This window comes from Pararhizobium qamdonense (assembly GCF_029277445.1).
GTDB classification, from domain to species: domain Bacteria; phylum Pseudomonadota; class Alphaproteobacteria; order Rhizobiales; family Rhizobiaceae; genus Pararhizobium; species Pararhizobium qamdonense.
In genome coordinates this window covers 1,178,701-1,235,786 of sequence record NZ_CP119566.1, presented here as the reverse complement: position 1 = coordinate 1,235,786, position 57,086 = coordinate 1,178,701, and the positions used below count along the sequence as shown (strand labels likewise).

General features: G+C 60.5%; 53 protein-coding genes and 1 tRNA gene (2 of these 54 only partly in view). 29 read left to right on the top strand and 25 right to left on the bottom strand.

Annotated elements, in window-relative coordinates:
* Window positions 1-556 carry the 5' end (the start) of a pyruvate kinase gene (gene pyk, locus PYR65_RS05805; RefSeq protein WP_276120273.1) on the bottom strand. The gene continues 884 nt to the left of window position 1, outside the view, so the window shows 556 of its 1,440 coding nt (coding positions 1-556); its start codon is at window positions 554-556; its stop codon lies beyond the left edge, outside the window.
* The gene (locus PYR65_RS05800; RefSeq protein ID WP_407951310.1) at window positions 556-1,008 is read right to left on the bottom strand and encodes a DUF1036 domain-containing protein; all 453 of its coding nucleotides are present in this window, start codon (window positions 1,006-1,008) and stop codon (window positions 556-558) included. The genes pyk and PYR65_RS05800 overlap by 1 nt, the downstream gene beginning before the upstream one ends.
* A 216-nt stretch (window positions 1,009-1,224) precedes the next feature.
* On the opposite strand from PYR65_RS05800, the gene PYR65_RS05795 reads away from it, so the two are divergent.
* The 3 genes from PYR65_RS05795 to PYR65_RS05785 all read left to right on the top strand — a co-directional run bounded on the left by PYR65_RS05795 (window position 1,225) and on the right by PYR65_RS05785 (window position 2,746).
* Complete coding sequence (locus tag PYR65_RS05795; protein ID WP_276120272.1) at window positions 1,225-2,019, top strand: N-formylglutamate amidohydrolase; 795 nt, start codon at window positions 1,225-1,227, stop codon at window positions 2,017-2,019.
* Between the two features lie 19 nt (window positions 2,020-2,038).
* The gene (locus PYR65_RS05790) at window positions 2,039-2,344 is read left to right on the top strand and encodes a DUF1244 domain-containing protein (protein WP_276120271.1); all 306 of its coding nucleotides are present in this window, start codon (window positions 2,039-2,041) and stop codon (window positions 2,342-2,344) included.
* A 138-nt stretch (window positions 2,345-2,482) separates the two neighbouring features.
* On the top strand, window positions 2,483-2,746 hold the full coding sequence (locus tag PYR65_RS05785; protein ID WP_060639364.1) for a DUF2312 domain-containing protein: 264 nt from the start codon (window positions 2,483-2,485) through the stop codon (window positions 2,744-2,746).
* 110 nt (window positions 2,747-2,856) lie between these two features.
* Here PYR65_RS05785 and msrA read toward each other — a convergent pair whose 3' ends face one another.
* The 4 genes from msrA to PYR65_RS05765 all read right to left on the bottom strand — a co-directional run bounded on the left by msrA (window position 2,857) and on the right by PYR65_RS05765 (window position 7,760).
* Window positions 2,857-3,378: a peptide-methionine (S)-S-oxide reductase MsrA gene (gene msrA, locus PYR65_RS05780; RefSeq protein ID WP_276120270.1), complete on the bottom strand. Its 522-nt coding sequence runs from the start codon at window positions 3,376-3,378 to the stop codon at window positions 2,857-2,859.
* Window positions 3,378-3,824 carry a peptide-methionine (R)-S-oxide reductase MsrB gene (gene msrB / locus PYR65_RS05775; RefSeq protein WP_276120269.1) on the bottom strand — a complete coding sequence of 149 codons (447 nt, stop codon included), beginning with the start codon at window positions 3,822-3,824 and terminating at the stop codon, window positions 3,378-3,380. The genes msrA and msrB overlap by 1 nt, the downstream gene beginning before the upstream one ends.
* Before the next feature lie 290 nt (window positions 3,825-4,114).
* On the bottom strand, window positions 4,115-6,025 hold the full coding sequence (locus PYR65_RS05770) for a DUF882 domain-containing protein (RefSeq protein ID WP_060639361.1): 1,911 nt from the start codon (window positions 6,023-6,025) through the stop codon (window positions 4,115-4,117).
* Window positions 6,026-6,209: 184 nt separating this feature from the next.
* Window positions 6,210-7,760: a sigma-54-dependent transcriptional regulator gene (locus PYR65_RS05765; RefSeq protein ID WP_276120268.1), complete on the bottom strand. Its 1,551-nt coding sequence runs from the start codon at window positions 7,758-7,760 to the stop codon at window positions 6,210-6,212.
* 204 nt (window positions 7,761-7,964) lie between these two features.
* Here PYR65_RS05765 and PYR65_RS05760 point away from each other — a divergent pair, with 204 nt between their 5' ends.
* From PYR65_RS05760 to PYR65_RS05745, 4 genes are all read left to right on the top strand, one after another.
* Window positions 7,965-9,827 carry a M3 family oligoendopeptidase gene (locus PYR65_RS05760; protein ID WP_276120267.1) on the top strand — a complete coding sequence of 621 codons (1,863 nt, stop codon included), beginning with the start codon at window positions 7,965-7,967 and terminating at the stop codon, window positions 9,825-9,827.
* Window positions 9,828-10,034: 207 nt separating this feature from the next.
* The gene (locus PYR65_RS05755) at window positions 10,035-11,192 is read left to right on the top strand and encodes an aminodeoxychorismate synthase component I (RefSeq protein ID WP_276120979.1); all 1,158 of its coding nucleotides are present in this window, start codon (window positions 10,035-10,037) and stop codon (window positions 11,190-11,192) included.
* Window positions 11,189-11,974, top strand: a complete 786-nt coding sequence (locus tag PYR65_RS05750; RefSeq protein ID WP_276120266.1) for an aminotransferase class IV family protein — start codon at window positions 11,189-11,191, stop codon at window positions 11,972-11,974. The genes PYR65_RS05755 and PYR65_RS05750 overlap by 4 nt, the downstream gene beginning before the upstream one ends.
* A gap of 2 nt (window positions 11,975-11,976) precedes the next feature.
* Window positions 11,977-12,261 (top strand): YciI family protein, encoded by a 285-nt coding sequence (locus PYR65_RS05745; RefSeq protein WP_276120265.1) that lies wholly within the window; start codon window positions 11,977-11,979, stop codon window positions 12,259-12,261.
* Between the two features lie 3 nt (window positions 12,262-12,264).
* On the opposite strand, the gene PYR65_RS05740 is transcribed toward PYR65_RS05745, so the two are convergent.
* Together PYR65_RS05740 and hppD are read right to left on the bottom strand one after the other, a co-directional pair.
* Entirely contained in the window at window positions 12,265-13,173 is a 909-nt protein-coding gene (locus PYR65_RS05740) for a GGDEF domain-containing protein (RefSeq protein WP_060639355.1), read from the bottom strand.
* 268 nt (window positions 13,174-13,441) lie between these two features.
* On the bottom strand, window positions 13,442-14,557 hold the full coding sequence (gene hppD / locus PYR65_RS05735; RefSeq protein WP_276120264.1) for a 4-hydroxyphenylpyruvate dioxygenase: 1,116 nt from the start codon (window positions 14,555-14,557) through the stop codon (window positions 13,442-13,444).
* 128 nt (window positions 14,558-14,685) lie between these two features.
* Between hppD and PYR65_RS05730 the strand changes: the two genes are divergently transcribed.
* The gene (locus PYR65_RS05730; protein WP_276120263.1) at window positions 14,686-15,165 is read left to right on the top strand and encodes an Lrp/AsnC family transcriptional regulator; all 480 of its coding nucleotides are present in this window, start codon (window positions 14,686-14,688) and stop codon (window positions 15,163-15,165) included.
* Here PYR65_RS05730 and PYR65_RS05725 read toward each other — a convergent pair.
* Window positions 15,162-15,647: a MarR family winged helix-turn-helix transcriptional regulator gene (locus PYR65_RS05725; protein ID WP_276120262.1), complete on the bottom strand. Its 486-nt coding sequence runs from the start codon at window positions 15,645-15,647 to the stop codon at window positions 15,162-15,164. The two genes, PYR65_RS05730 and PYR65_RS05725, sit on opposite strands and share 4 nt — an antisense overlap.
* 67 nt (window positions 15,648-15,714) lie before the next feature.
* On the opposite strand from PYR65_RS05725, the gene hmgA reads away from it, so the two are divergent.
* From hmgA to hemH, 8 genes are all read left to right on the top strand, one after another.
* Window positions 15,715-17,070 (top strand): homogentisate 1,2-dioxygenase, encoded by a 1,356-nt coding sequence (gene hmgA / locus PYR65_RS05720; protein ID WP_276120261.1) that lies wholly within the window; start codon window positions 15,715-15,717, stop codon window positions 17,068-17,070.
* Window positions 17,071-17,251: 181 nt separating this feature from the next.
* Entirely contained in the window at window positions 17,252-18,280 is a 1,029-nt protein-coding gene (locus PYR65_RS05715; protein ID WP_276120260.1) for a fumarylacetoacetate hydrolase family protein, read from the top strand.
* Window positions 18,280-18,921 (top strand): maleylacetoacetate isomerase, encoded by a 642-nt coding sequence (gene maiA / locus PYR65_RS05710; RefSeq protein ID WP_276120259.1) that lies wholly within the window; start codon window positions 18,280-18,282, stop codon window positions 18,919-18,921. The genes PYR65_RS05715 and maiA overlap by 1 nt, the downstream gene beginning before the upstream one ends.
* 81 nt (window positions 18,922-19,002) lie before the next feature.
* A complete protein-coding gene (locus PYR65_RS05705; RefSeq protein WP_276120258.1) occupies window positions 19,003-19,650 on the top strand; it encodes an alpha/beta hydrolase family protein in 648 nt (215 codons plus the stop codon).
* A gap of 175 nt (window positions 19,651-19,825) precedes the next feature.
* Window positions 19,826-21,277, top strand: coding sequence for a homospermidine synthase (locus tag PYR65_RS05700; RefSeq protein WP_276120257.1), 1,452 nt, complete (start codon window positions 19,826-19,828; stop codon window positions 21,275-21,277).
* A gap of 173 nt (window positions 21,278-21,450) precedes the next feature.
* Window positions 21,451-21,819, top strand: a complete 369-nt coding sequence (omp10, locus tag PYR65_RS05695; protein WP_060639347.1) for an outer membrane lipoprotein Omp10 — start codon at window positions 21,451-21,453, stop codon at window positions 21,817-21,819.
* A 241-nt stretch (window positions 21,820-22,060) separates the two neighbouring features.
* Window positions 22,061-23,947 (top strand): 5'-nucleotidase C-terminal domain-containing protein, encoded by a 1,887-nt coding sequence (locus PYR65_RS05690; protein WP_276120256.1) that lies wholly within the window; start codon window positions 22,061-22,063, stop codon window positions 23,945-23,947.
* Between the two features lie 135 nt (window positions 23,948-24,082).
* The gene (hemH, locus tag PYR65_RS05685) at window positions 24,083-25,117 is read left to right on the top strand and encodes a ferrochelatase (RefSeq protein WP_276120255.1); all 1,035 of its coding nucleotides are present in this window, start codon (window positions 24,083-24,085) and stop codon (window positions 25,115-25,117) included.
* Here hemH and queE read toward each other — a convergent pair.
* The 3 genes from queE to queC are packed head-to-tail and all read right to left on the bottom strand — an operon-like array spanning window position 25,114 to window position 26,917.
* Window positions 25,114-25,812: a 7-carboxy-7-deazaguanine synthase QueE gene (queE, locus tag PYR65_RS05680; protein ID WP_276120978.1), complete on the bottom strand. Its 699-nt coding sequence runs from the start codon at window positions 25,810-25,812 to the stop codon at window positions 25,114-25,116. The genes hemH and queE overlap by 4 nt on opposite strands.
* 38 nt (window positions 25,813-25,850) lie before the next feature.
* Window positions 25,851-26,207 carry a 6-carboxytetrahydropterin synthase QueD gene (gene queD, locus PYR65_RS05675; protein ID WP_276120254.1) on the bottom strand — a complete coding sequence of 119 codons (357 nt, stop codon included), beginning with the start codon at window positions 26,205-26,207 and terminating at the stop codon, window positions 25,851-25,853.
* The gene (gene queC, locus PYR65_RS05670; protein ID WP_276120253.1) at window positions 26,207-26,917 is read right to left on the bottom strand and encodes a 7-cyano-7-deazaguanine synthase QueC; all 711 of its coding nucleotides are present in this window, start codon (window positions 26,915-26,917) and stop codon (window positions 26,207-26,209) included. Before queC ends, queD begins: the two co-directional genes overlap by 1 nt.
* Before the next feature lie 161 nt (window positions 26,918-27,078).
* On the opposite strand from queC, the gene PYR65_RS05665 reads away from it, so the two are divergent.
* The 3 genes from PYR65_RS05665 to PYR65_RS05655 all read left to right on the top strand — a co-directional run bounded on the left by PYR65_RS05665 (window position 27,079) and on the right by PYR65_RS05655 (window position 30,115).
* Window positions 27,079-28,083 carry an SPFH domain-containing protein gene (locus tag PYR65_RS05665; RefSeq protein WP_276120977.1) on the top strand — a complete coding sequence of 335 codons (1,005 nt, stop codon included), beginning with the start codon at window positions 27,079-27,081 and terminating at the stop codon, window positions 28,081-28,083.
* A gap of 3 nt (window positions 28,084-28,086) precedes the next feature.
* Window positions 28,087-28,545, top strand: coding sequence for an NfeD family protein (locus PYR65_RS05660; protein WP_276120252.1), 459 nt, complete (start codon window positions 28,087-28,089; stop codon window positions 28,543-28,545).
* Window positions 28,546-28,639: 94 nt separating this feature from the next.
* Complete coding sequence (locus PYR65_RS05655; RefSeq protein WP_276120251.1) at window positions 28,640-30,115, top strand: outer membrane beta-barrel protein; 1,476 nt, start codon at window positions 28,640-28,642, stop codon at window positions 30,113-30,115.
* 63 nt (window positions 30,116-30,178) lie between these two features.
* Here the strand turns inward: PYR65_RS05655 and galU are convergent, their stop codons facing one another.
* Window positions 30,179-31,066, bottom strand: coding sequence for a UTP--glucose-1-phosphate uridylyltransferase GalU (galU, locus tag PYR65_RS05650; protein WP_060639339.1), 888 nt, complete (start codon window positions 31,064-31,066; stop codon window positions 30,179-30,181).
* Window positions 31,067-31,365: 299 nt separating this feature from the next.
* Between galU and PYR65_RS05645 the strand changes: the two genes are divergently transcribed.
* Entirely contained in the window at window positions 31,366-32,586 is a 1,221-nt protein-coding gene (locus PYR65_RS05645; RefSeq protein ID WP_276120250.1) for a lytic murein transglycosylase, read from the top strand.
* A gap of 231 nt (window positions 32,587-32,817) precedes the next feature.
* A complete protein-coding gene (locus PYR65_RS05640) occupies window positions 32,818-33,975 on the top strand; it encodes an SGNH/GDSL hydrolase family protein (protein ID WP_276120976.1) in 1,158 nt (385 codons plus the stop codon).
* Window positions 33,976-34,062: 87 nt separating this feature from the next.
* Here the strand turns inward: PYR65_RS05640 and PYR65_RS05635 are convergent, their stop codons facing one another.
* From PYR65_RS05635 to gltB, 5 genes are all read right to left on the bottom strand, one after another.
* Window positions 34,063-35,562: a DegQ family serine endoprotease gene (locus PYR65_RS05635; protein WP_276120249.1), complete on the bottom strand. Its 1,500-nt coding sequence runs from the start codon at window positions 35,560-35,562 to the stop codon at window positions 34,063-34,065.
* A 355-nt stretch (window positions 35,563-35,917) separates the two neighbouring features.
* A complete protein-coding gene (locus PYR65_RS05630) occupies window positions 35,918-37,372 on the bottom strand; it encodes a glutamate synthase subunit beta (RefSeq protein ID WP_276120248.1) in 1,455 nt (484 codons plus the stop codon).
* A gap of 30 nt (window positions 37,373-37,402) precedes the next feature.
* The gene (locus PYR65_RS05625; RefSeq protein WP_276120247.1) at window positions 37,403-37,789 is read right to left on the bottom strand and encodes a type II toxin-antitoxin system VapC family toxin; all 387 of its coding nucleotides are present in this window, start codon (window positions 37,787-37,789) and stop codon (window positions 37,403-37,405) included.
* 5 nt (window positions 37,790-37,794) lie between these two features.
* Entirely contained in the window at window positions 37,795-38,064 is a 270-nt protein-coding gene (locus PYR65_RS05620) for an antitoxin (protein WP_276120246.1), read from the bottom strand.
* 58 nt (window positions 38,065-38,122) lie between these two features.
* Entirely contained in the window at window positions 38,123-42,844 is a 4,722-nt protein-coding gene (gene gltB / locus PYR65_RS05615) for a glutamate synthase large subunit (protein ID WP_276120245.1), read from the bottom strand.
* 563 nt (window positions 42,845-43,407) lie between these two features.
* Between gltB and PYR65_RS05610 the strand changes: the two genes are divergently transcribed.
* Window positions 43,408-44,454 carry a threonine aldolase family protein gene (locus PYR65_RS05610; RefSeq protein WP_276120244.1) on the top strand — a complete coding sequence of 349 codons (1,047 nt, stop codon included), beginning with the start codon at window positions 43,408-43,410 and terminating at the stop codon, window positions 44,452-44,454.
* Here the strand turns inward: PYR65_RS05610 and PYR65_RS05605 are convergent, their stop codons facing one another.
* Complete coding sequence (locus PYR65_RS05605) at window positions 44,455-45,330, bottom strand: LysR substrate-binding domain-containing protein (RefSeq protein WP_276120243.1); 876 nt, start codon at window positions 45,328-45,330, stop codon at window positions 44,455-44,457.
* A 96-nt stretch (window positions 45,331-45,426) separates the two neighbouring features.
* On the opposite strand from PYR65_RS05605, the gene PYR65_RS05600 reads away from it, so the two are divergent.
* The gene (locus PYR65_RS05600) at window positions 45,427-46,464 is read left to right on the top strand and encodes a bile acid:sodium symporter family protein (RefSeq protein WP_276120242.1); all 1,038 of its coding nucleotides are present in this window, start codon (window positions 45,427-45,429) and stop codon (window positions 46,462-46,464) included.
* A gap of 136 nt (window positions 46,465-46,600) precedes the next feature.
* On the opposite strand, the gene PYR65_RS05595 is transcribed toward PYR65_RS05600, so the two are convergent.
* Window positions 46,601-47,077, bottom strand: a complete 477-nt coding sequence (locus tag PYR65_RS05595; protein ID WP_060639329.1) for an Hsp20 family protein — start codon at window positions 47,075-47,077, stop codon at window positions 46,601-46,603.
* A 550-nt stretch (window positions 47,078-47,627) separates the two neighbouring features.
* Between PYR65_RS05595 and PYR65_RS05590 the strand changes: the two genes are divergently transcribed.
* Complete coding sequence (locus PYR65_RS05590) at window positions 47,628-48,605, top strand: alpha/beta fold hydrolase (RefSeq protein WP_276120241.1); 978 nt, start codon at window positions 47,628-47,630, stop codon at window positions 48,603-48,605.
* Between the two features lie 15 nt (window positions 48,606-48,620).
* Here the strand turns inward: PYR65_RS05590 and hisN are convergent, their stop codons facing one another.
* Window positions 48,621-49,394: a histidinol-phosphatase gene (gene hisN / locus PYR65_RS05585; RefSeq protein WP_276120240.1), complete on the bottom strand. Its 774-nt coding sequence runs from the start codon at window positions 49,392-49,394 to the stop codon at window positions 48,621-48,623.
* Window positions 49,395-49,789: 395 nt separating this feature from the next.
* The gene (locus tag PYR65_RS05580) at window positions 49,790-50,689 is read right to left on the bottom strand and encodes an N-formylglutamate amidohydrolase (RefSeq protein WP_276120239.1); all 900 of its coding nucleotides are present in this window, start codon (window positions 50,687-50,689) and stop codon (window positions 49,790-49,792) included.
* 195 nt (window positions 50,690-50,884) lie between these two features.
* On the opposite strand from PYR65_RS05580, the gene cpdR1 reads away from it, so the two are divergent.
* A complete protein-coding gene (gene cpdR1, locus PYR65_RS05575; RefSeq protein WP_018327941.1) occupies window positions 50,885-51,247 on the top strand; it encodes a response regulator CpdR1 in 363 nt (120 codons plus the stop codon).
* A 96-nt stretch (window positions 51,248-51,343) separates the two neighbouring features.
* Window positions 51,344-51,418 (top strand) — tRNA-Val (locus PYR65_RS05570).
* 90 nt (window positions 51,419-51,508) lie between these two features.
* Here the strand turns inward: PYR65_RS05570 and PYR65_RS05565 are convergent.
* Complete coding sequence (locus PYR65_RS05565; protein ID WP_276120238.1) at window positions 51,509-52,180, bottom strand: hypothetical protein; 672 nt, start codon at window positions 52,178-52,180, stop codon at window positions 51,509-51,511.
* Window positions 52,181-52,204: 24 nt separating this feature from the next.
* Here PYR65_RS05565 and PYR65_RS05560 point away from each other — a divergent pair, with 24 nt between their 5' ends.
* The 3 genes from PYR65_RS05560 to PYR65_RS05550 all read left to right on the top strand — a co-directional run bounded on the left by PYR65_RS05560 (window position 52,205) and on the right by PYR65_RS05550 (window position 55,826).
* Window positions 52,205-52,393, top strand: coding sequence for a hypothetical protein (locus PYR65_RS05560; RefSeq protein ID WP_276120237.1), 189 nt, complete (start codon window positions 52,205-52,207; stop codon window positions 52,391-52,393).
* Window positions 52,394-52,819: 426 nt separating this feature from the next.
* Window positions 52,820-54,664 carry a dihydroxy-acid dehydratase gene (gene ilvD, locus PYR65_RS05555; RefSeq protein WP_276120236.1) on the top strand — a complete coding sequence of 615 codons (1,845 nt, stop codon included), beginning with the start codon at window positions 52,820-52,822 and terminating at the stop codon, window positions 54,662-54,664.
* Window positions 54,665-54,899: 235 nt separating this feature from the next.
* Window positions 54,900-55,826, top strand: coding sequence for a cation diffusion facilitator family transporter (locus PYR65_RS05550; RefSeq protein ID WP_276120235.1), 927 nt, complete (start codon window positions 54,900-54,902; stop codon window positions 55,824-55,826).
* Window positions 55,827-55,859: 33 nt separating this feature from the next.
* On the opposite strand, the gene PYR65_RS05545 is transcribed toward PYR65_RS05550, so the two are convergent.
* Entirely contained in the window at window positions 55,860-56,585 is a 726-nt protein-coding gene (locus tag PYR65_RS05545) for a class I SAM-dependent methyltransferase (protein WP_276120234.1), read from the bottom strand.
* A 161-nt stretch (window positions 56,586-56,746) separates the two neighbouring features.
* Window positions 56,747-57,086 carry the 3' portion of a VOC family protein gene (locus tag PYR65_RS05540; protein WP_060639321.1) on the bottom strand. Its footprint extends 59 nt past the window's final position, so the window shows 340 of its 399 coding nt (coding positions 60-399); the start codon falls outside the window, past its right edge; the stop codon is at window positions 56,747-56,749.

Genomic DNA, 57,086 nt, shown 5'->3' with positions numbered 1-57,086 from the left:
CCGTTTCGAGAACCGCATCGAGATCGGCACGGTCCTTTTCGGTCAAGGCACCGACGCTCAGCAGCGTATCGGGAAGGCTCACGCCCTTGCGGTCAGAAATCTTGGTGCCGGCGATCACCGTGCAGACGATGCTCTTGCCATCGGACGTATCGGCGCGCAGATGCAGCTTGCCGTCGTCGATCAGCAGGCGGTGACCGGCCTTGACCGATTCAAGGATTTCCGGGTGCGGAAGGAAGACGCGCGTCGCATCGCCCGGCTCGTCGTTGTTGTCGAGGGTGAAGGTCTGGCCGGGAACCAGATCGACCTTGCCGGCGGCGAATTTGCCGACGCGCAGCTTCGGGCCCTGAAGGTCGGCGAGAATGCCGATCGGGCGGCCGCAGCGCGCCTCGACATTGCGGATGCGCTTGATCAGGGTGCGCATCATGTCGTGGCTGGCATGGCTCATGTTGATCCGGAAAAGATCAGCCCCCGCCTCGTGCAGCTTCTGGATCATCTCTTCTTCGCCCGATGCCGGTCCGAGCGTTGCGAGGATTTTGACTTTTCTATTCCGCTTCATCAGTTGTGGCTTTCTTGAGTCCCTGGGGTGTCGGACAACTGAACCATCCAGCTTCCCTGACGCCCCGTGTCGTATTCCTTGAAGCCCATCCGCTGAAAACCGCGTGCGAAACAGTCCTGCACGCCGGTCACCTTGAACTCGTTTTCGGCGACGCACATATTGACGTCACCGGTCCAGCGTCCACCGCGCGCCGCATCTTCAGCATAGAGGTAATAATATCGTGATTGGAGTTCGCCCTCGATCAGGGTCGCGCATGTCGTCGCCGGAACCTGCCACCACCCTTCGGTGATCCAGCCCTCCTTGGCGCGATAGCCGATGGCCACGCCGACCAGATTCTGGGTACCATTGCAGACGCGGAATTCGGCGTGCGCTTCACTTGCGATCAGGGCCGGCGAAAACGCGGTCAGAACGAAGAGGAGAACAGCGCTTAAAGACCAGCTCCGCAGATTCAGCCTGGAGAAAGGATATCTGGACACGGTTTCCAATGGGTCTCCGTTGCGATTTGTCGAGGGACTTTCTTGCGACGGTGGGGCCCGAATGTCAACGCGGGTCTAATCGATTACATTCGGGTTTTTATTGTCGGAAAGATCGTAAAATAGCCATTACCTTGCGATTGCTGCCACGGCATGCCATCAAATTCCGTCAAGAGTGAAACGAGTTGATACTGTATGCCGGAAACATCGTCTTTCGAGGTCATTCAAGGAAACAATCAAGCCGGGCTGGTTCTGCTCGCCGATCATGCGACCAACCGCCTGCCCGCAGAATATGGCGGGCTCGGTCTTCCTGAAAATGCCTTTGCCCGTCACATCGCCTATGATATCGGCGTCGAGCCGCTGGTGCGCAGGCTCGCCATGCGGCTTGGCGTTCCCGCCGTGCTCAGCTGTTTTTCAAGGCTGCTGATTGATCCGAACCGGGGCGAAGACGATCCGACGCTGATCATGAAGATTTCCGATGGCGCCATCATTCCCGGAAACCACCCGATCACACCGCAGGAATGGGAAAACCGCCTCAACCGGTTCCACCGCCCCTATCATCGCGCCGTCTCGCAAACCATCGCCGATGTCGGCGCAGCCAGCGGCAAGGCGCCGCTGGTGATCTCGCTTCATTCCTATACACCGGCCTGGAAGGGCGTGCCCCGCCCATGGCATACAGCCGTTCTCTGGGACAGCGACCCGCGCGCGGTCACGCCGCTGATCGAGGCGCTGGAGGTTTCCGGCGATATCCTTGTCGGCGACAACGAGCCCTATGACGGCGCGCTGCGCGGCGATACGATGTTTCGCCATTGCATGGAAACCGGGCTTGCCCACGCTCTGATCGAAGTGCGCCAGGACCTGATCGGTGACGATAGCGGCGTTGCCGAATGGGATGCCCGGCTCGGACCGATCCTTGCAAATTTGAATGCCCGCCCCGAATTGCACGAAATCAGGCGCTATCCGTCGCGGACCGGACCCTATGCGTTCTGACAGTGGAAAGAGACTGACCATGAGCGACCTGACACCGCAACAACAGCTTGAATTCGAAGCCGCCGCTTTCCGCCGCCTGGTGTCACACCTGCGCGAACGCGGCGACGTGCAGAATATCGACCTGATGAACCTCGCCGGCTTTTGCCGCAACTGCCTGTCCAACTGGTACCGCGACGCCGCCAATGCCGCAGGCGTCGATATGGACAAGGAAGCCTCCCGCGAGATCGTCTATGGCATGCCTTACGAGGCGTGGCGGGCGCTGAACCAGACGGAAGCGACCGGCGAACAGAAGGCCGCCTTTGAGGCTAGCAAGCCCAAGGAGTAACGCCTGGTACGCGTGGCCCGTCCGAAAATCAGCGCGATGTTGCGCAATGTCACTTGACCTCGACCGCACTTCGCGGCAGGTCACACCCTCACAAATTCAGTCCCACCCTCATTGATATCCCCCAACAAGGAGAACACCATGTCGGATGCCCACGGCGTCGCACGCGACCAGCTTCGTTCGTTCATCGAGCGCATTGAGCGGCTGGAAGAAGAAAAGAAGACCATCGCCGACGACATCAAGGATGTGTATGGCGAAGCAAAGGGCACCGGCTTCGACACGAAGATCCTGAAAAAGGTCATCGCGATCCGCAAGCAGGACAAGGACGAGCGCATGGAACAGGAAGCCATCCTCGACACCTATCTCGCAGCCCTCGGCATGATCGAAGCCCCGGACGCAGAATAACGCCCTGCATGACGGATGAGGCCGGGCGAGCAATTGACCGGTATCTGTTCGCCATCAAAAAAGGCCGGTCACGCGACCGGCCTTTTTCAATTCAAGACATGCGACCTGCCTCAGGCAGCCGCTTCACTGCCCTTGCCGCGGCGCGGCAGCTTCCAGCCCGGGCGGATGAAATGGCAGGTATAGCCGTTGGGAATCCGCTCCAGATAATCCTGATGCTCAGGCTCGGCTTCCCAGAAAGCGCTCGCGGGTTCGACTTCCGTCACCACCTTTCCCGGCCAGAGCCCGGAGGCATCGACATCGGCGATGGTTTCCAGGGCAACCTGTTTTTGCGCGTCGCTGGTATAGTAGATGGCCGAGCGGTAGCTTGGGCCTCTGTCATTGCCCTGGCGGTTGGCTGTCGACGGATCATGGATCTGGAAGAAGAATTCCAGGAGCTCGCGATAGCTGATCTTTGCGGGATCGAAGGCAATTTCGATCGCCTCGGCATGGTTGCCATGGTTGCGATAGGTCGCATTTTCGACGTCGCCGCCGGTATAACCGACCCGCGTCGACAGGACGCCGTCATAACGGCGGATGAGGTCCTGCATGCCCCAGAAGCAGCCACCGGCCAATACTGCGTGTTCGGTCGTCATCAGATATCCTCCACCTGTGCGAGATAATCACCATAACCTTCCGCTTCCATCTTGTCGCGCGGGACAAAACGCAGCGAAGCCGAGTTGATGCAATAGCGCAAACCACCGCGATCGCGCGGGCCGTCGTTGAAGACGTGGCCGAGATGACTGTCGCCATGGGCCGATCGAACCTCAATCCTGGTCATGCCATGCGATGCATCGTGTAACTCGGCAACATGGGCCGGCTCGATCGGCTTGGTAAAGCTCGGCCAGCCGCAGCCGGATTCGTACTTGTCGGAGGACGCAAACAGCGGCTCTCCCGAAACGATATCGACATAGACGCCCGGCTTCTTGTTGTCGTTATATTGCCCCGTACCAGGCCGTTCCGTGCCGTTTTCCTGCGTGACGCGGTACTGCTCCGCAGTCAATTTCGCAATCGCTTCCGGGGTCTTGCTATAGTTCGGCATTCGCATACTCCTTATCCGCTTCAAACGGGATCATCTCTTTCCAGCCTTCCGGCGCATGCGTAGCACGCAACACAGAAACAACAGCGAGCGATAAACGCGCGGGCAAACGAAAGAGATGACGGGAATATAGGAAGGCGAAAGCGCTTTTGCCACGCCTCAAGGTCAGGGAAACAGCCGGCAATCCGCACCGCAGTCGCACATTTGCGTGATGCGGCACGTCGATACTGTGCGATCAGAATACAAAAAAGCCCGCCATCGCCAGCGGGCTCGCTCTGTTTTCAACCACCATCTCAGTTGGTGCTGAACTTCTTCACTTCCAGGAAGTTGACGGCGGAGCCGCTAAAACGGGCCGTGTCAGCCGTCACGGCTTCGTTCGAGAAGCCAGCCGAATAGACCGTCGTCGGGGACGCGCGCAACGACTTGCTGACAAAGCGCGGTGCCTTGACCGGCTTGGAAAGCGTCGCCATGCGGCCATTGCTCAGCGCCCAGGAGGAAATGATCTGCTGGGTTAGCTTCGGCTCGGTGCGCACGGAAGAGCGGGTCGCAGCGTCGGCTTCCTGCTTCTTCGGGCGCTTGCCCTTGGCTGGCGCTTCGGCATTGGGGTCGAATGCATTGTCAAACACGGCGCCGCGCGCGGCAGCAGACGGTTGCGGCACGAACGCGGCCATCTCGACCGGCTGTTCCTTCTGCGTCGGCGTCGCCAAGGCAACCCGTGTCTGAACAACCGGTGTTTGGGCAACCGGTGTCTGGGCAACCCGCGTCTGCGCCTCGGCTACGGCTTCCACGGGCTTTTGCGCCAGGGCAACGGCCTGCGGCTGTACCCGTTCGGCAAAGGAGGGAACGGCAACATTGGCGTCGGCTACGGCCATCAGCGCTTCTTCGCCCGCAGGACGCGACCCGGGAACCGGGACAAAACCGAGCGCTGCGACATCTTCAGGCAGAACCGCCGCATTCGGATCGGTCGACGCCATCAGCGTGTCGGTTCCGGCGTCGCCGTTCGATCCACGTTTGCCCAGCATCTGCGGCACCGGAATCTTGTAGGTGGTCAGGTCGGCATATTCGCTTTGGGGCGTCTCGGCCGGCGCCGGCAGGGCGGCAGCCCAGGCCTCCTGCGCGGTTTCCTTGGCGGGCGCAACCAGCGCCGTCTGAATGCCGGCATCGGCATCCCTAAAGGCTGGCCTTACGCCGGGAACGGGAGCTGCAATCTTCTGCTGCTGCTCGGCGGCGGCGGCAACGGAATTATCAACGCCAGGCAGGGGCTGTTCTGCGGCAGCAACCTGCGTAACCTTAGCCTTTGCAGCGGGCTGCTCGTCAGAGCCTTCCGCATCAGCAGCGCTGGCGATTGCATTGGGTTCTTCATCCTCGTCGCCGCCGGCGCCGAAGAGCATGGCAAACAGAGTGCCCTTGCGCTTGGTGGTGTCCTTGTCGCCCGCACCCTTGGTTCCGCCACCGGCCACTTCGAACGCGCTGGCACCCACACGGCGCTTGTAGTCCGCAACGGCCAGTTCATAGCCCGGCAACGGCTTGCCGTCGGCCGGCACGTGCAATGTCTTGCCGTCCGGGAACAGCCGGACGAGTTCGTTGCGGGTCATGCGCGGCCAGGCGCGAACGCCGCCGACATCCATATGCACGAACGGCGAGCCGGATGTTGGATAAAAGCCGACGCCGCCGACCTGGAACTTCATGCCGATTTCGCGAAGGGTCTTCAACTTGACGTCGGGCAGGTAGAAATCCATCGCCTTGCCGAGCATATGCTGGCTTTTCTTGGCAACGCCCTTGGAGCGCGACCGCAGCATGCCGTTGGTGGCCGGCGAACGGTAGGCGGAGACGACGTGGATATAATCGCGCGATCCGCTCTTCTGGTAGACTTCCCAGACGAGGTCGAGAAGATGGGGATCCATCTTCGTCGGCTCATTGCGGCGCCAGTCGCGCAGGAAGCGGTTGATCTCCTGCAGGCCCTTGGCATCGTATCGGCCATTGCGCTTGAAGGTGATCGACGCTTTTTCCTGGGTGTGGATGAAATAAAGCTTGAGCGTGCGCGTCTGGCCTGCTGCCTCGACAGGCGGCGCAAAGCCAGGCGTGACCATGGACGCTGTGATCAGAAGCGATGCGAGAACACGCGGCACCTTACGGGCAACCGCGGCGCAAAAGCGGGCTATCACGGAGCCGTTAGGCTTCTTGAATCCGAACAAATTTTGCAAACTCAATCCCCGTCCGAAGGACAATACGTCCCGTGGCTGATCAGATGACTGTCAATTGCGGTGACAGCATGGCAAATATGCCACAGTCATCGCTTATCCTTATAATATAGTGAATGGTTCACTAACAAGGTCTAAACGACAACATCCAAATGCGACGGAACGTTAGGGATTGTTATCCCTCGTTTTACGCGGCCTCGCTGAACGGATCGTCCGGGTTGATGCCGTAATCCTTGAGTTTACGGTACAATGTCGAGCGCCCGATGCCAAGCTTGCGCGCCACCTGGCTCATCTGACCCCGGTAGAATTTCAGCGCAAACCGAATCAGTTCCTCTTCCACATCGGCGAGCTTTCGCACATTGCCGCCGTCATCGACGCTGGCAATCGCGTTTTCAGAGTGCTGATCCGGCGCAGCACTGCGCGGATCGGCCTTCTCGGCAGCGCTGAAATGCGGATAGACCGGCGGCAGATAATTGGCGTCCGCAACCGCGCCCTTGGCAGGCCCCGTCTCCTCCCAGGTGAAGCCCGACTTTTCGGCAACGACATAGCCGGGGATCTGTGTGGCGATCTGCGGGAAATCCTTGACCGTCAGTTCGCTCCCCTCTGCCAGAACGACCGCCCGGAAGATGGCATTTTCCAGCTGGCGGATATTGCCCGGCCAGTCATAGGCCGTCAGAAGCGCCATTGCGCCGCTGGAAACCGAAAGCGGCGATGCGAGCCGCTGCTCCAGCGCGAAACGCTCGACGAAAGTGCGAACGAGAACCGGAATATCCTCCTTGCGCTTGCGCAGCGCCGGCATGGCGATCGGAAACACGTTCAGCCGGTAATAGAGATCCTCGCGGAAGCGGCCCTCCCGGACTTCATTGATGAGGTCCTTATTGGTGGCCGAGATTAGCCGGACATTGACCTTTTGCGGATGGCGGGCGCCGATCGTTTCGATCTCGCCCTGCTGCACGGCGCGCAGCAGCTTCACCTGAACTTCAAGCGGCAGGTCGCCGATCTCATCCAGGAACAGCGTGCCGCCATCGGCATCGGCAAATTTGCCGGAATGTTTTTCAGTGGCGCCGGTAAAGGCACCCTTTTCATGGCCAAAGAGAATGCTCTCCACCAGATTGTGCGGGATGGCCCCACAATTGACCGTGATAAACGGTTTGCTGGCGCGCTCGCTGGCATGCTGGATGGCCCGGGCGACCATTTCCTTGCCGACGCCGGATTCGCCTTCGAGGACGATCGGAATATTGGACTGCGCCGCGCGGCGCGCCAGGTCGAGCACCCGGATCATTGCAGGACTTGCCGAGACGATATCGTCGAACCCGACGGTGCCGCTGCGTGACCGTTTTGGCGCGCGCCCACTCTTGCCCTCGCGATGATCCATCTTCAAGGCATTGGTAATGGCAACGGAAAGCCGCTCGGGCGAGACCGGCTTGACCACGAAATCGAAGGCGCCGGCCTGCATGGCGAGAACCACCGTCTCGATGCCACCCTGCCCTGTCTGCACGATCACGGGCGTATCGATGCCGCGCTCGGCGATGGCCTCGAGAAAACCATGGCCGTTCATTTCAGGCATCATCAGATCGAGAAGGATAACGCTGATCAGCCCGCGCTTGCGCTCCAGCAATTCCAGACCGCTGCGTCCGTTATCGGCGAGATGGGCGATGTGACCGAGCCGCTCGATCATGTTCGTCAGCAGCCGGCGCTGGACCGGATCGTCATCGATGACGAGAATTTGGGATGTCATGAAGGCCTCCTGCTTTCCGCGTAGAACCCGATCGCCACGTCATGTGCCGTATCGTGAGAAACATTCCTGTCAGAAAGGCCTGAAAATCCTCTTTTGAGAAATGCTTGCATTTTATCCATTGCCGACGTTAGGTCATGGACCCATATCCGACCTCTGCTTCGCCGCCCGAAACCGGGCCGGCATCGACAAATAGAGTGACCGCCCATGCCTCATTTCTCTGCCTTCCAGACATCGTCACGCATCGCCCTTTCCGCCTCGTCCGGTGGCGCGAATGCGGTGGAATTGGGCGATCTGCCCACCTGGAAACTGGAGGATCTCTACCCCTCGGCAAGCTCTGCGGAATATCTCGGCGACCTGGAAAAGGCGGACACGCTCGCCAAGGCCTTCGAGGCCAAATGGAAGGGCAAGCTGTCGGATGCAGCAGCGCTTAAAGGAGACGCGGGCATCGGCGCGGCGGTGCGCGAATATGAAGTGCTCGAAGATCTGATGGGCAAGATCGGCTCCTTCGCCGGCCTCACCTATTTTTCCGACACGTCCAATCCGGCCAACGGCAAGCTCTATGGCGATGCCCAGGCGAAGCTCACGGATATGGCGAGCCATCTCCTGTTCTTTGCGCTGGAACTCAACCGCATCGACGACGCCGTCATCGACAGAGCGCTCGAAACCGACACGCTTGCAGCCCATTACAAGCCGTGGCTCGTTGATCTGCGCATGGACAAGCCCTACCAGCTGGATGACAAGATCGAGCAGCTCTTCCTCGAAAAATCGATGACCGGCGCCAGCGCCTTCAACCGGCTGTTCGATGAAACCATGGCGGCGCTGACCTTTAAGGTCGATGGGGAGACGCTGCCGCTCGAAGTGACGCTGAGCATGCTGCAGGAAGCCGATCCGGAGATCCGCAAGAAGGCGGCAGCTGCACTGGCCAAGACCTTCAAGGACAATATCCGCACCTTCACGCTGATCACCAACACGCTCGCCAAAGACAAGGACATCTCCGATCGCTGGCGCGGCTTTACCGATATCGCCGACAGCCGCCACCTGGCCAACCGTGTCGAACGCGACGTGGTCGATGCGCTGGCTGCAGCCGTGAAGGATGCCTATCCGCGGCTGTCGCACCGCTATTATGCGATGAAGGCCAAGTGGCTCGGCATGGAACAGATGGAATTCTGGGACCGCAACGCGCCGCTGCCGGAAACGCCGGCGACGCTGATCCCATGGAGCGAAGCCAAGGAAACGGTTCTATCCGCCTATGCGGGCTTCCAGCCGGAAATGGCCGATATCGCCCGGCGCTTTTTCGATGGCGGCTGGATCGATGCGCCGGTGCGTCCCGGCAAGGCGCCGGGCGCCTTTGCACATCCGACGGTGCCGTCCGCGCATCCTTACGTGCTGGTTAATTATATGGGCAAGCCGCGCGACGTGATGACGCTCGCCCATGAGCTCGGCCATGGCGTGCATCAGGTTCTGGCCGGCGGCCAGGGTGCGCTGATGGCCTCGACGCCGCTGACCCTGGCTGAAACCGCCTCCGTCTTCGGCGAAATGCTGACTTTCCGGGCCCTGCTCGACAAGACGAAGGACAAGCGTGAACGCAAGGCCATGCTTGCCCAGAAGGTCGAGGACATGATCAACACGGTCGTGCGCCAGATCGCCTTTTACGAATTCGAGCGCAAGGTGCACACCGCCCGAAAGAATGGCGAGCTAACTGCCGACGATATCGGCCAGTTGTGGCTGTCGGTTCAGGAAGAAAGCCTCGGTCCGGCCATCCGGATTTCCGAGGGCTACGAGACCTACTGGGCCTATATCCCCCACTTCATCCATTCGCCCTTCTACGTCTATGCCTATGCCTTCGGCGATTGCCTGGTCAACTCGCTCTACGCCGTCTATCAAAAGGCCGAAACCGGCTTTCAGCAGAAATATTTCGAGCTCCTGAAGGCGGGTGGCACCAAGCATCACTCCGAGCTTCTCGCACCCTTTGGCCTCGACGCCACCGATCCGTCGTTCTGGGCACAGGGCCTGTCGATGCTGGAAGGACTGATCGACGAGTTGGAAGTGCTTGATAGACAGGCATAGACTTGAGCAGGAACGGACGATGACAGCGAGCTTTGCGGATGCCCGTATGGATCCCCGGGTCAAGCCCGGGGATGACGATCCGTGGGCTCGGCTGGCTGCAAAGTCACGTCCACTCTGCGGCCGGCAAACCCATGTCCGCCGTCTCCCCCATTCTCTGTCATCCTCGGGCTCGACCCGAGGATCCACGCGGACACAAGCGTGAGCCGCATGATCGACACCGGCCCCTATGTCCTGTTCCGGGACGACAGCGAAGACAGGACGACCGTCTTTGCCGAGCCGTTGCGCATCATCACCGCCCACACGAAGGCGCAGTTCTGGTCCGGCCTGAAGGACATGGAAGCCGCCCACGGGCAAGGCAAATGGCTGGCCGGTTTCATGAGCTATGAAGCGGGTCACCTCTTTGAAGAAAAGCTTACCCCCTTCGCGCAGGAAAACCGCCGCACGCCGCTGATGGCGTTCGGCGTGTTCGATGGCCCGGCCGACGGCCACGCACTGGCAGAGCCCCAGCGCCGCATCGAGAACGAGCCTTTTATCACCGAGCCCCGCGCAAGCTGGAATTTTGAGACCTATAAGCAGCGTTTCGACCGGCTGCACCAGCATCTGCGGCAGGGCGATTGTTACCAGGCGAACCTGACCATGCAGGTCAACGCCCGCTGGAACGGCGATCCGCTGGCTGCCTTCTGGTCGCTGATCGAGCGGCAACCAGTGAAATATGGCGCGCTGGTCTCGCTTGGCGGTCCCACCCTTCTGTCGCGCTCGCCCGAACTGTTTTTCCGGGTGGATCAGGACGGCTGGATCGAAACGCACCCAATGAAAGGCACGGCCCGGCGCGGCGCAACGCCTGCGGAAGACCAGGACCTGATCCGCGAAATGCGGGAGGATCCGAAATCCCAGGCCGAAAACCGCATGATCGTCGATCTGCTGCGCAACGACATTTCCCGCATCACGGAGGTTGGCACGCTCGATGTGCCCAAACTCTTCGATATCGAAACCTATCCGACCGTGCACCAGATGGTCAGCCATGTGCGGGCAAAATTGCTGCCCGATATCGGCATCACCCAGATTTTCGAAGCGCTGTTCCCCTGCGGTTCCGTCACCGGCGCGCCCAAAATGCGGGCGATGGACATTCTTCATGATCTCGAAGACGGGCCGCGCGATGCCTATTGCGGCTCGATCGGCTTCATCGCGCCTGACGGGACAATGCGCTTCAACGTCGCCATCCGCACGCTGTCACTCTTTCCGGAAGGCGAAGCCATCTTCAATGTCGGCGGCGGCATCGTTTTTGATTCCACCGCCGAAGCCGAATATGAGGAATGCCTGCTCAAAGCCCGCTTCGCCGTCGGCGATACCTGGATCGACCGATGAGCGATTTCTCGCTGATCGAAACGATGCGATGGGAGCCTGAAAAAGGCATCGTCCGCCTGCGGCTGCATCTGGCCCGGCTGACACGTTCGGCGGGACGGCTGGGATTTTTAGGCGCGGATCGGGCTGCGGAAAAGCTGTCGGAGGTGCTGGGGGACATACATCCCGCGCGCTCCCTCTTCTCCCCAGCGGGGAGAAGTGCCGAGCAAAGCGAGGCGATGAGGGGGCCGTCCGGCACATTCAGCACCAGCCGCCCCCCCTCATCCGGCCCTTCGGGCCACCTTCTCCCCGCAGGGGAGAAGAGAGAACAACTGCCGGGGCCCCTTCGCGTCCGCCTGACCCTCAGCCCCGCCGGCGAAATCGCCATCACCACCGCGCCGTTCGCGCCGCTGCCGCCCGATACAATCTGGCGCGTCGCGATCGCCGCAGCCCGGCTCGATTCCAACAACAGGCTTTTGCGCCACAAGACCACAAGGCGCGAAATTTACGAGGCAGCGCGCGCCGAATATCCGGCGGCCGATGCCGATGAGGTGCTGTTGCTCAATGAGACGGGCGAACCCTGCGAGGGCACGATCACCTCGATCTTTCTCGATGACGGCTCGGGGATGCTCAAAACACCGCCGGTCGCCTGCGGCCTTTTGGCGGGCGTGCTGCGCACCGAGCTGATCTGCGCCCGTCGCGCCCGCGTCCAGCGCCTGACCCTGGCCGATCTGAAGACCGGCACACTCTATATGGGCAATTCGCTGCGCGGGCTGATCCGCGCCAAACTCCTGATGAAGGACTGATCATGTTCATCCTATCACTGACCTATACAGCCCGATTGTCCGAAGTCGACCGCCATATCGAACCCCATATGGACTGGGTGAAAGACGGCTATGACAGAGGCATTTTCCTCGCATCCGGACGCAAGAACCCGCGCACCGGCGGGGTGATCTTCGCACGCGGCACACGGGCCGAAATCGAGGCGATCGTGGCGGCGGACCCGTTTACCATCCATGGCGTCGCAGATACCGAGATCACCGAGGTCACAGTAACCCGGACGGCTGATGGCCTTGAAGGACTGACAGAGTAGAGATCAGCGGGCGCCAACCGCCATGCGGTCGCGGCCGGAATGCTTGGCATCGTAAAGGGCGGCATCGGCGCGCGAATAGATTTCCTTTGCGGTCTCGCCCGGCCGCAGGGCGGCAATGCCGGCCGAGCAGGTATAGGAAAACAGCGGGGCCGACAAAAGCGGACGTGCCGTGCGCACCGTTTCCAGCACCTGGTCGATGATCCACTCCCCCTCGGCAAGCGTTGTCTGCGGAAAGATCAGCATGAACTCCTCGCCGCCGATGCGGCCGAAACAATCATGGCGCCGCACGACCGGGTGGACCCGGCGGGCAAAGTCGAGCAGGATCTCGTCGCCTGTCTGGTGGCCATAGAGATCGTTGATGCCCTTGAAGAAGTCGATATCGAGAATGGAAATGCAGCCGCTGACGGGACCGCCCGCTGGCTGGCTGCGGATCATCGCCTCCAGTTGCGCCATCATGTAACGGCGGTTGGAGATGCCGGTGAGTTCGTCGGTCTGCGATGCCTTCAGCGCAAAATCGCGATCCTGCCGTAATGTCCTTTCGTCGGCGCGCAGATGGGTGATGTCATTGGCGATGCACAGCATCCAGCCGCTGCGATCGACGCTTTCGGTCATCCAGAGCCAGCGGCCATCGACCAGATCGGTCTCGAATGCGCGAAACGGCATCTTGCCGCGCCGCGACTGCGCCGAGACGACCCAGGCTTCGAAATCCGGCACGCTGATGACGGTGCCCCGGCCAAGCGCATGATTCCGCCGCATCAAATCCGCCCAGAGCGGCGTCTCCGCCTCATCGAGCGCGAAAGCTGCGCGAAAAGCCCGGTTCGCGTAGCGCAGGCGATCCCGCTGATCGTAAAGCGCGATGAAAACCGCAGTCTCATCCCGCAAGGACGCCAGTCTCGCCTGTAAGTCATCCATCGCATTGATTCCGTATCACCACATCCATGATACCAGCCATAGCGGTCAGCACGCCAGAATAATGCCGATTGTACGAATTCCCCGCAGCCGGAGATTGTTATGCTCAATGAAATATATGCCCGCGTCTCAAAATGGAACATAAACATCAGAATACTGTGACAACAGGACGGGGTGTCAGGCCACGCGAAAACCCGGCCCGCAAACACAAAAAACCCCGCCGGTTTGCACCTGGCGGGGCTTCTACAGAGGTGGCGATTGACGCCAGGGATTACTCGGCGGCGGCGGCCGGTTTCAAAACGCCTCGGCGAATCTGGTCGGCCTCGATCGATTCGAACAGAGCGCGAAAATTGCCTTCGCCAAAACCTTCATCACCCTTGCGCTGGATGAATTCGAAGAAGATCGGCCCGATCACGGTCTTTGAGAAGATTTGCAGCAGGATGCGGGTCATGCCGCCATCCACCACGCCCTCGCCGTCGATCAGGATACCGTGCTTCTTCATCTTCTCGATAGGCTCGTCATGCCCATTTACCCGGTCATGCGACAGGTCGTAATAGGTTTCCGGCGGTCCCGGCATGAACTTCAGGTCATTGGCGGCCAGCCTGTCGGTCGCCTCGTAGATGCCATCAGTGCCAACGGCGATATGCTGGATGCCCTCGCCCTTGTATTTGCGTAGGTATTCCTCGATCTGGCTCGTATCGTCCTTGGACTCGTTCAGCGGGATGCGGATCTTGCCGCAGGCGGAGGTGATCGCCCGGCTTGTGAGACCCGTGATGCGCCCGTCTATATTGAAGAAATGGATCTGCTTGAAGCCGAACAGTTCGCGGTAGAAATCCCACCACGTATCCATGTTGCCGCGATAGACATTATGGGTGAGGTGATCGAGATAATAAAAGCCGACGCCCTCAGGCTTCGGATCGCGCGCGCCCAGCCACTCGAATTCCGCCTCATAGGGCGAACCCTTGCTGCCGTAAGTGTCGATGAAATAGAGCAGCGAACCGCCAATGCCGACGATAGCGGGAACGTCGAGCGCCTTGTCCTTGCCGGTATAGGGCATGGCACCTTTGGAAACGGCATGATCGAACGCATGTTTCGCATCCGAAACACGCCAGGCCATGGATGGCGCGCAAGGACCGTGATCCTCCACGAAACGCATGGCATGGCTGCCGGGCTCGGCATTCAGGATGTAGTTGATATCGCCCTGGCGCCAGACGCTAATATCCTTGCTGCGATGCTTGGCAACGCAGGAATAGCCCATGCGGGTGAAAAGCTCGCGCAGCTTTTCGGGCTCCGGATGGGCGAATTCGACAAACTCGAAACCATCGGTACCGGCCGGGTTGTCAACAGTAATGCCGGTCGGCGGCGTATCATGCGGGAAGGGGCCCATCGTTCTCTCCTCTGAATGTCAGAATTTGGGCCATGATGACGGAGATTCCGTGCATTGTGCTTGCATTCTTGCGCATTAAGGCGAAATCTATGCATGATTCATGCGAAATATTGAGGATTTGCGCACAGATGGGACAGCTCGACGGATATGACCTGAAGATCCTTTCGCAATTGCAGAGTGATGGCCGGCTGACCAACAACGAACTCTCCGAAAGGATCGCCTTATCGCCCTCGCAATGCTCGCGGCGGCGGGCGCGGCTGGAGGCCGAAGGGTTCATCCAGACCTACCGGGCCATGCTGGACCGCGGTCGGCTGGGGCTGGACCTGCTGATCGTCATTGCCGTGACGCTGGCCACCCATAACCGCGACAATGCCAAGCGTTTTGCAGCCCTGATCGCCGATCTGCCGGAGGTGCTGGAATGTTATGCGCTGACCGGCGAGATGGATTATCACCTCAAGGTCGTGACACCCGATCTTGCCGGCCTTGCCCATTTCGTCAACGACGTGCTGTTGCCGCATGACAGCGTGCAGCATGTGAAAACGTCGATTGTGCTGGCAACGCTGAAGGATTTCGAGGGGCTTCCGGTGCGCCAGCGCGCAAAATCCTAACGCGGTTTCTTCGGCATGGCTTTTTCAACGGCGGTGAGCCCGGAGGACAGGGCCTGCAAACCATCCTGCCCCAACAGATGTGAGAGTTCGGCCGAATAATCACGCGCCAGCCGCGTCAGGTCCCGGTAGGCCCTGATGCCGGCGGGCGTCAGTTCCAGATGCTCGGCGCGGCGATCGTCCTCGTCCTGCGTCCGCTTCAGCCAGCGGCGTTCTTCCAGCGCAAACACGGCGCGGCTGACCTTCGTCTTGTGCATGGTGGAATGGGCCCCGACCTCCGTCGCCGTCATCCGGCCGGAGCTTCCAAGCGCCGCCCCCAACGCTGCCAATGTGCGCCATTCGGGCCGCGTCAGCCCGTATTCGGCCTTGTAAGCCGCAGCAAAGCGCAAAGCGACGAACTCCGCCGCACGATTGAGGCGGAACGGCAGGAACTGCTCGAGATCGAAATCGGCGAAGACATTCTCGGGGTTCATCGGTTCCTTCATGGCTTCCTTGATAGTTACAAAATTGACAGTTACATTTGTAACCATATTCACGGAGGAGGATCAAGCGATGCTGGAAAAAACCCGGACTGATGCTGCCGATGCGATGGTCAACAGCCCGCAATATATGCCCGGCTTCGGCAATGACTTCGAAACGGAATCTCTTCCCGGCGCCCTGCCCCAAGGCCAGAACAGCCCGCAGAAATGCAATTACGGCCTATATGCCGAACAGCTGTCTGGTTCCCCCTTCACCGCGCCGCGCGGCACAAACGAGCGCTCCTGGCTCTACCGCATCCGGCCGAGCGTACGCCACACGCGCCGTTTCTCCAATGCCAGCTACCCGTTCTGGAAATCGGCGCCCTGTCTCGACGATCACTCCCTGCCACTTGGACAATTGCGCTGGAGCCCGATCCCGGAACCGGCGGAAAGCCTCAATTTCCTTTCCGGCATCCGCACCATGACCGCCGCCGGCGACGTCATGACCCAGGTCGGCATGGCCGCCCATGCCTATATCTTCAACGATGACATGATCGACGATTATTTCTTCGATGCCGATGGCGAACTTTTGATCGTGCCGCAGCTCGGCGCCATCCGCGTCTTCACCGAAATGGGGATCATGGATGTCGGACCGTCGGAGATCTGCCTCGTCCCGCGCGGCATGATGTTCAAGGTCTCGCGGCTTGGCGAAGGCTCAGTCTGGCGGGGATATATCTGCGAGAATTACGGCGCTAAATTCACCCTGCCGGATCGCGGCCCGATCGGCGCCAACTGCCTTGCCAATCCGCGCGATTTCAAGACGCCGGTGGCCGCCTACGAGGACAAGGAAACGCCCTGCCGGGTGCATGTGAAATGGTGCGGGAAGTTCTACGTTACCGAGATCGGCCATTCGCCGCTCGATGTCATCGCCTGGCACGGCAATTACGCACCCTTCAAATATGATCTGCGGACGTTTTCGCCGGTCGGCGCGATCCTGTTCGATCATCCCGACCCGTCGATCTTCACGGTGCTGACGGCACCGACGGAGGAGGCCGGCACCGCCAATGTCGATTTCGTCATCTTTCCGCCGCGCTGGCTGGTGGCCGAACACACGTTTCGCCCGCCCTGGTACCACCGCAATATCATGAGCGAATTCATGGGTCTGATCCATGGCCAATATGACGCCAAGGAAGAGGGTTTCGTGCCCGGCGGTATGAGCCTGCACAATATGATGCTGCCACACGGACCGGACGCACCCGGCTTCGAGAAAGCCTCCAACAGCGAACTGAAGCCCGTGAAGCTCGACCATACCATGGCCTTCATGTTCGAGACGCGCTACCCGCAGCAACTCACCCGCTATGCCGCCGAACTGGAAACGCTGCAGGACGATTATCTCGAATGCTGGGACGGCTTGGAGCGGAAATTCGACGGCACGCCGGGGATCCGGTGAAGCCCAACGACAAAGGCCCCTCATCCGCCCTGTCGGGCACCTTCTCCCCGCAGGCCGGGAGAAGGGAGAAGCGGCAAGCTCCATCGTCCCCTCTCCCCGTCTGCGGGGAGAGGGCTAGGGGCAAGGCCGCAATTAAATCGTGAGGGGCAAGGCGGCGCATAGATAAAGAACGGGAACCAACATGAAGCTTGCCACACTCAAGGACTCCACCCGCGATGGCCGCCTGGTCGTCGTGTCCCGGGATCTGACCCGTTGTTCCGAAGTCGGCCATATCGCCCGCACACTACAGGCGGCTCTGGACGACTGGGCCCATGCCGGCCCGCGCCTTGGCGAGGTCGCGGACGGTCTGGAAACCGGCACTCAGCCTTCGCAGCGCTTCCATGAACACGAAGCCGCCTCTCCCCTGCCGCGGGCCTATCAGTGGGCGGATGGGTCGGCCTATGTCAATCACGTCGAACTGGTGCGCAAGGCCCGCAACGCCGAAATGCCCGCCTCCTTCTGGACCGAGCCCTTGATGTATCAGGGCGGCTCCGACGCGTTTCTTGCCCCCCGCGATCCGATCGTGATGGCGGACGAGGCCTATGGGATCGACATGGAGGCAGAGATAGCCGTCATCACCGATGACGTGCTGATGGGCGCAACACCCGAGGCTGCCAGGGCTGCTATCCGCCTGATCATGCTGGTCAACGATGTCTCCCTGCGCGGCCTCATCCCGGCTGAACTCGCCAAGGGTTTCGGCTTCTTCCAGTCCAAGCCCTCCTCTGCCTTTTCACCTGTTGCGGTCACGCCGGAAGACCTGGGCGACGCCTGGGATGCCGGCAAGCTGCATCTGCCGCTTCTCGTCGATCTCAACGGAAACCCCTTCGGCCGCGCCAATGCCGGTATCGACATGACCTTCGATTTTGGTGAACTGGTTGCCCATGCGGCCAAAACCCGGCCGCTTTGCGCCGGAACCATCATCGGCTCGGGCACCGTTTCCAACAAGCTCGACGGCGGGCCGGGCAAACCTGTATCGCAAGGTGGCGCTGGCTATTCCTGCATCGCCGAAATCCGCACCATCGAAACCATCGAGGCAGGCGCGCCCACCACGCCGTTCCTGCATTTCGGCGACACCGTGCGGATCGAAATGAAGGACAAGACCGGGCATTCGATCTTTGGCGCGATCGAGCAGACGGTGGCGAAATATCAACCCGGCGCGAGGCAATCCTGATGACCTCTCCGGTTCTCTTCGACTACTGGCGCTCTTCCGCCAGCTACCGGGTGCGGATTGCGCTCAACATGCTGGATATTCCCTACAGCTCCGTGCCCGTCGATTTGTTGAGCGGGCAGCACAAGCAGCCGGAGCATCTCGCCCGCAATCCGCAGGGTCTGGTTCCAGCTGTTGAGATCGATGGCCATATGCTGACGCAGTCGCTTGCCATCATCGAATATCTGGCGGAAACGCGGCCGGACACGCCCTTCCTGCCCGCCGATCCGCTGGGCCGCCACCGCGTCCGCGCCCTCTCCTATGTCATTGCCATGGACATCCATCCCACCTGCAATCTCGGCATCGTCGCCCATGTCATGCAGCAGGCGAGCGATCCGGAGGCGGCACGCGCGGCCTGGATGCGCAAGTTCATCGGCGAAGGTCTCACCGCCTTCGAACGCCTGCTCGATCACCCGGCAACCGGCACCTTCTGTCATGGTGACAGGCCGGGCATGGCCGATCTCTGCCTCGTGCCGCAGCTCTACAATGCCCGGCGCTGGAATGTCGATCTGACGGACTGCGCACGCACGGTGGCCATTGCCGAGCGATGTGCCGCACTGCCCGCCTTTGCCGCGGCCCATCCGGATCAGGCCGCGCCCAAATAGGAAAATGCCGGTCAGGCTGCTTTCCGTCGGAAGCTGTTCTTGGCATAACGGCCATCCCGGCAATCAGACGCAGGCTTCGCCATGGAACAGAACTTTCTCATCGACGGCGCGGCCAACGCGGCGATAACAATCCTTCTCGCCCATGGCGCCGGTGCCCCGATGGATTCCGCGTCGATGAATGCAGCCACGGGGGCCCTTGTCACCGAAGGATTTCGCGTCGTCCGCTTCGAGTTCGGCTACATGGCCGCCCGCCGCGCTTCCGGCGCACGCAAACCGCCGCCAAAAGCAGAAAAGCTGATCCCCGAATATCTGGCAGCCATTGCCGCACTCGGTGCAACCGGACCTTTGATCATCGGCGGCAAGTCGATGGGCGGCCGCGTTGCCAGCATGGTGGCCGATGACCTTTTGTCGCGGGGAGAGATCGCCGGCCTGCTCTGCCTCGGCTATCCCTTTCATCCGCCGGGCAAGCCTGAAAGCCTGCGCACGCAGCATCTGGCGGAGCTGAAAACGCCCACGCTCATCTGCCAGGGAACCCGCGACGAATTCGGAACGCGCGAGGAAGTTGCAAGCTACGCACTCTCCGGCAACATCCGCATTCTCTGGCTGGAAGACGGCGATCACGACCTGAAACCGCGCAAGACGATCTCCGGCTTCTCGGCCGCCGACCACCTGAAGACGATGGCCGGAACTGTGAAGCACTGGTCTCAGCAAATCACGAAGACGGATTGAGAACCGCCTCTCCCGCCATCCACAAACCTGTCATCGGCCGCATGCTACAAACCGGCCGAGTTGCCGTGTCACCCTTTATTGTGACAGAAATCTATGCTCTAGGGCCTTTCAAGTGAAAGACAGGCATTATATGCCGTTCACACCAGACGAACCCGTCCGCAGGAGACAAAACGAAATGGCAGAAACAACCTACCCGATTCACGGCGAAATCACCGGCCCGATCGTCATGATCGGCTTTGGCTCCATCGGCCGCGGCACCCTGCCCCTGATCGAGCGCCACTTTAAGTTCGACAAGAGCCGGATGGTTGTCATCGACCCGCGCGAAGACGCAGGCGACATGGAAATCCTTGCCAAGCATGGCGTCCGCCACATCAAGGAATATGTCACCAAGGACAACTACAAGGACCTCTTGAAGCCGCTTCTCACCGAAGGCGGCGGCCAGGGCTTCTGCGTCAATCTGTCGGTCGATACCGGCTCGGTCGATCTGATGAAACTCTGCCGCAAGCTCGACGTGCTCTATATCGACACGGTTATCGAGCCTTGGCTGGGCTTCTATTTCGACAAGAACATGAAGAACTCCGAGCGCACCAACTATGCGCTGCGCGAAACCCTGCGCAAGGAAAAGGCCAAGAACCCAGGCGGCGCGACAGCCGTATCCACCTGCGGCGCCAACCCAGGCATGGTCTCCTGGTTCGTCAAGCAGGCTCTGGTGAACCTTGCCAACGATCTCGACATCAAGTTCGACGAGCCCGACCAGCATGACCGCGAAGGCTGGGCCAAGCTGATGAAGAAGACCGGCGTCAAGGGCATTCATATTGCCGAGCGCGATACGCAGCTGACCAAGAACCCTAAGCCGCTCAACGTCTTCTGGAACACCTGGTCGGTCGAAGGCTTCATTTCCGAAGGCCTGCAGCCTGCCGAACTCGGCTGGGGCACGCACGAAAACTGGATGCCGAAGAACGCCAAGAAGCACAAGAAGGGCTGCCAGGCGGCCATCTATCTGGAACAGCCGGGCGCCAACACCCGCGTCCGCACCTGGTGCCCGACGCCCGGCCCGCAATATGGCTTCCTCGTCACCCACAACGAGTCGATTTCGATCGCCGACTATTTCACGGTGAAGGACAAGGACGGCGACGTGACGTTCCGCCCGACCTGCCATTACGCCTATCATCCGGCCAATGACGCCGTCCTGTCGCTGCATGAAATGTTCGGCAATGGCGGCAACGCCCAGCCGGTCCACCACGTTCTCGACGAGCATGAGCTGGTCGATGGCATCGACGAACTCGGCGTGCTGCTCTATGGCCACGACAAGAACGCCTACTGGTTCGGTTCGCGCCTGTCGCTGGAAGAAACCCGCCGCATCGCGCCGTATCAGAACGCGACCGGCCTGCAGGTAACCTCGGCCGTTCTCTCGGGTATGGTCTGGGCGCTGGAAAACCCGAATGCCGGTATCGTCGAAGCCGACGAGATCGACTACAAGCGTTGCCTCGAAGTGCAGACACCGTATCTCGGCCCGGTTGAAGGCCATTATACCGACTGGACCCCGCTCGACGGCCGTCCGGGCCTGTTCCCGGAAGATCTCGACACCAAGGATCCCTGGCAGTTCAAGAACATTCTCGTTCGCTGAACTGACTGATAAGGCTTGAATATTGAACGCCCGGGGAACGATCTCCGGGCGTTTTCGTTATGGACCGAATAATACCTGCCGTGCTCATGCCGCACTCTTGCATTCAACTCCTGATCACGGCATGGTTTTTTCAATCGATAGACAGCTTACCGCGCAGCCTCCGGGAGACCCTTATGAAGCCGATCGCCATCCTGACAGTTCTGTCCGCCGTAGCTCTGGCCTCCTGCCAGGGGACGCGCGAAGTGCGGGAACTGCCGCAAAGCCGCCAGATGGCGCCCGTTGGCGTCCAGGGCGCCTGGGTTGATCCCAACGGGGTCGTCTCCACCTTTGCAGGCGGAACCTTCAGCACGCGCACGACCGACACGAACCAGGAAATCGCATCCGGCACCTATACCAATCTGTCGCCACAACTGGTTGAGATCAACATGTATTCGGTGCTGCGAAAGACCCAGTCCAAGGTCAATTGCGCCATGGTGACGACCTCGCAGCTCAACTGCACCACCGATTCCGGCGCGCAGTTCTCGCTATCGCGCAAGGCCTGAGCTAACGCGTTTTTGCGATGTCGATTATCAAAACCCTTCGGGCCACACGCCCGGAGGGTTTTTCTTTTTACCTGTCATCCTTTGGCAACCTTCGATTTTAACCTTGCTGCAATGCAACAAAGGGATAAGGCGATTTAGGGCTTGAAGTCACCAAGGCCAAGTGAAACCATCCGCTCCGACCCAACTGTCACAGCCGTCCTCTACGATACCGACCACAAACGCCAGAACAGGAGACATTCCCTTGATCAGACAATTGCGAACCGGGCTGCTGACAGCCTCCATCCTTGCACTTTCATCCGGGGCCGCCTTCGCCGATTATGAATTGAACATCCTGCATATCAACGATTTCCATTCGCGCATCGAGTCGATCAACAAATACGATTCCACCTGCTCGGCCGAGGAAGAGGGCAAGAATGAATGCTTCGGCGGCGTCGCCCGCCTGAAGACGGCCATTGACCAGAAGCGCCAGGAATTGACTGGCAAGAACGTGCTGCTGCTCAACGGCGGCGACAATTTCCAGGGCTCGCTGTTCTACACCACCTACAAGGGCGCGGCAGAAGCGGAATTCCTCAACCTGATGAAATTCGACGCCTTGACCGTCGGCAACCACGAATTCGACGATGGTGAAGATGGTCTCGCCACGTTCCTCGACAAGGTCACCTTCCCGGTCATCTCTTCCAATGTCCTGGCCGGCTACAAGTCCAAGCTGGTTGATCGCATCAAGCCTTCCGTGGTGCTCGATGTCGGCGGCCAGAAGATCGGCATTGTCGGCGCGGTCACCAATGACACGACCGAAATCTCCTCGCCGGGCGAAAATATTCTGATCGGCATCGACGTCGATACGATCTCCGCCGCCGTGCAGGACCTGAAGAAACAGGGCGTCAACAAGATCATCGCGCTCACCCATATCGGCTATCCGCGCGAGCTTGCGGTGATTGCGAAAATCCCCGATATCGACGTGGTCGTCGGCGGCCATTCGCACAGCCTCCTGTCCAACACCGACGCAAAGGCCGAAGGTCCGTATCCGTCGCTGGCCGACAATCCCGGTGGCTACAAGGTGCCGGTCGTGCAGGCCGGCTCCTACAGCAAATATCTCGGCGACCTCGTCGTCACCTTCGATGATAATGGTGTCGTCAAGTCCGCCAAGGGCGATCCGATCCTGATCGATTCCAAATTCAAGCCCGACGAGGCCGTCGTGGCCCGCGTCAAGGAAATGGCAAAGCCGATCGACGAGCTAAAGGCCAAGATCATTGGCAAGACGGACGCTGCGATCGACGGCAGCCGCGATTCCTGCCGCACCAAGGAATGCGAAATGGGCGACCTGGTGGCCGATGCCATGCTCGACCGCGTCAAGGGTCAGGGCGTGACCATCGCCATCACCAATGGTGGCGGCTTGCGTGCCTCCATCGATGCCGGTGATGTCTCGATGGGCGAAGCCATCGCCGTCCTGCCGTTCCAGAACACGGTTGCCACCTTGCAGATCAAGGGCGCCGACATCAGCGCCGCACTGGAAAACGGCCTGAGCCAGATCGAACAATTCGGCGGCCGCTTCCCGCAGGTGGCCGGCATGAAGTTCTCCTTCGACAAATCCCGCCCCGTCGGCAGCCGTCTCTCCGTCGTCGAGGTCAAGGAAGGCGAAGCCTATGTGCCGCTTGATGCGGGCAAGACCTACAATGTCGTCACCAACAATTTCATGCGCAATGGCGGCGATGGTTACAGCGTCTTCAAGACCAAGGGGGAAAATGCCTATGACTACGGTCCAGGGCTCGAGACGGTTCTTGCCGACTACCTGACGGCCAACAATCCCTACAAGCCGACGACCGACGGCCGCATCACCGAAATCGCTGCAGCAACCCCGGCCGAGCCTTCGACGCAGACCAGCACCGACCCGGCCGTGACTACCGATGCAAAGCCTGCAACAGCGGAAACCGCGACACCGGAAACCAAGCCGGCAACCCCAGCGGCCACCGAAACCAAGCACGTCATCGTCAGGGGCGATACGCTCTGGGATCTGGCCAAGGCCGTCTACGGCAACGGCGAATTGTGGAAGACCATTGCCAGCGCCAACGGCAACCCGGCCCCACGGCATCTGGAAATCGGCAAGGAGCTGACGATCCCCGCCAGGTGATAGGTAAGACAATATGTCTCTTGCCAATCGGCCGGTCCGGGGTTCCCCGGGCCGGTTTTTCTTTTTAAGAACGGCATGAACCGCAGACGCCGCTTACCGTATAAGAGACGCCGCCCCGACAATGCAGGATATGCCATGACCGCCGCCATTCAGACGACCGTTCCGAACCATCCCCCCGTCAAGTTCGGCAAGGTGGGTGTGCTGCTGGTCAATCTCGGCACGCCGGATGGCACCGACAAGGTGTCGATGCGCCGGTATCTCAAGGAATTCCTGATGGACCGGCGGGTGATCGAGTGGTCGCCGTTCTTCTGGTATCCGATCCTGTTCGGCATCGTGCTCAACACCCGGCCCGCCAAGGTCGGCAAGGCCTACGAGACGATCTGGAACAAGGATCTGAACGAGAGCTACCTGCGCACCTATACCCGCAACCAGGCCGAGATCATGGCCCGGTCCTTTGCAGGCCTGCCCAATGTCCGCGTCGATTGGGCCATGCGCTACGGCCAGCCGTCGATCCGCTCGAAGATGGACGAACTGCAGAAGGACGGCTGCGAAAAGATCCTCGTCTTCCCGCTCTATCCGCAATATGCGGCCGCAACGACCGCAACCGTCAACGACGAGGCCTTCAAGGCGCTGTTGAAGATGCGCTGGCAGCCGGCGCTGCGCACCGTTGCGCCCTATCATGACGACCCGGTCTATATCGAGGCACTGGCCAATTCGATCACCCAGCATCTTGCCACGCTCGACTGGGAGCCGGAGGTGGTGCTGACCTCCTTCCACGGCATCCCGAAATCCTATTTCATGAAGGGCGATCCCTACCATTGCCAGTGCTACAAGACCGCGCGGCTGGTGCGCGAAAAGCTTGGCTGGTCCAAGGAGAAACTGCAGGTCACCTTCCAGTCCCGCTTCGGGCCGGAGGAATGGCTGCAGCCCTACACCGATAAGACGGTGGAAAAGCTCGGCCAGGACGGCGTCAAGCGCATTGCCGTCATCAATCCCGGCTTCGTATCCGATTGTCTCGAGACCCTGGAAGAAATCGCCGTGGAAGCGGCTGAAACCTTCCACCATGCCGGCGGCGAAAAATTCACCCACATTCCCTGCCTGAACGACAGCGAGGGCGGCATGACCGTGCTCGAACATGTGGTGCGCCGGGAATTGATGGGCTGGGCCTAAACCCCGCGCCTGTTGCCCCACAGGAGCACATGCAGCTGGGGAAGCACACGGGCGGTAAACCAGCGATCCTGCGTCACTGTTTCGACCAGCCAGCGCATGCGGTCTGCAATCCCGTCCATGTCAATGCCGGCATCGACCTCGCCGCGGTCTGGCGGCATGTGGTTGCCCGGCTGCAGATAGACCGGCAAATGCGGGTGGCGCGCCGCCACGTCACGGGCATAGGCATAGTCGGCCGCGTCGAAGACGACGATCTTCAGCACCGTTTGCGGCCGCGCACCGGCAGCCTCAAGACAGTTTGCCAGCTGTGCCCAGTCCGTCGCCATGCCGCTGGATGGCGGCTTGGGGCTGAGCACCAGAACGTCGAGATCGGCAAACCAGTCCTTCGAGACGGACCCTTGGGTTTCCAGCGCGAAGCGGTAGCCATCCCGGTGCCCGAGGCGGATCAGCTCCCCCAACGGCTGGATCGCCGGATTGCCACCCGACAACGAGACGGTGAGCGGCACGCCGCCTGACAGCCGCTTCACCTCCTCCCACACCGCCTGCGGCGTCATCGGCGTCCAATCGTCACGATAACGGCTGTCGACGGCATGCAGGCTATCGCACCACGGGCAGCGGTAATCACAGCCGCCCGTGCGCACGAAAACGGTCGGCAGGCCGATCAGGACGCCCTCGCCCTGGATTGTCGGGCCGAACATCTCCGAAACACGAATGGTGCCGGTTCCTGAGGTCCCCGTCACGGCCGGTATTCCGCCCAGGTCTTGGGCGTCTCACTGACTTTCACCGAGGCCGTTTCCGGCAGATGCGACTTGCACCAGTCATAGAAATGACGCGCCAGGCATTCCGCCGTCACCCGGTCATGGCCCAACACATCATTGAGATGCCGGTGATCGAAGGTTTCGTCGATATAGCGCTTAAGCGGCGAAAGTTCGTGATAGTCGCGCACGAAGCCGTGTTTGTTCAACTCTTCGGCTGCAAGCTCCACCACGACGATATAATTATGCCCATGCAGCCGCGCGCATTGATGGTCTGCAGGCAGGCTGGTGAGCTGATGCGAGGCGGAGAAATGGAATTCCTTGCTGATACGGAACATCACTTCACCTCCGTAGCGGCAAAGCCGCCGGTGGCCGAGAGCCAGAAATCCGCATCCTCATAGTCGGTCGGATCGGCAATGGCTGCCAGGTGAAAGGCCTCGCGCCGCTCGACGCAGGTTCCGCATCGCCCGCAATGCCGCATCCCGCCCTTGTAGCAGGACCAGGTCTCTTCAAACGGTGTGCCGTGCCTCGCACCATCCGTGACGATATCGGCCTTCGAACCGTTTACATAAGGCGCATGCAGGGTGACGTCGGCATAACCCTGCGTCGCGTGGTTCTGCATGGCCTGGAACGCATCGATGAAACCGGGGCGGCAATCGGGATAGATGAAATGATCGCCGCCATGCACGGCGGTTGCCACCGCATCCGCCTTCTGCGCGGCGGCAACCCCGAAGGCGATCGCCAGCATGATGGCGTTGCGGTTGGGCACAACCGTCGCCTTCATGGTGTCCTCGGCATAATGGCCGTCGGGAACGGCGATATCATCGGTGAGCGCCGACCCCGTCAGATGCGCGCCGATCGCGCGGATATCGATGATATGATGCGGCACGTTCAAACGCACGGCACAGGCGGCGGCAAAATCCAGCTCCTTTTTGTGGCGCTGGCCATAGTCGAAGGAGAGAAGCGCTAAAAGCGTATTTTCGGCTGCCACCTTGTGGGCAAGCGAAACGGAATCCAATCCGCCGGAGCAGATCACGATGGTTTTCATAGTTTAGTCCTTGTTTTGACCGGGTAGGCTGCGACCGGTAAGCGAATGGGCGCTCTTTAAGGCAAACAACCCGTCTTGTGAATGGGGAAATCCGCTGGCTTCTTGCCGCTGGTTGCGTAAAGTGCGGCGAAACAAACATTTAAGGGAGAAACCGGATGCCTTTGGCCGGACTGGACATCGTCGTCATCGCCTTCGTGGTACTCGTCATCCTCGTGCTGTTTGCCGGCATCAAGACGGTGCCGCAGGGGTTTCGCTACACGGTGGAACGTTTCGGCCGCTATACCAGAACGCTTGAGCCCGGCCTCAACATCATCATCCCGTTCATCGACAAGATCGGCGCCCGGATGAACGTCATGGAACAGGTGCTCGACGTCCCCACCCAGGAAGTCATCACCCGCGACAATGCCAGCTGCGCTGCCGATGCCGTCGCCTTCTATCAGGTGCTGAACGCCGCCGAGGCCGCCTATCAGGTCTCCGATCTGCAGAGCGCCATCCTCAACCTGACGATGACGAATATCCGCTCGGTCATGGGCTCGATGGACCTCGACGAACTCCTGTCCAACCGCGAAATCATCAACGACAAGCTGCTGCATGTGGTCGATGAAGCCGTTGGCCCCTGGGGCATCAAGGTGACCCGCGTCGAGATCAAGGACATCCAGCCGCCGAAGGATCTCGTCGATGCCATGGCGCGCCAGATGAAGGCCGAGCGCGAAAAGCGCGCCCAGGTCCTGGAAGCCGAAGGCTCGCGCAACGCCCAGATCCTGCGCGCCGAAGGTGCCAAGCAATCGGCCATCCTGCAGGCCGAAGGCCAGCGCGAAGCTGCCTTCCGCGATGCTGAAGCGCGCGAGCGCCTGGCCGAGGCCGAAGCCAAGGCGACGAGAATGGTCTCGGAAGCCATCGCCGCCGGCGACGTGCAGGCGATCAACTACTTCGTCGCCCAGAAATATACCGAAGCCATGGCTGCGATCGGCACCGCGCCCAATTCGAAGATCGTGCTGATGCCGATGGAAGCCTCCTCGCTGATCGGCTCGCTCGGCGGCATCGGCGCAATTGCCCGTGAAGTCTTCGGCAATGGCGGAGGCGACGCACCCTCACCCACGCGCCAGCCCTTGCCGCGCACGGTTCCGGTCCGCAATCCCTTCGACACGGCCAAGCGGGAAGGCTGACCGATGATCGAGCGCGTCATCCTCGAACTTGGCCCCTGGAGCTGGTGGGTGCTGGGCCTCGTCCTTCTCGCCGCCGAAGTCGTGGCGCCCGGCGTCTTTCTTGTCTGGATCGGCATCGCGGCCCTCATCACCGGCGCGCTCTCGCTTTTGTTCTGGGACGCCGGTTTCTGGGTCTGGCAGGCACAGCTGGTATTCTTCGCGGTCCTGTCCGTCGCAGCCGCCCTCATCGGCCGCCGGCTGCTCGCCCGCTCGGGCGATACGTCGGACGAGCCGCTGCTCAATCAGCGCGGCGCGAGCCTGATCGGCCGCACCGCCGTGCTGGAACAGCCGATCGCCGAGGGACGCGGCCGCATCCGGCTCGACGACACCACCTGGACCGTCAACGGTCCGGACCTGCCTGCGGGCACCCGCGTCAAGGTCATCGGCAGCAATGGCGGCCGGTTGACCGTCGAAAGCGCCTGAAAAGAAAGCCGAATGCCATTTCGGAAAGGAATAGTTAACCACATCCGTTTACGGTTGCTCAACACTGGTAAACGGATTTCCGGGCATTCGGCAGATGACGCCTTTCTATCCACGCACGAAGAGGACGACCCTCGCGCGCCCGGCGGCCACTGCGGCCTGGCTGATGGCGAACTGCGCCCTGTTTCTGCCAAACGCCGTTTCCGCCCAGGCCCTGCTTCCCGGCGCAAATGCCACCGCCGCAACCGGTACCACTACACAGATTCCGACAGCGGCTGCATCCCCCGGCATAGAGCCTGCCGATACCGACGCAATCACCACGAACTCCATCAGCACAGACGCCGGCGAACCGTTGCTCAACGACCCCACGGTCGATGAGGATATGGCCCGCACCAACCTGCGCGAAAACACCGTCGATGGCCTGAGAGCCCAGCTTGATATCGACCGTAACGATGCGCAGGGCATCCGGTTTGGCAGTTTCGTGCTGAAGCCGACGCTCGGCCAGACCTATAATTTTGAAAGCAACAAGACCGGCAGTTCCAAGGAGAACCGCAGCTATCTCGAGACCGGCCTGAAGGGCACGCTCACCTCCGACTGGTCCCGCCATCAGCTGACGGTGACCGGCGAAGGCACCTGGCAGCGCAATGTCTCCGGCACCGGGGAAACGGAACCGACCGCCGATATCGAGGCAGCACTTCGGCTCGATCTTTCCGAACAGACGACCGCGACGCTGAAGGCCGGCTATCATTTCGAGCGCGAGGATTCGACCGATCCGAATGCGATCACCAATGCAAGCGTCCAGTCCGGCATCGACCAATATACGCTGGGTGCCGGCATCGAGCGCGATTTCGGCATCCTGCGCGGCTCGGCCAAGATCGATTTTGACCGCTACGTTTATGGCGACGCCGAACTCAACAATGGCGGTTCGCTGTCGCTGAAGGACCGAAACCGCAATGCGGGTGCCGTCACCGTGCGTGTCGGCTACGAGCTTTCGCCGGCCCTCATTCCGTTCATCGAGGCATCGGCAGGAAAATCGATTTACGACCTGCGCAGGGACACGCTGGGGTTCGAACGCTCCTACAACAGTTACGGCGCCCGCGCCGGTGTCGAGGCTGATCTGGGTGAAAAGCTGAATGGCGAGATCGCGCTCGGCTATCAGACCTACCGTTTCGACGATAACCGGCTCGATGACCTGAGGGGCTTCACTGTCGATGGCACGATCAACTGGTCACCACAGCGCGGCACCGACGTGGCCTATGGCATTTCCACCGGCCTGGAACCATCGACAACCGCAGGCGAAAGCGGCGCCATGGTCTATACCCTGAGCAGCCGGGTGACCCACGAGTTGCGCAGCGCTCTCGTGGCGCGGCTTTCCAATAGCCTGACCCTGCGCAATTTCCCCAGCGGCAGTTCGCAGGACGAAAAAGTCTGGGCTGCAGGTGCAGGCCTCACCTGGGACCTCAACCGCTATCTGGCCCTCACCGGCGATGTGAGCTACGAGCGCACGACACGCGAAACCGGCCCGTCCACCAATGTCGCCCGCGTCGGCGTTGGGCTGACTCTGCGCCGCTGATCCAAAAACGAAAAAGCCCGCCGGCCATTCCGCCAGCGGGCACTTTCATGTGTCGAAAATCGGTTATTTCAGGCCTTGCAGCAAAGCCTTCAAAGGCGCTTCCACGCCCGGCCGGATATCGCCGCGCGCCAGCGCGAAGGCGACGTTTGCCAGGATGAAACCTTCCTTCATGCCGCAGTCATAGGTGTTGCCGCGGAAATGGTACCCGGCAAAATCTTGGCTCTGGGCAAGCTTCAGCATGCCGTCGGTCAGCTGGATTTCGTTGCCCGCGCCGCGCTCTTGAGTGGCGAGGATGGAGAAGATTTCCGGCTGCAGGATGTAACGGCCGTTGATGAAGAAGTTCGACGGTGCGGTGCCCTGCGGCGGCTTTTCGACCATCTTGGTGATCTTGAAGCCGTCGCCGACCTTATCGCCCGCGCCGACGATGCCGTATTTATGGGTCTGGTCGGGGGCGCATTCTTCAACCGCGATAACGTTGCCGCCGCTCTGCTCATAAAGCTCGACCATGCCTTTCAGGCAGCCCTTTTCGGCCTGCATGATCATGTCGGGCAGGAGCAGCGCAAAGGGCTCGTCGCCGACCAGTTCGCGGGCACACCAGACGGCGTGGCCAAGCCCGAGCGGCGATTGCTGGCGGGTAAAGCTGGTGCTACCCGCAACCGGCAAGATGCTTTCCAGAAGCGTCAGTTCCGCCGTCTTGTTGCGCTCGCGCAGCGTCTGTTCCAGCTCGACCTGGATGTCGAAATAGTCCTCGATCACGTGCTTGCTGCGGCCCGTGACGAAGATCAAGTGTTCGATCCCCGCATTCAACGCCTCGTCCACGACATATTGGATCACCGGCCTGTCGACGACGGTCAGCATCTCCTTCGGAACGGCTTTGGTCGCCGGCAGGAATCGGGTCCCAAGGCCAGCGACGGGGAACACGGCTTTACGAACTTTGCGCTTGTCAGTCATTGACATCTCCAGGATCACAGCAGCGGGATTTAAATCGGTTGGGGCATGTATCAATAGGCAATAAACGTAAAATTGCTATTTTTTTGCAAAGGAAGACCTTACCAACCATTCATGGTAAAGAATTTGTTGACTTCATTTTCGTAAGATTTCGGTTCTGGCGGTTGCCTCCTGGGCTGAACGGCCTGAAAATGGAACCACATGCATCTACCATGCATGAAGCTGGCTCTAAGACTGTAAATTTGCGCACCGCCGGTCATCCCTGATCGCAGCAGAGCGCCGACCAACGGAAACGACAGCTGATGACAAAGACCCGACACACCCTCCTTCGCTGTGCTGCTGCCGCATTCATGACAGCCGCAGCCCTGTTTTCCCCGGCAACAGCCTCGGCTGACGCGGGTTTCGAGACCTGGATCAACAGCTTCTATGCGACCGCTTCCCAGAGCGGCATCAGCAAGGCGACCTACCAAAAGGCCTTTGCCGGCGTGAAAACGCCCGATCCCGACGTGTTGCAGAAGGCAGCCTATCAGCCCGAGTTCAAGCACAAGATCTGGGAATACATCGACAGCCGCGTCAATCCCTACACCCGTAAGGTCGGGCAGGAAATGTCGGCCAAGCACGCCCGCACGCTTGCAGCCCTCGAGCGCCATTTCGGCGTCGACAGGAACGTGCTCCTGGCCATCTGGTCGATGGAATCCAATTATGGTGCCGTCTTAGAAAAGGACGATCGCCTGCATTACGTGCCGCGCGCGCTCGCCACGCTTGCCTATGCCGACCCCAAACGGTCGAAATATGCCAAGACGCAGCTGATCGCCGCCTTAAAGATCCTGCAGAACGGCGATGTGACGCCGCGCGAGCTGAACGGCTCCTGGGCCGGCGCTATGGGCCATACGCAGTTCATTCCGACAAGCTACCTGCTCTACGCCGTTGATGCCGATGGCAATGGCCACAAGGACATCTGGAACTCGATACCGGACGCACTCGCGACCGCAGCCAACCTGTTGAAGAAGAACGGCTGGCAAACGGGGCAGACCTGGGGTTACGAAGTATCGCCGCCGCGCAACGGCAGCCAGTATGACGGCCAGACGAAAACGGTTTCCCAATGGGCAGCGCTTGGCTTCACCCGGCCGAACGGCAAGGCCTTCCGCAACGGCGACACGCGTGCCGTGCTGAAAATGCCTGGCGGTCCCGGCAGCCCCGGCTTCCTGATGACCAAGAACTTCTTCGTCATCAAGCGCTACAATGCCTCGGATTCCTATGCCCTCGGCGTTGGTCTTCTGGCCGATGAGATCGCCGGCTATGGCGGCATGCAGCAGGCCTGGAGCCGTCCGGACGGTTCGCTCGACATCAAGCAGAAGTTCGAACTGCAATCGCGCCTGAAGGAACTCGGCTATTACGACGGCGAAGTCGATGGCAATTTCGGCTCCGGCTCCAAGGCCGCCATCCAGGCTTTCCAGAACCGCAACGGCTTGTCTCCCGATGGCGAGCCAACCCAGCACCTGTTGAAGGCGCTGCGCAAATAGTTTGGATCGCGGGCGCCCGCAATTGTGGCGCAATCCGGATGCATCGTTCCTGCAACGCCTTGTCGAAAGAGAGGCGTTGCATCTTTGCGTAGAGACATTTTTGAACGCCGGCCGAAACCTCGGCCGGAAACAGTGCGGAACAGGTGCATGAGCGGCAGACATAGCAGCAACGGCCTTCACCGGCTGTTCAACGGCCTGATCGTCGTCGCGATCAGCCTGTCTGCGTTTGTCATGGAGCCGCCGCGCCAGGCGCGGGCACAAGAGCGCCGCACCATCCTCGACATGCTGTTCGGCTTTGGCCGCAGGCAGGCGCCACCGCCTGTTTATGACGACGAGCCAATCTACGAGCCCCGGCAAAGACAGCAGCAACAACAGTTGCAGCCGCAGCAACGCCCGAAAATCCGAAAGACGCAGCAGAAGCCCAAGCCCGTCCCCGCCGAGCCCGCCCCGGTCGTCGTCGAGAAACTGGAGACGGCCAAGAAGGTGCTCGTCGTCGGCGACTTCGTTGCCGGCAGCCTTGGCGATGGGCTGAAGACCGCCTTTGAGACGACACCGGGCATCGTCATCGAAACCCGCAGCAACGGTTCCTCAGGCCTCGTGCGCGAGGACTATTTCAACTGGCCCGAAAACCTGCCCGCCTATATCGCGGAGACGAAACCGGCGTTGATCATCATCAGCCTCGGCGCCAACGAGCGCCAGCAGATGTCGATCGGCAGCGACAAGGAAAAATTCCGCACCGACCGCTGGCTGGCCGAATATGCGCGCCGCACTGCGGACTTCGCAGCCCTTGCCCGCAAGGACAAGACACCCTTGCTCTGGGTCGGCATGCCGCCGTTCCAATCGACATCGATGACCGCCGATATGGTCACGCTCAACGGCATCTTTCGTACGGAAGCCGAAAAGGCCGGCGGCACATTCGTCGATATCTGGGATGGCTTTGTCGATGAGGAGGGCAAATTCGTCATGACGGGATCCGATATCAACGGCCAGCAGGTCCGCCTGCGTGGATCGGACGGTATCAACCTCACCAAGGCCGGCAAGCGTAAGCTGGCTTTCTATGTCGAAAAGGATATCCGCAAGCTCCTGGGCGATGCGGCGGCCTCGACGCAGGATATTCCCGGTGCCGACGGCATGAAGGACCTGGTCGTTGCCGCCCCCACCGCCAACGAGGATATCATCCAGACCCAGCCGATCGGCCTTGACGATCCCGATCTCGACGGCAGCGCCACTCTGCTGGGTGGCGGTGCGGTGATGACCAGCAACGGCAAGAGCCCGCGCGACCGTCTCGTTGAAAAGGGGGAAGTCGCCGAAGCACCAGCCGGCCGGGTGGACGATTTCCGCCTGTCGAAACCGGAAACAGTGATCAGCAATCCGGTTTTCAGGAACTGACCCTCAAGATTAAACCCTGTCCTCCTTACGCCAGGAGGACAGGGTCTTCGGCAGCTCGCATCTTGCGAATAAAGCTGTCAATCGAGATCAGGCAGCCGCAAACGGCACGGCGATGAAGGTCTTTTGATCACCGCGTTCGATGAGCAACAGCACCGACTTGCGCCCCGACTTCACCGCAGCGGCGATCGCCGTCTTCACGTCGCTGGCGCCGAGCACGGCCTTGTCGTTGACCGAAACGATGACATCGCCCGTTTGGATACCGGCCGCAGCGGCCGGCTTATCGGGATTGACCTTGGCGACGACGGCACCGGTGACATTGTCGGGCAGGCTCAGTTCCTGGCGCACATCCGGTGTCAGATCGGCAAGGGCCACGCCGATGCTCGGCCCAGTCTGCATCTTGCCCTCATCCTTTGCAGCGGACGCCTGCTTCTGATCGCCATCATTGCCGCCGACGGTGACGCTGAGGTCGACCTTGCGGCCGTCGCGCCACACGGTCATGGCTTCCTTTGCGCCCGGCGAGAGATCGGCCACCAGCCGCGACAGATCGCGCGGCGACTTCACCGCCTCGCCGCCAACAGTCATGACGATGTCGCCGGTCTTCACGCCTGAATGCGCTGCAGGTGTGCCCGCATTGACGGCGGCGACCAGAGCGCCTTCCGCCTTGGCAAGACCAACGGCATCAGCCACATCCGCGGTCACCGGCTGGATCTGGACGCCGAGATAGCCATGGTCGATCGAGCCGCTCTTTTCCAGCTTGGCGACGACCTTTTGCGCCTGGTCGGAGGGAATGGCGAAACCGACACCGACACTGCCGCCGTTCGGCGAGTAGATCGCGGTATTGATCCCAACGACATTGCCTGAATGATCCACAAGCGGGCCACCGGAATTGCCGTGATTGATCGGCGCGTCGATCTGGATGAAATCATCATAGGGACCGCTGTGCAAATCGCGGCCACGGGCCGACACGATCCCGGCGGTGACCGTCGTGCCGATGCCGAAGGGATTGCCGATCGCCAGGATCTGGTCGCCCAGCTTCAACGCGTCGGAATCACCCCAGGCGATGGTGGCGAGCGGCTTGCCGGCCGTGATCTTCAAAACGGCAAGATCGGACTTCGGATCAGCACCCAAAAGCTTTGCCGGCAGTTCCGTTCCGTCGTCCAGCGTGACCTTGATGTCGATGGCATTGTCGATCACATGGTTGTTGGTGACGATGATCCCATCGCTGCTGACGATGAAGCCGGAGCCGAGCGCCATTCCGCGTTCGCCGCCCTGATGTTGCGGTGCCTGCTTGGGCATGGGAATGCCTTGCTGCTCGAAGAACTGGCGGAACTGCTCGTCCATTGGCGATTGGTCGCCGCTATCGCTGACGTCGGTTGCCTTCATCGTGGTGGTGATTGTCACGACGGCCGGCTTGTCGGCGGAGACGACATCGGCGAAGGAGCCGCTGGAAACCTGCGGCACGGTAGCGGACGCGGATGCCGCCATCGCAGCCGTGGAAGGCAGGGTGAAGGGGAACGCTGCCGCGCCGGCCAGAATGGCGGCTCCGACCAGCGCTGCGGCACGGTGAGTGCGGAGAATATTGGGCATGACAAAGGGTCCCTTACAGATGTTTGGGTGCGGCGTCATGGCTCCCTGCGCGGGAACGCGGCGTCGGGTGATCGGCAGCGTTCCTTCCGGGACTTTGTTCAGAAATAGTGCCGATGAGACGGCAAATACTGAACAATCCAGGAATACGCTTGAGATGGATATTATAACGGCTGCGAATATTTACAAATTAAAGGTTTATTACCGTTTCATTGCACCAAATTAATGTTGCACGGGACGCTGCCGCCATACTTCAAACCAAATATGGGCGGCAGCTTTGCGGCAAACGGAAAACGCCGCGCACCAGCCCGGCACGCGGCGTTTTGATTTGGTTTGCCTCGGCGAAGAGGCAAGCCGATTATCGCGGCAGGACGGTCGAGCCCATCAGTGTTTCGTCGATCGCACGCGCCGCCTGGCGGCCCTCGCGGATCGCCCAGACGACCAGCGACTGGCCGCGGCGCACGTCGCCGGCTGCCCAGACCTTATCGACCGACGTCCGGTAGTCCTTCTCGTTGGCGGTAACGAAAGAGCCGCCGCGCTTGTCCTTGCCGATCACCAGCTTCTCGCCCATGTCCTTCAGCACGCTGTCGGTGCCCGGGCCGCTGAAGCCGATAGCGATGAAGGCGAGATCAGCCTTGATGACGAATTCCGTGCCGGCGATCGGCTTGCGGCGCTCGTCCACCTGACAGCACTTGACGCCGGCCAACACGCCGTCTTCGCCAACGAATTCGAGCGTCGCCACCTGGAACTCGCGCACGGCCCCTTCGGCCTGCGAAGAGGATGTGCGCATCTTGGTCGCCCAGAACGGCCAGACGGACAGCTTGTCTTCCTTTTCCGGCGGCTGCGGGCGGATGTCGAGCTGGGTGACCTTGACGGCGCCCTGGCGGAATGCGGTGCCGACGCAGTCGGACGCGGTATCGCCACCGCCGACGACGACGATATGCTTGCCGCCTGCAAGGATCGAATCCGACGGCCAGCCGACGCTGTCGATATTTTCACGGCCGACGCGGCGGTTCTGCTGCACAAGATACGGCATGGCATCATGCACGCCGGTGAACTCGACGCCTGGAATACCGGCATCGCGCGGGGTTTCCGAACCGCCGCAATAGAGCACGGCGTCGTGTTCTTCGATCAGGCTATCGACGGTGCGATCAACACCGACATTGACGCCGCAATGGAAGGTGACGCCTTCGCCGCGCATCTGGTCGACACGGCGGTCGATGAAGTTCTTCTCCATCTTGAAGTCCGGGATGCCGTAGCGCAGCAGGCCGCCGGGCTTGCTCTCGCGCTCGAACACATGGACCTCGTGACCGGCGCGGGCGAGCTGCTGGGCCGCTGCCATGCCGGCAGGACCAGACCCGATGATCGCGACCTTCTTGCCGGTCTTGGTGACGGCCGGCTGCGGCACGATATAGCCCATTTCATAGGCCTTGTCGGCAATCGCCTGCTCGACAGTCTTGATCGTTACCGGTGCGTCTTCCAGGTTCAGCGTGCAGGCTTCCTCGCACGGCGCCGGGCAGATGCGGCCGGTAAATTCCGGAAAATTGTTGGTCGAGTGTAGGTTGCGGATCGCCTCGTCCCAGTTGCCGTTATAAACGAGATCGTTCCAGTCGGGGATCTGGTTGTGCACCGGGCAGCCGGTCGGGCCATGGCAATAGGGGATGCCACAGTCCATGCAGCGCGCGGCCTGTTTCTGCACTTCCGGGTCCGACATCGGGATTGTGAATTCGCGGAAATGCCGGATGCGGTCCGACGCCGGCTGATACTTCGCCAGCTGCCGGTCGATTTCCATGAAGCCTGTGACCTTGCCCATATCCTATTCGTCCCTGTGTCTCATCGCCGCTCAGCGCAGCCAATTTTCAATCTTCAGTCCCGGCACGCGGGAAAATTCGCTCTCATTTGCAGTGACCAGCACAGCGTCGAGGGCCAACGCATGCGCCGCGATCCACAAATCGTTCGGACCGATGTTCAGCCCTTTTCTTAGCGCCAACCTCACCTCGGCATATTTCAAATCGCCCGGCATGGTGAACGGCGCAACATGAAGCCGTTTTGTGACGTTCGACACCTTTTGGGCTAGCTCGTCCGAGCCTCGTTTTTGAACCCCGTACCAGACTTCCCCGTGAACGATGATGCTTGTGAAAACATTGCCCTCGCCCACTTCCTGCAGCTTTTGGAACACTTTTCCCCGCGGTTCGTAGACAATCGCCGAGATCATGTTCGTATCAAGCATGTACCTCATGGCAGGTCGATTTCATCCAGCGGCTCAAGATCACCATCATCGCCGATAAAAGCGTCACCGGTCCAAGCTTCCGCAGTTTTGAGATAATCGACCAACCCGGAAGTTTCCGCTGTCCGGATAAGGATAGAACCGTCTGGCTGCAGATTCATGATGACGTTCTCGCCAGCCAACTCGAACTCCTTTGGAATGCGGACCGCCCGGCTTCTGCCATTCTTGAAAACGCTGACCTTGATGCCGGCATTTTCAATATTCGAATGCTCATTCATCCTAGCCTCCAGAATTGTAATATGCCAATGGCATATCACAATTGTCTCGCACGCTCAATTACTCCGCCGCGATGCCCATCCGCATGCGCTCCATCTCCTCCAGCGCACGGCGGTATTCGACCGGCATGACCTTGCGGAATTTCGGCCGGAACTCGACCCAATGGTCGAGGATTTCCTTGGCGCGCGGCGAGCCCGTGTAGTGCAGATGATTGGAGATCAGCTGGTAGAGCCGCTCGTCGTCATGACGCGTCATGTCACCGGCGACATCGACCATGCCCTTGTGCATCAGGTCGCCGCCGTGATGATGCAGCTTCTCCAGCATGTCGTCTTCTTCCGGAACCGGCTCGAGTTCGACCATCGCCATATTGCAGCGTTTGGGGAAATCGTCGCTTTCATCCAGAACGTAGGCAACACCACCCGACATCCCGGCTGCAAAGTTGCGGCCAGTCTCGCCGAGAACCACGACCACACCGCCGGTCATGTATTCGCAGCCATGGTCGCCCACCCCCTCGACAACCGCGATGGCGCCGGAGTTGCGCACGGCGAAGCGTTCGCCGGCGACGCCGTTGAAATAGCACTCGCCCGAGATCGCGCCGTACAGCACCGTGTTCCCAACGATGATCGACTTGGCCGCGACGATCTTGGAATTTTCCGGCGGACGCACGACGATGCGGCCACCCGAAAGACCCTTGCCGACATAGTCGTTGCCATCGCCGATCAGCTCGAACGTGATGCCGTTCGCCAGGAACGCGCCGAACGACTGTCCCGCCGTGCCGGTCAGCTTCACCGTGATCGTGTCGTCCTTCAGTCCCTTGTGACGGTAACGCTTGGCAACTTCACCGGACAGCATCGCACCGGCCGAGCGATCGACATTCTTGATATCGACCTCGATGGTAACGGGCGTCTTTGATTCCAGCGCCGGCTGTGCTTCTGCAATCAGCCTGCGGTCGAGAATGTCGTGGATCGGATGGTTCTGCCGCTCCGTCCAGTAGGTCTTTTCCTTCGGCGCATCCACCTTGTGGAAGATGCGGGAGAAGTCGAGCCCATTGGCCTTCCAGTGCGAGATCATCGCATCCTTTTCAAGCAGTTCGGAAAGGCCGATGACCTCGTCGAACTTGGCAAAACCGAGCGATGCGAGAATTTCGCGTACTTCCTCTGCGACGAAGAAGAAGTAGTTGACCACATGCTCGGGCGCACCCTTGAAGCGCTTGCGCAGGACCGGGTCCTGTGTCGCCACACCAACCGGACAGGTGTTGAGATGACATTTGCGCATCATGATGCAGCCGGCGGCAATCAGCGGCGCGGTGGAGAAGCCGAACTCGTCGGCGCCCAGGAGCGCGCCGATGATGACGTCGCGGCCGGTCTTCAGGCCGCCATCGACCTGCAGAGCGATACGCGACCGAAGGCCGTTCAGCACCAGCGTCTGATGGGTTTCGGCAAGGCCGATTTCCCAGGGGCTACCGGCATGCTTCAGCGATGTCAGCGGCGACGCGCCGGTGCCGCCGTCATAGCCGGAGACGGTGATATGGTCGGCGCGCGCCTTGGCGACACCGGCCGCAACCGTGCCGACGCCGACTTCCGAGACCAGCTTGACGGAAATATCTGCTTCCGGATTGACGTTCTTCAGGTCGTAGATCAGCTGCGCCAGATCTTCGATCGAATAGATGTCATGGTGCGGCGGCGGCGAAATCAGGCCGACGCCGGGCGTCGAATGCCGTGTCTTGGCAACGGTCGCATCGACCTTATGGCCGGGCAGCTGGCCGCCCTCGCCGGGCTTGGCACCCTGCGCCACCTTGATCTGCAGCATGTCGGCATTGACCAGATATTCGGTCGTGACGCCGAAACGGCCGGACGCGATCTGCTTGATCGCCGAGCGTTCCGGATTGCGCGCGCCGTTGTAGAGCGGCAGGTAACGGTCGGCTTCTTCGCCGCCCTCGCCGGTGTTCGACTTGCCGCCGATGCTGTTCATGGCAATCGCCAGCGTCGTATGGGCTTCGCGCGAGATCGAACCGAACGACATGGCGCCGGTGGAAAACCGCTTGACGATATCGGCAGCCGGCTCGACCTCCTCGATCGGGATCGGCTTGCGGCCGGTCGCTTCCGCGCCCTTGATCGAAAACAGGCCGCGAATGGTGTTCATGCGCAACGCTGCGCCATTCACCATCTCGGCAAATTCACGGTAGCGATCTTCTGCATTGCCGCGCACGGCATGCTGCAGCGATGCGACAGCGTCCGGCGACCAGGCGTGGCCTTCGCCGCGCATGCGGTAGGCATATTCGCCGCCGATATCGAGCGTGCTCTTCAACAGCGGATCGGCGCCGAAGGCGGCCTGATGGCGGTTGAAGGTTTCCTTGGCGATTTCTTCCAGGCCGATGCCTTCGATCTGCGTTGCCGTGCCGAAGAAATACCGGTCGATCAGTTCGGAGTTCAAACCGATCGCATCGAAGATCTGGCCGCCGCAATAGGACTGGTAGGTCGAGATGCCCATCTTGGACATGACCTTGAGGATACCCTTGCCGACCGCCTTGATGTAGCGGTAGACGACTTCGCTGCCATCGACTTCCTTCGGGAATTCGCCGCGCTTGTGCATGTCGGTCAGCGTATCGAAAGCGAGATAAGGGTTGATCGCCTCGGCGCCATAGCCTGCCAGCAGGCAGAAATGGTGCACTTCGCGCGGCTCGCCGGTCTCCACCACGAGACCGACTGAAGTGCGAAGCCCCTTGCGGATCAGGTGATGGTGGACGGCGGCGGTCGCCAAAAGCGCCGGGATCGCCATGCGGTCCGGGCCGATCTGGCGGTCAGACAGCACGATGATGTTGTAGCCACCCTTGACGGCGGCTTCGGCGCGCTCGCATAGCCGGTCGAGAATTTCCGGCATGCCTTCGGCGCCGCGCGCGATATCATAGGTGAAATCGAGCGTCTTGGTGTCGAAACGGTCTTCCGTGTGGCCGATCGAGCGAATCTTTTCCAGATCGCCATTGGTCAGGATCGGCTGGCGCACTTCCAGCCGCTTGGCATGCGCCATGCCGGCATGATCGAGCAGGTTCGGGCGCGGACCGATGAACGAGACGAGGCTCATCACCAGCTCTTCGCGGATCGGATCGATCGGCGGGTTGGTGACCTGCGCGAAGTTCTGCTTGAAATAGGTATAAAGCAGCTTGGTCTTGTCCGACATTGCCGAAATCGGCGTATCGGTGCCCATCGAGCCGATGGCTTCCTGGCCGGTCGTGGCCATCGGCGACATCAGGATCTTGGTGTCTTCCTGGGTATAGCCGAACGCCTGCTGGCGATCGAGCAGCGACACGTCGCGGCGCAGCGCCCGGGGCTCCACCGGCTTCAGGTCTTCGAGAATGAGCTGGGTGTTGTCCAGCCACTGGCGGTAGGGATGCTGGTTGGCAAGGTTCGACTTCAGCTCCTCGTCGGAGATGATCCGGCCTTCCTCCATATCGATCAGCAACATCTTGCCCGGCTGCAGGCGCCACTTCTTGACGATGCTCTCTTCCTTGACCGGCAGGGTGCCGGCCTCGGACGCGAGGATGACGCGGTCGTCGTCGGTGACGAGATAACGTGCCGGGCGCAGGCCGTTGCGGTCGAGCGTCGCGCCGATCTGCTTGCCATCGGTAAAGCAGACGGCGGCCGGGCCATCCCACGGTTCCATCAGAGCGGCATGATATTCGTAGAATGCCTTGCGCTCGGGCGCCATCAGCTGGTTGCCGGCCCAGGCTTCCGGGATCAGCATCATGACGGCATGCGACAGCGGATACCCGCCCTGCACCAGGAATTCGAGCGCGTTATCGAAACAGGCTGTATCCGACTGCCCCTCATAGGAGATCGGCCACAGCTTGGAAATATCGCCGCCGAACAGCGGCGAGGATACCGAAGCCTGGCGTGCGGCCATCCAGTTGACGTTGGCGCGCAGCGTGTTGATCTCGCCGTTATGGGCGACCATGCGGTAGGGATGCGCCAGCTTCCACGACGGGAAGGTGTTGGTCGAGAAGCGCTGGTGCACAAGGGCGACAGCCGATTCGAAGCGGGGATCGGCCAGATCCTTGAAATAGGCGGCCACCTGATAGGCCAGGAACATGCCCTTGTAGACAATGGTCTGGGTCGACAGCGACACCGGATAGAAGCCGGTCTCGGCCCCTTCGAAGGCATTATAGATACGGTTGGAGATCACCTTGCGCAGCGTAAACAGGCGGCGTTCAAATTCGGCATTGGTCGCAGCATCGCGGCCGGCCCCGATGAACACCTGCACATGATGCGGCTCGGTCGCGGCAATATGCTCGGCCTTGGACAAAGAGGCGTTATCGACCGGCACTTCACGGAAGCCGAGCAGCGTCTGGCCCTCTTCCGCAACGACCTCGGTGATCACCTGCTTGAAATGGGCGATCTGCGCCTCGTCCTGCGGCATGAACAGGTATCCGACGGCATATTCGCCAGCCTTCGGCAGGGTAACGCCCTGCAGCGCCATTTCCTCACGGAAGAAGCGGTCGGGGATCTGAACCAGAATGCCGGCACCATCACCCATCAAAGGATCGGCGCCGACAGCGCCGCGATGCGTCAGGTTTTCCAGGATGAACAGGCCATCCTTGACGATCTGGTGGGACTTCTGGCCCTTCATATGGGCGACGAAACCGACGCCGCAGGCATCATGTTCGTTGCGCGGGTCGTAAAGACCCTGTTTTTTCGGCAGGCCCGGAAATGCGGTATGCGTCTCAACCGTCGCGGTTTCGCGCGCAATGTTGAGCCCAGTTACGGTGGATGGCGTAAGGTCCGTCATCGTCTTCCCTCCTGTTAACCCGGCATGGCCGGATATTTCCGCAGTCCAGGCAGGCTTTGCGGGCAAGAGTCCCGTTCAGGCCGGCACCGGCATTATCGTTGCATGATCCTGATCCGGTCGCAAATGAAGCATTGACTGCATCCGGCACAGAGTGCTCGCGACCATCGCGATTGTCCCGCCAGCCCGGATCAGATAACGTCCGGCGCGGTCTACAATCGTCAGCCGGAAGCCGCATCAGGCGGGCGTTCCGGCGTCCTTCCGGTCTTGAGACCGAAATAGGACAGTCATACTGTCCTATTTCATAGGCTCTATGCCAGAAAGCACCCTCCTCCGCAAGACCACTCATGCAAAATATTCAGACCTATTTTGCCGAACATTGCGGTTAATTTCACGTTTTTGTAATTTTCTTTCGTCAACTCCATATTTTCTTCAATTTGGTTTCAAACTGGTCTGATATTGTCCTTATCTCGCCTCTCCTGGATTGATTGCCGCAACTGCATCCGTATGGTCTCGCCTGACCAACCAATTCGGGGAGCATTTCTCCGGCATAGCAGGATCGCATCATGATTTTCTCCTCCGACAACTGGGCAGGCGCCCATCCCGTGATCGCCGAAAGCCTCGTCAAGGCCGCCGGTGGCTTTGCATCGGCCTATGGCACGAGCGATCTCGACAAGAAGGTCGAAAAGACGCTGTCTGAAGTGTTCGAGCGCGACGTCGCCGTGTTCTTCGTCGCGACCGGCACGGCCGCCAACTCGCTGGCGCTAGCCAGTACCAATCGTCCGGGCGGTCATGTGCTGTGCCACCGCGAAGCGCATGTGAATGCCGACGAATGCGGAGCGCCCGAATTCTTCTCGCATGGCGCCAAGCTTGCGCCGGTCGATGGCCCCCACGGCAAGATGGATCCAGCCCGGCTGGAAAGGGAAATCCAGCGCACACGCGGCGGCGGCGTTCATGGCGGCCAGCCGATGGCGATCACCATGACGCAGGCAACCGAAGCCGGCACCGTCTATAGCCTTGACGAAATCGACGCGATCTCCACCATCGCCAAGGCGGCCAAGCTGCCCTTGCATATGGACGGCGCCCGCTTTGCCAATGCGCTGGTGACGCTTGATACGACACCGGCCGAAATGACCTGGAAACGCGGCATTGACCTTCTCTCCTTCGGCGGCACCAAGAATGGCTGCTGGTGCGCCGAGGCGTTGATCATGTTCGATACCTCGAAGGCCGAGGAAATGGGCTACCTGCGCAAGCGCTCCGCCCAGCTGTTTTCGAAATCCCGCTTCATCGCCGCCCAGTTCGACGCCTATCTGGAAGGCGGTCTCTGGCTCGATCTCGCCCGCCACGCCAACGGCATGGCAAACCGGCTCGCCGACGGCATCGCGGGCTCAAACAGCACCCGGCTTGCCTGGCCGAGCGGCTCCAACGAACTGTTCGTCGTCCTAAAAAAGGAGACCGCTGCCAAGCTGCAGGCCGATGGCGCCGTGTTTTACGACTGGCCTGTGCCGCATGCGCTGGCGGATACCGTCGCCGGCGACGAGGGCCTCTACCGCCTGGTCACCAGCTTTGCAACGACGCCCCATGATGTCGATCAGTTCCTGAAGGCGCTCTGATCAGAGCGACGGTTTGCCTGCCAGGGACGCCTGCAGCCCGCCGACCGTCGCCAGGATTTCACCGGACAGGGCTTTCACCAGTGCCCTGTCCGCGCCGCGCCGCGCCACCAGCACGAATTCCACATCCTCGAGCCGTGGCAACCTATCCGACGTAATTTCCCGCAATCCGGCCGGGGCCATGCTGCGCGGCTGCACCAGAACGCCCATTCCGGCACGGGCGGCGGCCGTCAGGCCGCTAAGGCTGCCGCAGGTGCAGACGATGCGCCACGGCACGCCTGCCCGCTCCAGTGCTTCGAGTGCAACGCTGCGAGTAATGCTCGGCGGCGGAAAGGCGATCAGCGGCAGCACGTCGCCCCGCATCACCCGCTCCGGATCGCGCGCCAGCCAGACCAGCGGCTCGCGATAGACGAGCTGGCCGCGCGCATCGCCGATCCGGCGCTTGGCGAGCACCAGATCGAGCGCGCCCTCATCCTGCATCTGATAAAGCGTACCGCTGAGCGCCACGGTCAGTTCGAGATCGACGGAGGCATGCGCCCGGGTAAAATCTTCGAGCACGGCCGGAAGCCGGCTCATGACGAAATCTTCCGAGACGCCGAGATGCAGGCGGCCGTGCAGGCTGCGCTCGGCAAACAGCGATTTCACCTGCCCGTCCAGCGACAGCATGGCGCGCGCCGGTCCCAAAAGCGCCTCGCCATCGGCCGTCAGTGATACACGATGCGTATCGCGCTCGACCAGCTTTCGCCCGAGATCAGCTTCCAGCCGGCGGATATGCTGGCTGACCGTCGATTGCCCAAGCCCCAGCCGCTCTGCGGCAAGCGTAAAGCTCGCCATCTGCTCGACGGCAAGAAAACTGCGCAGTTGAGCCAAATCCAGCATCTGTCATCCTGATTCGTGATAATCGTTATTACTTGCATTCGATATCATAATGACAATGATGCCGCCAATCATCTTTTCATTGTCTGGACGATCGATATGCGCCGTTTCCTGCCCGATACCTTCACCCTCCTTTTGGTCTGCACGGTCATCCTCGCATCGCTGCTGCCGATTTCCGGCGAGCCGGCGGACTGGTTCGGTCTTGCCACCAAGATCGCCATCGGGCTGCTGTTCTTCCTGCACGGTGCGCGGCTGTCGCGCGATGTCGTGGTGGCCGGTCTGCTGCATTGGCGGCTGCATATCGTCATCCTGGCCTCGACCTTCGTGCTCTTTCCGTTGCTCGGCCTTGCCATCGGCTTCCTGCCGCCGACCCTCCTGCCACCGGCGCTCTATACCGGCATCCTCTTTCTCTGTGTGCTGCCCTCGACCGTACAGTCGTCGATTGCCTTCACGTCCATGGCAGGCGGCAATGTTCCCGCCGCCATCTGTGCCGCCTCGGCCTCCAATATTTTCGGCATGTTCCTGACGCCGCTTCTGGTCGGCCTGTTGTTCACAGCCGGCGGCCATGGCGGGTTTTCGTTCGATGCGCTCGAACAGATCCTGTTGCAGCTGCTGGCGCCGTTCATTCTCGGCCAGATCCTGCAGCCGTGGATCGGCAATTTCATCCGCGCCCGCAAGACGCTTCTGATGCCGGTCGATCGCGGCTCGATCCTGATGGTCGTCTATCTCGCCTTCAGCGAAGCGGTGAACGAAAACATCTGGAGCACGTTCTCCATCCGTGACATCGCTGTCGTCATCGTCCTCGACATCCTCCTTCTCGCCGTCGTGCTGATCGTGACCATGTACGGCAGCCGCCTGATGGGCTTTTCCAAGCAGGACGAGATCGCCATCACCTTCTGCGGCTCGAAGAAGAGCCTTGCCAGCGGCGTACCGATGGCCAACGTCATCTTCGCCGGCCAGGGCATCGGCAGTATCGTGCTGCCGTTGATGCTGTTTCACCAGATTCAGCTGATGGCCTGCGCGGTGATCGCCCAGAAATATGCCGAACGCAACCGCCGCCTGGCCGTTGCCGCCGCAAATGCAGCCGTCGCTGCGGCTCCGGCTGAGGTTTCGGCTCCGGCTCCGGTTGCACAATAAAGGGCGTCGATCAGAACAACGCGTCCAGCTTTAGCGCGTTGGAACAAAAAAGCCGCCTGCAACACGCGGCTGCAAACGGCTCCCGAATATCCGCAGTGCCCCGAAAGGCACCGCGTTTTTTCTTCAGATCACGGGTTTAGTTGGTAGCGCCGGTGACCTGCGTGGCCTCGATCTGCTTCGGCGCCGACTGCGCGGCAACAATATCGATGCGGCGCGGCTTGGCGGCTTCCGGGATCTCGCGCAGGAGATCGATGTGAAGCAGGCCGTTCTTCAGCGAAGCGGACTGGATTTCCACATGGTCGGCGAGCTGGAAGCGGCGCTCAAACGCGCGCTTGGCAATGCCGCGATAGAGGAACTGGTTGTCGGTCGCCTTTTCTTCGCTCTTCTCGCCCTTGACGGTCAGCGTGTGTTCGCGGGCTTCGATCGAAAGTTCGCTTTCGTCAAACCCGGCAACAGCCATGGTGATCCGGTAGGTGCTCTCGCCGGTCCGCTCGATATTGTAGGGCGGATAGGTCTGCGACTGGTCCGGCTGGCCGAGACTGTCGAGCATGGTGAAGAGACGGTCGAAACCGACGGTGGAACGGTAAAGGGGGGAAAAATCAACGTGACGCATGATGTCCTCTTGTGAGCAACGGGTGTGCGATCTTGGCTCTGTCATCCCTGCAAGTGGCAATGGCAGAACCGGTGAACGGGCCCGGTTTCGGCGCCCGTGAGGATGAGATGGGAATTGTTTCTGCGGCCTTCAAGCCCCCGGGCACACAACTAAGAACGCGCATCTCATGAGCCCCGCCGCCGATAAACGCAGGATGAACGGCCGGTTCGAGCTGCGTTCAGCTTTCATGCTTTAAAACCGAAACATCGGAAGACGAGGCAGGCAGCCGAGGTGAACGTCCCTTCTCCCAAAGCTCCCTGTCCTCTACCGGCCGACTGTCTCTGGCCGGGAACGGTATAAGTCCCCCACCGTTTCCGGCCCTTTTTCCAGATGGCCAGCATTTTTGACCGTGCGGATCGCTTCCCCACTGCTTTGCCTGCACCGTTCCTTAATCGGTATTGATCAAAATAGGCGATCATAAATCCGGTGCATTGCAGGCGCATTCTTCTGCAGCCGGCGCACTGGTGTGTTGCCACTGCACCCTGAAAGACCCGCCGGACACGGACCTGCCATGACGTCAATGCTTCATTCCACCCCGGACAATCCGGTCCCCGGCAATCATACCGTCGGGTTCTTCGAGGGCGTGGGCAACCGCAAGCTCCGTTATGCGATCTTCAAGTCCGATGCGCCGGTCGCCAAGGGCACCGTCGTGCTGCTGCAGGGACGCAATGAATCGATCGAGAAATATGCCGAGACGATCGGCGAGCTGACCGCGCGGGGCCTGTGGGTCGCAACCTTCGACTGGCGCGGCCAGGCGGGCTCCGAGCGGCTGTTGAAAAACAGGCGCCGTGGTCACGTCAGGCGCTTTGCCGACTATGAGAGCGATCTCTCGACCTTCCTTGAAAAGATCGTGCTTCCCGATACCCGCCTGCCCTTCTTCATGCTGGCCCATTCGATGGGCGCATTGGTTGCCCTGGCGCAGGCGCCGCTGCTTGCCAGCCGCATCGACCGGCTGGCAATCGCCGCCCCCTTCATGGCGCTCGGCGGCCAAAAGGTCGGCCACGGCATGATCAGCCTCCTGGCCAGCGCTTTCACGCTCTTTGGTCTCGGCTCCCTGCCCTTGATGCGCGACAAGGGTTCGCGGCCATTTCCGGAAAATCTTTTGACCTCGGATGCGCGGCGCTTTGCCCGCAACAAGGCATTGACGGACGCCCATCCGGAACTGGCGCTCGGACCGCCCACCGCCCGCTGGCTGCATGAGACATTCAAGGCGATCAAGCGCGTGTCCGCCCGCGAACATCTGACGCAAATCCGCGTTCCCACCATCGTGCTGGCGCCGACGCAGGACAGGCTGGTGCCGCATCTGGCGGTGGAGACCCTTGCCCGCAATTTTCGCGCCGGCCACATGATCCCGATCGACGGCGCCCGGCACGAACTCCTGCAGGAAGCAGACCATTATCGCGCCCAGGCGATCGCCGCCATCGAGGCCTTCATCCCCAGCAGCACGGCGGACACGGCGCTCGCCGATAGCGAGGACCTGTCGGCCTGACATCCGTTGTGGCTCTCAGCCCCTCAGGATCGCCAGCGCCTGTGCATGGATTTCGGCACTGCCGGCGGCAATCACCTCGCCGCCCATTTCCGCCGGGCCGCCATTCCAATCGGTGATGATGCCGCCGGCCTGTTCGATCAGCGGAATGATCCCGCCGACATCATAGGGCTTCAGGCCGCATTCGATGACGAGGTCGATATGACCGGCTGCCAGCAGCGCGAAAGCGTAGCAATCGCAGCCGTAGCGGGCGAGCTGCACCTTGTCCTGCACCGCCTCGAAGCGGGTCTTGATATCGCCGGTATAAAGATGCGGCGAGGTGGTGAAGAGGATGGCTTGGCTGAGATCGGCGCAAGCGCGCGTCGAGACCACCTTGTCTTCGCCCGGCCCGCGATAATGGGTGTTCTTGCCATCGGCGAAATAGCGCTCGCCGGTAAACGGCTGGTCCATCAGCCCCATCACCGCCTCGCCCTTGTGATAGAGGCCGATCAGCGTGCCCCAGACCGGCAGGCCGGAGATGAACGCGCGGGTCCCGTCGATCGGATCGATCACCCAGACATAATCCCGGTCGAGCCCGACATTGCCGAATTCCTCGCCCAGAATGCCATGCTCTGGAAAATGCGCCTCGATCAACGCACGGATTGCCGTTTCGGCCGCCCGGTCGCCCTCGGTAACCGGGTCGAAACCGGCAGCCTCCTTGTTGGCGACACTGATGCCGGTGCGGAAACGCGGCAGGGTCTGCGCCTTGGCAGCATCGGCAAGGCGGTCAAAAAATTCACGGTCCGGCAGCATGAAACCTCACGAAAATCGGGAAATGGAAGGCTGAATCTGCTTATGGCACATTTTTTTGAAAGAGAAGCCTTTGGCAGGAAAATCGGAAAAAATCGCGCCGATCGGCAGATGTGACAGCAGTCTTGTGACGGTTTTACGAAAAACCGGCCTGAAAAATCAATAAACAGCGCGAAATCGACCAATTTACAGCGCCACTATATCCCAGGGTTTTGGCGCACTGCACCAATTGTGGCCAAATCTTGCTTGACAATTGTGCGCTGCAATATTAAATTTTCCCTACAGTCACTTGTGGCTGTAAATACCCTCCTTGGGTGTTTCCTCCCTAGACTTAGCCGCGCCACAAGCGCGGTTTTTTTTGCCCTGATGTCAGGGAAAGAATGTCTTGGAAAAGACGGCTATTCGGCAGCAAGCGGCGTCCCGGCCGCAGACGTACTTGGCGCATAACTTTCAACATGCGCCGCAAGCCCGCTGAGAAACATGCCGATCGCGTCTGCCAGCATCGGAAAATCCCGCTTCTTCTGCAGCGTCGTTTCATCGACATAGAGACCGCGATTGATCTCGATCTGCAGCGCATGCAGCCCGCGCGCCGGCCGGCCGTAATGTTCGGTGATGAAGCCGCCGGCATAGGGCTTGTTGCGGGCGACGGAAAAGCCGAGATCCTCCAAGAGCGAGACTGCAGTCCGCGACAGATCGGCCGAGGCACTGGTGCCGTAGCGGTCGCCAATAATGAAGTCCGGCCGCTGGCCCGTCCCGGCCAGCCGGATATTGCCCGGCATCGAATGGCAGTCGATCAGGACCGCCAGTCCGAACTGCACATGGGTGCGGGCAATCAGCCGCCGCAGGCAGGCATGATAGGGTTTGTAGATGGTCTCGATCCGTTCCAGCGCTTCGGAAACGGGAAAGCGGCCGCGGTAGATTTCCATGTTTTCGGCGACCAGCCGCGGCACGGTGCCAAGACCGCCCGCCACCCGCATCGAGCTGATATTGGCATGCGGCGGCAAGGGCCCGTCGAACATGCGCGGATCGAGTTCATAAGGTTCGCGGTTGACGTCAAGAAAGGCGCGCGGGAAATGCGCCATCAACAGGGGTGCGCCGAGATCGGTGACGCAATGGAACAATTCATCGACGAAATGATCTTCCGAGCGGCGGATCGACAGGTGGTCCAGGCGGGATTTTTTCAGGAAGGCTGAACTGTAGACCCTGCCGCTATGGGGCGAATTGAAGACAAAGGGAATGCGCTGCATTTCCGGCTCGCGAACTTCGAACTGTTCGGTTTCGCTGACGTTCTGCGTCATCGCAGCCCTTTTTTACCATGTCACAATCTTGATGCTTCGTGTATGTTGCCAGCAGGCGGCAATCATGTCCATAGTCGTTTCCTGCCGGTGAGCGGGGCTTGACCTTCAGTCTTCACCGGATATTTACTCAACTGCGGTTTCATGACGTCACCGCAATTCCCGACATCGACACGTAAGGTGCAACGGCTTTAATCCATGAGTCCAAAAATCCTCCTCGCCGAAGACGATAACGACATGCGCCGGTTCCTGGTGAAAGCCCTGGAAAAGGCCGGTTACAAGGTATTGTCGTTCGACAATGGCGCCAGCGCCTATGACCGGCTGCGCGAAGAGCCGTTTTCGCTTCTTCTGACCGATATCGTCATGCCCGAAATGGACGGCATCGAGCTTGCCCGCCGGGCGACCGAACTCGATCCAGATCTCAAGGTCATGTTCATCACCGGCTTTGCCGCAGTGGCGCTGAACCCCGATTCGAAAGCTCCCAAGGACGCAAAGGTCCTGTCCAAGCCCTTCCATCTGCGTGATCTTGTGGACGAAGTGAACAAGATGCTGGCCGCTTAAGGCTGCGCCGCAAGGGCCGCAAAACTTCCTGTCAAAAAGCCGAAAAAAGCCTATTGACGCCCCAGGAGGTTTATGGTCTATGCGCCGACATCGGATGGGCGTGTAGCTCAGCGGGAGAGCACTACGTTGACATCGTAGGGGTCACAGGTTCAATCCCTGTCACGCCCACCATCCAGTTTATAAAGGCCTTTCGGGAAACCGGAAGGCCTTTTTCGTTGGGAGGCATGACCGGCCTCTCCGCTCATATCGATTTCATCCATGTCACACCGGTTTAGCGGGAGCCGCCGACTTGGCGTCTTGGACCGCAGCAAAAAAAGCCTGCGTTTCCTGTCCGGTCGCGATGTCAAAAGCTTTCCGTAAAGCAGCAAGATTTAGTTTCCATTCTTCGCTGCCAACGGCCAATCCGATGCGTTGATAGCGGTAACCCTCCCGTTCCCGTTTTATCGTAGATTTGACTTGGTAGCAGGTGGCCCACCTTTGCTCGAACCTGAAAATTCTGCGCACGCCCTCGATCAGAGCGAGTATCAAGGTGATGATAACACCTGCCACACTCAGGTTGTCTCTCGACAGCCCAAATGTACCTTCGGCAACACCTGAACCTGCCACCACCAACGGCGCAAGGGTGCTCAGGACCATGACGCTAACAGAAGTTGCCCGCTGCCAGAATTGGTACCTCTTTGTATGCCTCGAATAGTATTCAAGCGCACTCGCGATCTCTTCCAACAGCTTGGTTTCGCGCCGAAGCCATTCGCTTACTACCGTCTCTTGCATAAACAACCACCCCTTTTGTAAAACAGTAATACTATTATAGATTGTAATTATAAACTTCAAATTGTCATCGACATTTTTGAATGGGCGCATCACGCTGGCGACAGCACACACGCCACCCCTCGAAACCGTTCGTCCCAGCCCCCAGATATGGTTTGTCGGCAATCTTATCTCAGTGAAGGATTTTTCATGCGGGAACCGCGCTACGAGCTGCGCCAGGAACGGAATGGCACCTGGACCGTGATGGACGTGATCACGCATCTGCCGGCGGCATCCGACGGCCGCGATCTTGCTGGGCTTGACCGCGACGATGCGCGCGACATCATGGAGGCGCTTAATCGCGATCATCTTGCAGGGCGCAAAAGCCCGCTTCTCTAGATTGCAAAATCCCCTCCCCGTTACCGGAGAGGAGATTATACAATGGTTTACGTGATGAAATTGCCGGGTTTGCAAAGTGTCCAGCCCCGGCAATAAAGAGTGAAAACCGGCCGTCCGCATCCCCCAAACAAGGTAGGTGGCGACTGTTATTCTTCGAAATCAATCAGTTGCGCCGGAATTCGGGCTGCTATCGGGGCTCAGTGACGCCAGACCGGCCAAATTTGCAATTTTGGGCGATATGATCGCAGAACAATCCATTCAAACGTGCGGGGCAACCCCGTTTGAAAGACTGCCGCCCTCCAAAAAACACGAAATATTGTTACGAAATTCGTGACGCGGGCGCAGTTTTGCGATAGGAACCGCTGAAATTGTGGTCCCTGAACCCTATATCTGCCGTTCACCCAGACAAGCTCAAGGAAGACGTCCATGCCTGCCTATCGCTCCCGCACCACCACCCACGGCCGCAACATGGCCGGCGCTCGCGGCCTTTGGCGTGCGACGGGCATGAAGGATGGCGATTTCGGCAAGCCGATTATTGCGGTGGTGAACTCGTTCACGCAGTTCGTGCCGGGCCATGTGCATCTGAAAGACCTCGGCCAGCTGGTGGCCCGCGAGATCGAAGCCAATGGCGGCGTCGCCAAGGAATTCAACACGATCGCCGTCGATGACGGTATCGCCATGGGCCATGACGGCATGCTCTACTCACTGCCGTCGCGCGAGATCATCGCCGACAGCGTCGAATATATGGTCAATGCCCATTGCGCCGATGCGATGGTCTGCATTTCGAATTGCGACAAGATCACCCCCGGCATGCTGATGGCCTCGCTGCGCCTCAACATCCCCACCATCTTCGTTTCCGGCGGCCCGATGGAAGCCGGCAAGGTTCTGCTTTCCGACGGCAAGATCCATGCGCTCGATCTGGTCGATGCCATGGTGGCCGCCGCCGACGACAGCATGTCGGACGAGGACGTCAAGACCATCGAGCGCTCTGCCTGCCCGACCTGCGGCTCCTGCTCCGGCATGTTCACCGCCAATTCGATGAACTGTCTGACGGAAGCCCTTGGCCTGTCGCTGCCCGGCAACGGCTCGACGCTGGCGACCCATTCCGATCGTGAAAAGCTGTTTCTCGAAGCCGGCCGCCGCATCGTCGGTCTGGCCAAGCGTTACTACGAACAGGATGACGAAACGGCATTGCCGCGCACCATCGCGTCCAGGGGCGCATTTGAAAATGCCATGGCGCTCGATATCGCCATGGGCGGCTCGACCAACACCGTTCTGCACATTCTGGCCGCCGCCCATGAGGGCGAAATCGATTTCAACCTGGATGACATCGACCGGCTGTCGCGCAAGGTTCCGTGCCTCTCCAAGGTCGCGCCCGCCAAGTCTGACGTGCATATGGAAGACGTGCACCGCGCCGGCGGCATCATGGCGATCCTTGGCGAACTCAACCGCGCAGGCCTCTTGAATGCCGACCTTCCGACCGTTCATGCCAAGACGCTGGGCGATGCCCTGTCGCAATGGGATATTTCCGTCACCGACAATCCGGCAGCACTTGAACTGTTCAGTGCCGCACCCGGCGGCGTGCCGACGCAGGTTGCCTTCAGCCAGAGCGCACGCTGGAAGGAACTCGACCTCGACCGCGAAAAGGGCGTCATCCGCGATGCCCAGCACCCGTTCTCCAAGGACGGCGGCTTGGCCGTGCTCAAGGGCAATATCGCCATCAACGGCTGCATCGTGAAGACGGCCGGCGTGGATGAATCGATCCTGAAATTCTCCGGCCCCGCCCGCGTCTTCGAAAGCCAGGATTCCTCGGTCAAGGCGATCCTTGCCAATGAGGTCAAAGCCGGCGATGTCGTTGTTATCCGCTATGAAGGTCCCAAGGGCGGCCCGGGCATGCAGGAAATGCTCTATCCGACCAGCTATCTGAAGTCGAAGGGACTGGGCAAGGCCTGCGCCCTGATCACCGACGGCCGCTTTTCCGGCGGCACATCCGGCCTCTCCATCGGCCACGTCTCGCCGGAAGCTGCCAATGGCGGCTTGATCGGCATCGTGCGCGAAGGCGACATGATCGATATCGACATCCCCAACCGGACGATCTCGCTGCGTGTCGATGACGCCGAAATCGCTGCGCGCCGCGCCGAGCAGGACGCCAAGGGCTGGAAGCCGGTGGAGCTGCGCAAGCGCAAGGTCACCACGGCGCTGAAAGCCTACGCCGCTTTCGCCACCTCGGCCGACCGTGGCGCCGTTCGCGATCTCGGCGATCTCGGCTAAAAGCAGCCGTAGGTATCCTTCACAGATCTACACCCCTGAATTCCCGTGGATTCAGGGGTGTTTCTTTTTCAGCTGCAAAAACTTGTGCATGATGCTCCGAACTGAACGCGGTCCGTTGGTGCAATAATCGGCAAAGCCGCCATTCGGCCGTCATTCGGATATAGGCAAATGCCGCAAACGCGCCCACACTTCCGTGTGCAAGCCCCATCCAAAGCCCACCATTCCGAGCAGACCCATGCAAGCCGAACAGACGATCCTGAAAATCTCAATTGCCGTGACGATCCTGATCGCCTGTTCCGGCATTGCATTCGGCATCGTCACCGGCTCCTTCTCGATCGCCTTCGACGGGGTCTACTCGCTCGCCGATGCCAGCATGAGCACACTAGCCCTTGTGGTCGCCAGGCTGATTGCCAGCGATGCGGACCCGGCCCGTGGCAAGGGCAAGCTGCGGGCGCGGTTTTCGCTCGGCTTCTGGCATCTCGAGCCGATCGTGCTCGGGCTGAACGGCATCCTGTTGATGAGCGTTGCCGTCTACGCGCTGATCAACGCCATCATCAGCATTCTCTCCGGCGGCCATGCGCTCGAATTCGATTATGCGATCCTCTATGCGGCCATCACGCTTGCGGCCTGCCTGACCATGGCCGCCGTTGTCCGCAGGAAAAACGCCACGATCCGCTCAGGATTTCTCACCCTGGACGCCACCGCCTGGCTGATGTCCGCCGGTATCACCGCCGCCCTGTTGATCGCCTTTATCGGCGGTTTTTTCGTTGGAGGCACGCAGCTTGCCTGGATCGCGCCTTATATAGATCCGGCCGTTCTGGCGCTGGTCTCCGTCGTCATCATTCCGATGCCGGTCGGTACGGTGCGCCAGGCGCTGTCCGACATCCTGCTGATGACGCCTGCGCCCTTGCGGGCAAGGATCGACGAAGTGGCGGAAGAGGTGGTGCAGGAACAGGCCTTCCTGTCCCACCGCGCCTATGTCGCCCGCATCGGACGGCTGATGCAGGTGGAGCTTTATTTCATCGTGCCACCGGGCATGCCTGCGCGCACGATCGAAGAATGGGACCAGCTGCGCGACGATATCGGCGCCCGCATCGGCAGCGAAGGCCCCAATCGATGGCTGACCATCGCTTTCACCGCCGACACGGAATGGGCGGAATAGCCGTCTTTCCGGCGAAGGTCCCGGTGCTGCCGGTTATTTGCGTGCGGAAACCAGCAGGAACATCGGCCGCTCGCGTTCGTCTGCCCATTCCGGATGGGCGGCCACCTGTTCAAGCGACGGCCCCCATTCCTCGACATGCTGCAGCGTGAAACCGGCGCCGATCAGCATATTGATTAGCGTACCCAGCGTCCGGTGCTGCTTGACGACGCCCTTGGCAAGCCAGTCCGTCGTGCGCGGACCCTCGTCGAGATAACCGTTGACCGGCCATGTCGTCCGCCCATCGGCATCCTTGGACCAGCCGGGATGGGCCGGCGCCATGTAGATCGGGTGTTCGGTCGAAAAAACCAGCTGGCCGCCGGGCGCAAGGGCCGCATGGACGCGGCGAAGCAGCGCTTGAAGATCCTTGAGGTAATGAAAGGCAAGCGAACTGTAGACGAGGTCAACCGACGCCTGCGGCAATTCCAGGACTTCGAGATCGGCCTTCTCATAGGCAATCGCCGGATTTGAGGTCGCGCGCGCCCGCGCCAGCATGTTGTCTGACACATCGAAGCCAACCACGCGTGCAGCACCCTCATCCCAGGCAAACCGGCAGAACCAGCCGAACCCACAGCCGAGATCGGCAATCCGCTTGCCCTTCAGGTCCGGCAGCAACGCCTGGATCGACGCCCATTCGGCAGCCCCGTCGAGCCCCTCGACCGACCGGCCGAGCTGGCTATAGCCTTCGAAAAATTCCGGATTGTCGTAGACATTCTGCGTCATAGTTCACCACCGTCTTTGCCGCCGCAGCGCTTATAGCGGCGTTTTTCCTTGTCCTGTCAGCCCTTTGTGGCAGGAATTGTGCGGTTTGGAACGAATTTGCATGGAAATGAGAAAGGGGGGCGGAGCGACGGGTGATGAACTCCAGCTCCCCCCAACTGGTATCAGTTCGCCGCCTGCGGCTCCATATAGGCCAGTTCCCACACATGGCCGTCCGGGTCCTGGAAGCTGCAGCCATACATGAAGCCGTAATCCATCACCGGCCGCCATTCCTTGCCGCCGAGCGACAGCGCTTTGGCCAGCGTCTCGTCCACTTCCTGGCGGCTTGCGGCAGACAGCGCTGTCAGCACTTCCGTCGCCTTGCTGGTATCGCTGATCTCATCGATGATGAAGTCCTTGAAGCGCGCCTCCTGCAAGAGCATGACGAAGATGTTCTCCTCGACGATCATGCACAGCGTATCGTCGCTGGAGAAATCCGGATTGAAGCCGAAGCCGAGGCCGGCA

Coding starts and splice junctions, on each gene's coding strand:
- PYR65_RS05750 (WP_276120266.1), top strand. CDS start 11,189: ATGAGCGATTTCTCGCTGATCGAAACGATGCGATGGGAGCCTGAAAAA.
- maiA (WP_276120259.1), top strand. CDS start 18,280: ATGACCTCTCCGGTTCTCTTCGACTACTGGCGCTCTTCCGCCAGCTAC.
- PYR65_RS05765 (WP_276120268.1), bottom strand. CDS start 7,760: ATGACATCCCAAATTCTCGTCATCGATGACGATCCGGTCCAGCGCCGG.
- PYR65_RS05655 (WP_276120251.1), top strand. CDS start 28,640: ATGACGCCTTTCTATCCACGCACGAAGAGGACGACCCTCGCGCGCCCG.
- cpdR1 (WP_018327941.1), top strand. CDS start 50,885: ATGAGTCCAAAAATCCTCCTCGCCGAAGACGATAACGACATGCGCCGG.
- PYR65_RS05605 (WP_276120243.1), bottom strand. CDS start 45,330: ATGCTGGATTTGGCTCAACTGCGCAGTTTTCTTGCCGTCGAGCAGATG.
- PYR65_RS05630 (WP_276120248.1), bottom strand. CDS start 37,372: ATGGGCAAGGTCACAGGCTTCATGGAAATCGACCGGCAGCTGGCGAAG.
- PYR65_RS05730 (WP_276120263.1), top strand. CDS start 14,686: ATGGGACAGCTCGACGGATATGACCTGAAGATCCTTTCGCAATTGCAG.
- galU (WP_060639339.1), bottom strand. CDS start 31,066: ATGACTGACAAGCGCAAAGTTCGTAAAGCCGTGTTCCCCGTCGCTGGC.
- hppD (WP_276120264.1), bottom strand. CDS start 14,557: ATGGGCCCCTTCCCGCATGATACGCCGCCGACCGGCATTACTGTTGAC.
- hmgA (WP_276120261.1), top strand. CDS start 15,715: ATGCTGGAAAAAACCCGGACTGATGCTGCCGATGCGATGGTCAACAGC.
- PYR65_RS05620 (WP_276120246.1), bottom strand. CDS start 38,064: ATGAATGAGCATTCGAATATTGAAAATGCCGGCATCAAGGTCAGCGTT.
- PYR65_RS05560 (WP_276120237.1), top strand. CDS start 52,205: ATGCGGGAACCGCGCTACGAGCTGCGCCAGGAACGGAATGGCACCTGG.
- PYR65_RS05645 (WP_276120250.1), top strand. CDS start 31,366: ATGACAAAGACCCGACACACCCTCCTTCGCTGTGCTGCTGCCGCATTC.
- PYR65_RS05785 (WP_060639364.1), top strand. CDS start 2,483: ATGTCGGATGCCCACGGCGTCGCACGCGACCAGCTTCGTTCGTTCATC.
- msrB (WP_276120269.1), bottom strand. CDS start 3,824: ATGCCGAACTATAGCAAGACCCCGGAAGCGATTGCGAAATTGACTGCG.
- queE (WP_276120978.1), bottom strand. CDS start 25,812: ATGTTCGGCCCGACAATCCAGGGCGAGGGCGTCCTGATCGGCCTGCCG.
- PYR65_RS05760 (WP_276120267.1), top strand. CDS start 7,965: ATGCCTCATTTCTCTGCCTTCCAGACATCGTCACGCATCGCCCTTTCC.
- PYR65_RS05590 (WP_276120241.1), top strand. CDS start 47,628: ATGACGTCAATGCTTCATTCCACCCCGGACAATCCGGTCCCCGGCAAT.
- PYR65_RS05550 (WP_276120235.1), top strand. CDS start 54,900: ATGCAAGCCGAACAGACGATCCTGAAAATCTCAATTGCCGTGACGATC.
- gltB (WP_276120245.1), bottom strand. CDS start 42,844: ATGACGGACCTTACGCCATCCACCGTAACTGGGCTCAACATTGCGCGC.
- PYR65_RS05745 (WP_276120265.1), top strand. CDS start 11,977: ATGTTCATCCTATCACTGACCTATACAGCCCGATTGTCCGAAGTCGAC.
- hemH (WP_276120255.1), top strand. CDS start 24,083: ATGACCGCCGCCATTCAGACGACCGTTCCGAACCATCCCCCCGTCAAG.
- PYR65_RS05725 (WP_276120262.1), bottom strand. CDS start 15,647: ATGAAGGAACCGATGAACCCCGAGAATGTCTTCGCCGATTTCGATCTC.
- PYR65_RS05755 (WP_276120979.1), top strand. CDS start 10,035: ATGATCGACACCGGCCCCTATGTCCTGTTCCGGGACGACAGCGAAGAC.
- PYR65_RS05610 (WP_276120244.1), top strand. CDS start 43,408: ATGATTTTCTCCTCCGACAACTGGGCAGGCGCCCATCCCGTGATCGCC.
- PYR65_RS05700 (WP_276120257.1), top strand. CDS start 19,826: ATGGCAGAAACAACCTACCCGATTCACGGCGAAATCACCGGCCCGATC.
- PYR65_RS05705 (WP_276120258.1), top strand. CDS start 19,003: ATGGAACAGAACTTTCTCATCGACGGCGCGGCCAACGCGGCGATAACA.
- hisN (WP_276120240.1), bottom strand. CDS start 49,394: ATGCTGCCGGACCGTGAATTTTTTGACCGCCTTGCCGATGCTGCCAAG.
- omp10 (WP_060639347.1), top strand. CDS start 21,451: ATGAAGCCGATCGCCATCCTGACAGTTCTGTCCGCCGTAGCTCTGGCC.
- PYR65_RS05660 (WP_276120252.1), top strand. CDS start 28,087: ATGATCGAGCGCGTCATCCTCGAACTTGGCCCCTGGAGCTGGTGGGTG.
- PYR65_RS05600 (WP_276120242.1), top strand. CDS start 45,427: ATGCGCCGTTTCCTGCCCGATACCTTCACCCTCCTTTTGGTCTGCACG.
- PYR65_RS05795 (WP_276120272.1), top strand. CDS start 1,225: ATGCCGGAAACATCGTCTTTCGAGGTCATTCAAGGAAACAATCAAGCC.
- PYR65_RS05625 (WP_276120247.1), bottom strand. CDS start 37,789: ATGCTTGATACGAACATGATCTCGGCGATTGTCTACGAACCGCGGGGA.
- msrA (WP_276120270.1), bottom strand. CDS start 3,378: ATGACGACCGAACACGCAGTATTGGCCGGTGGCTGCTTCTGGGGCATG.
- queD (WP_276120254.1), bottom strand. CDS start 26,207: ATGTTCCGTATCAGCAAGGAATTCCATTTCTCCGCCTCGCATCAGCTC.
- queC (WP_276120253.1), bottom strand. CDS start 26,917: ATGAAAACCATCGTGATCTGCTCCGGCGGATTGGATTCCGTTTCGCTT.
- PYR65_RS05715 (WP_276120260.1), top strand. CDS start 17,252: ATGAAGCTTGCCACACTCAAGGACTCCACCCGCGATGGCCGCCTGGTC.
- PYR65_RS05635 (WP_276120249.1), bottom strand. CDS start 35,562: ATGCCCAATATTCTCCGCACTCACCGTGCCGCAGCGCTGGTCGGAGCC.
- ilvD (WP_276120236.1), top strand. CDS start 52,820: ATGCCTGCCTATCGCTCCCGCACCACCACCCACGGCCGCAACATGGCC.
- PYR65_RS05790 (WP_276120271.1), top strand. CDS start 2,039: ATGAGCGACCTGACACCGCAACAACAGCTTGAATTCGAAGCCGCCGCT.
- PYR65_RS05640 (WP_276120976.1), top strand. CDS start 32,818: ATGGAGCCGCCGCGCCAGGCGCGGGCACAAGAGCGCCGCACCATCCTC.
- PYR65_RS05580 (WP_276120239.1), bottom strand. CDS start 50,689: ATGACGCAGAACGTCAGCGAAACCGAACAGTTCGAAGTTCGCGAGCCG.
- PYR65_RS05740 (WP_060639355.1), bottom strand. CDS start 13,173: ATGGATGACTTACAGGCGAGACTGGCGTCCTTGCGGGATGAGACTGCG.
- PYR65_RS05595 (WP_060639329.1), bottom strand. CDS start 47,077: ATGCGTCACGTTGATTTTTCCCCCCTTTACCGTTCCACCGTCGGTTTC.
- PYR65_RS05545 (WP_276120234.1), bottom strand. CDS start 56,585: ATGACGCAGAATGTCTACGACAATCCGGAATTTTTCGAAGGCTATAGC.